Genomic DNA, 57,671 nt, shown 5'->3' on the forward strand with positions numbered 1-57,671 from the left:
TTTGGGTGAAGAGCTTTTTTACTTTCGTCCTACTTCTGCTTCTGCCCCACCAGCCCAAAGAAAAACATATCCACCCATTGCTCCATACTCAGCGTTACTCGCTCACGATCCGATGCTTCCCACTGGCGTCCCAGCTCATTTTTGTACATCGTAAAGTACATCATCATCATTTCTTCTTTCATATCACGCTGAATATAACCTTCCTGCTTCCCAAGCGCGACAAACCTCGTAAAAAAACGCCTGATTTTTTGCTCGTATTCGCTTTCGATTCGTTGCAGCAAACCACTGAGTTCAGAAAAGGGGGCGGTCTGAAGCTCGTCCGTGAGGGTATGCAAATTCTTGGATTCCAACAGCATGATGTCCTTTGTCTTTTCAGGAAAAGAACTCCCCGAATCGAGAATTCTCTCGTACTGCTCCAACTGCTTGTCCATCCAGTTCATTAGCATGTCCGCGTAGAGCTGTTCTTTTGTCCCAAAGTAGTTATAAATGGTCGCCGGAGAAACCTTCGCGTTCTGCGCAATTTCATTTACGCTGACTTTTTGGAAGCCATGCTTGGAGAACAATTGAAAAGCGGCGCTGTATATTTGATCGATTTTGTTCTGTTTTCGTCGTTCGAATCCATTCATCTTCTCCACCTCTTTCTGTAGTGTAGTTCAGGTTTTAGAGTATTTCAATAAATTAACTACAAAATGATTGAAATGGGGTGGTTTTGATAGTTATAATTATTTTGTAGTAAATAAGTATATTCACTACATATTTTTAAGGGATAGGAGTGAATTTATCATGAAACAAATACGGATCCCCGCTTTTTTGCATGACGTCTTCGGTGAAAAGCAGAGCATTGGCTCGATCGGAGCTATCCTGCTGTTCGGCGGAGTGCTGACCACTGCTCTCTATTTGCGATTCCCAGAACTCACGGAGAGCTTGCCCATTTGGCGCAGCACGCTGGCATTATTGCTTGTATTCGATATATTTTCTGGCTGCCTAGCTAATTTTACGATCTCAACCAGCAATTTTTATGCCGCACGTAAAAAAAATCGCATCGTCTTCATTGCCATTCACGTCCATATCATCCTGGTTGCCCTTCTCTTACAACAAAACCTCGCGTATTCCATAGGGGTATGGGCTTATACGATTGTAGGAGCTTTTGCTGTGAATGTTCTTTTTGGAAATCGTTCGCAGCTGTTTGTCGCAGGCATTCTCCTGTCCGTTGGCCTTGGCTGGATACCATTGCTCCCGGGGATGCATCCGTTTCTGTTGATCACCTGCTTATTCTTTATGGTAAAAGTGTTATTTAGCTTTGCTGTCAATCATTATGGGAAAGTAATCGACGACACAGGTAAAGAAAAATGAAGACATCCTACCGCCTTTCCAAACTCACAAAGTCAGATAAACCCGCATTCGTATCCCTTATGAGTAGGGCATTTTCGCGTGATCCTTTCTTTCTTCATGTATTTGGGGATTCAGAGCTCGATCATACAGCAAGAAAAAGCGTTACAGCCTTTCTATCTTTTCTCTTTGATAAGAGCTTTCTGTTTCACGAGGAAGTGTGGGGCATTTTTGACGAGGACAGCTTGCTAGGCACTTACGTCGTCGAGAAACCACAAACAAACAAGCATTCGAATATAAAAGGGGGGCTCCTGTTAATCGGTAGATTGATCCCGTTAGTATTTCAACTTTCTGGAAAAACGCTGATACTCCTTAATTCCTATATGCGCATCACACGTTCTGCCGCTCCTCCATGGAATCATCACTACCTCATTATGATTGGCGTAAAACCGGAGGCTCAAGGCAAGGGAGTCGGCAAAGCCCTGATGCAACACCTGTTTCAAACCATAAAGGAGGACCACGAATCGCAGGGAATCGCACTGGATACGGAAAAGGAAGAGAATGTGGGTTTGTATCAAAAGCTCGGATTTACGTTACAAGAACAAACCAAAATCGATGATATACCTGTGTATTGTATGGTCTATCAAAAAAATCGATAGAATGACGGATACATGCTGCCGCCACTTCGCATTATGTTACAATTATTGTAAGAAATATGTACATCGATGGAAGCGAGTTGATCTTATGAAAAAGAAAGTGATCCTGGCTGGCGGCACTGGCTTTATCGGCAAGTATCTGACAGACAAATTCAATCAACTTGGCTACGAAGTAAGGGTCATCGCAAGAACTTCCCCACATATAACGTGGGACAATCACGCAAAAATAGTGGAAGCTTTGGAAGATTCCGAGCTGCTCATCAACCTGGCGGGCAAATCCGTCAACTGTCGTTACCATGAGAAGAACAAGAAAGAAATCCTGAAATCTCGGACAGAGACCACTCACATACTCGGCAATGCTGTTTTGGCTTGCAAAAACCCGCCCTCGCTCTGGCTCAATTCCAGCACAGCCACCATCTATAGGCATGCGGAGGATCGTCCCATGACGGAAGAAGGCGGAGAGATTGGAACAGGCTTTTCGGTTGATGTCGCCAAGCAATGGGAAGCTGCTTTCTTTTCCTTTGACTTGCCGCATACGAGACAAGTTGCCTTACGCATGGCTATCGTGCTGGGCGAAAACGGTGGGGTTATCGATCCATACAAAAATCTCGTTCGCTTTGGACTCGGGGGTGTACAAGGGTCTGGCAATCAGCGTTTTAGCTGGATTCATGTCGAAGATATCTTCCAGATCATTCTCTTTTTGAAAGAGCGAACGGACTTAAGCGGCGTATTCAATTGTTCTTCTCCCCATCCCGTCACAAACCGTGAATTCATGCAGTATTTTCGCAGCGTGATGAATCGGAGCTTCGGACTGCCCTCTCCCAAATGGATGCTGGAAATGGGGGCCATGATGATCGGAACGGAAACAGAGCTGGTGTTAAAAAGCCGCTGGGTCATTCCTGAAAGACTTGAGCGTGAAGGATATCAGTTCCGTTTTGCCCATATCGATAAGACGTTGCAGGATATCGTGAAATGACCGACAAGCCTTCCAGGAATTATGTTCTTCACGCAAAAAGCAAGCAATTTTACTGGGAAGGGGACGGGCAGCTTTCCATTAAAACATTTCGTAATGGAAGGGCACATTACAAGACGAGTAAAGGCTTTTTTGCTGTAGATGAGGGTAGGTATCTCTTGCTGAACGAAGGGGAATATACCATTTCCATTGACGAAGATGAGGATGTGGAATCGCTTTGTATTTTCTTCCGGCATGGTTTTGGCGAGGAGATTTTAAGCACGTTCGTGGATTCAACCGACCTCCTTCTCAGTGATCCGTATAAGGAAACGGCTTCGATCGGTTTCTTTGAAAAAACCTATCATACGAGCCATACACTGGCATTTCAGTTAGCGGCTTTGAAAGAGCGTCTCACCATCCTTGATCCAGAATCCATTGGTTATGAAGAACAATTTCACCAGATTATGCAGACCCTATTGCTCGGGCATCTCGATGTAAGAAAAGAAATGGACGCTTTGCACGCGCTTCGGCAATCAACGCGCGAGGAGCTATATCGAAGAATCAGTACCGCCCACGATTATATACGGGCTTTTTATGATCAACCAATCAGGCTCGATGAGATCGCACAGATTGCTTGTTTATCCCCCAACCATTTATTGCGAGCGTACGCCCAAGTGTATGGAAAAACGCCCCACCAGCATATTTCGGAATACCGGATACAACGAGCCAAGCAGCTGTTAGCCAAACTGGACTTCAGTATGACCGACATCGCCTTTGAGGTTGGATTCAGTAACCCTGTTTCCTTTAGCAAAATGTTTAAGCAGCATGTCGGGATTTCTCCTCTGTCATTCAGAAAAAAAGTGATTTTGGATAAGAAATAATCATTGGATTCGTTTATGCTGATAAGGAAACGCGAACAAAAGGGGGACTTTATCATGCAAACGAACCTGATTCAAAAAGTAGGGCAAATCGGCATCCCTGTCAAAAACCTAGAAAAGGCCGTCCATTTTTACAAAGAGCAACTCGGGCTCCCTCTTTTGTTTCAGACAGGCAATATGGCGTTCTTTGAATGTAACGGACTTCGCCTCATGCTGAGCCTACCGGAAAAAGAACAATTTGCACACGCCAGCTCCGTCCTTTACTTTCAAGTGGATGACATTCAAACCGCTTTTGAAGATTTTAAAAAAAGGGACGTTACGTTTATCGACGAGCCACATCTCGTAGCCAAAATAGGGCAAACGGAAACCTGGATGACCTTTTTTAAAGACACAGAAGAGAATACACATGCCTTCGTGAGTGAAGTACAAGGAGAGACCGTTTCATTCTGAACGGTCTCTTTTTTATTTCTAACAAGAAGAAAAGCCTCCGAATGCTCGGAGGGGAGGTTCCTATCTAGCCTTTCACCGTAGCAATCGGCGCCACTTCGGCCACAATCTCAGCCATCCCATGATCCACATGCGACTGAATCACCGGAGTAATATCTTTATAGGCATACGGCGCCTCTTTTTTCAGCTCTTCTTCCCATTTCTTCAAAATATCGCTCCGTCCACGCAAGTCCGCCCGCTTCGGATCAATCGGATTGATCACGCGGAAGTTGGCAAGAAACTCGCGAAATCGGTCATCGTCCACTTTCACAGCATCGCCCCGAGAAAGCGCACGACCTGCGCCATGGCTTGCGCTATACAAGCTGTCCCGATTGCCTAGCCCCGCCAAAATAAAGCTGTGCGAGCCCATCGAACCGGGAATAAACACAGGTTCGCCCGTATACTGAAACGGCGTGCCCATCATTTGCTCGGCCGATTTCGCCGTACACGACCCTTTTCGATGCAAAAATCCACCTACCTGCTCCAGCTGTTCTTCCCACAAATAATTATGGGGCGCATCGTACAACAGCCTGTGTTCAAAATCGCCCAACACATCGGAAATCGATTTGTACATCATCAGACCCAGCATCAATCGATTGGCAAATGCAAAGTTTGCCGCATTGTGCAGGAGACTCCAAAACATTTTCCACTGTGGAAGGGAACGCTCCGAAAGAGGCAGTGGATACATGCCGTTATCAGGATGCTTCAAGGAAGTCGGGTACATCTTTTTCAGCATCTCTTTGATCCATGCACCGCTGTTATAACCAATGGAAACAGAGCCGGTATGAATCATGAGGACGACTTGCCCTTCCTTCAGCCCCCACTGACTGGCGATAGAGCCCTGATGCACTTTTTTGACCACCTGAATTTCAAAAAAATGATTCCCGCCGCCAAGCGAGCCGATTTGTGCATCCCGAGAAAGCTCGGCAGGACCGAGAAAGTCATCGAGTCCAATCGTCGATTCCGCGATAAAGGACCCCATTTTATTGACATGGTTCAAATCCAGCTCCTGCTGCTTCTCGTTGTAATAACGCCAAATTCCCTCGCCATTCGCTTCCTTGTGGCTGTCCAGTATGCCGATCAGGCCTTCCTTGAACATTTTCTCGCGCATATTCCGCGTCATGGGAATATTGCGACCCCCTTCAAAAAAAACATGGCGCACATTCCGTTCAATAGCATCCAGATTTGTACAAATCTGTTCCTCGTGCAAATCCGTGACATATAGACGCATCCCGCAGTTAATGTCGTTGCCAATCGCTTGCGGCAGTACAAACCCACGTGTAAACAGCGTCGTGCCTACAGGAATGCCGCTTCCCTTGTGAAAATCGGGCGTAATGGCCACTTCCAAAACCCCGGTATTCGGATCGTCAAAATAATCGGGTGAATGCTTTTGCAGCGTTTCAATTGTTTCATTCACCTCTAAAAGTCGATGAAGCTCCTCTACCGCATTGTTTTCCACTTTTACTTCCGGATTGATGAAATATTTGATCGGCGTGTTGCTCAAAAGAAGACCACCTTTATTCGTTTTATAGGAACGTATGTTCTTTGTTTTTCAATAGAAAAAGCCGCTTTCATGCTCATTTCTTCCGTCTGGATGAAAAAATGCAGCATGGTATCGCAGCCTTTACGCTTGGGGCTATTAAGTTATCGTAGGAGCGTTATCCGCAGTCTATAGGAAACGGAGTTGGCTCACCCTTAAACAGCGCAATTGCGTAAAAGGCACACCTATGGAGTTGGATTTTATCGCTACATTGTTTGTTTCAGGCTTGATTACGTATGCGAACATGTTTAATCCTCCTCCTTTCGTTTCTTGCTCACGATCTTACCATTGGATAAATTTTACTGTCAAGCCCCCGGATTATCGAGGGCCCGAGTGATCTTTTCCTTTTACATCGATTCTAATTCGCCTTCCATAAACTTGATCAGATACACCTCTGGCTGCGCAAGGAACTCCGTAAAACTGCACAAGTCTGCATACTCCTTATGCTCCTCATCATAGCAGCCGATGCTCCCTTTTTTCTTCGGATTCCACACAAGATGCAGATGGGAGTAGTTGTCGACTTCGGCAGACAAACGCAGCAGCTTTTGCCGTCCGATTTTCATTTCAATCGTATCGGTCAATGTGAAAAAGTCGATGTACTCAATGCTATAATCATTGTCCGCCAGCTCAAGACGCAGCTCTTCTCCGGTAAGAAAGCCCATCAGTTCGTCGGTCAGTTTATATTTTTGCAGCTCGTACTTTTTGTTCTCCACATCATGCAGCTCGGCAGGTTCCAGCGATTTCAAATACGCAGCCAACTCCGTATTTTTATTGCTGACCGCGATGGTATAAGGCCGCTCTCCACCCTTTTCCGCTACCATAACGTCCGCACCGCGTTCAACCAAATACTTGACCATGGCGGCATTCCCCATGCGCGTAGCAACTGTTAATGGGGTCGCTTGATACGGATACACCATATTCGGTTTGTTGTAATTGATGTCCACCCCATGATCGAGCAAGTAGGCCGTGGTCGTAAGGTCATGATCCGACACGGCTTCACGCAATACATCGCCGCCATGCAGTCTTATATCCAGTCCCAGCTCTTGAATGAGCGGGATGTTCTTTTTGTTGCCGTAGTAAGCCTCCGAATAAGCGCCTGAGCGCACCTGATTGACCATGTCCAGCTTGGCTCCTTGCGCTGCAACATAACGAACGAGCTCTTCCTTGCCATAACGTACGGCCTTCAAAAAAGCCGGTTTATTTTTGACATTCAGATTAACGCCATGCTCTACCAGCAGCTTAACAACTTCTAGTTTCTCCGATATAAGTGCCAGATCCAACGGACTTATCGTCGTATATTCGCTTAGCACGATGCCCTTTTCTATATCCCAGCCTGCCGCAATCGCATCTTGCAAAGCCGGGACATTTCCTTGATAAATATGCATCGCGATTTCTGGCAGCTCTTCGAACCTCCCGATATCTTTCAACTTGATCATCGATTATCCTCTCCTGACCTATGTCTTATGAAAAATATAGAAAATTAATTGGCAAAAAACAACAAATTTCTACCATATCCCTCTTAATTAGATTGAAAATACAGTCGATTTTGTCGATTTTTGACGAATTTACCCGATAAAAAGCTTTTTCTCAATAAAAGGAGTAGTCTTACGAGAAGAGAAATACTTATGCAAATCGTCTTATACATATTTTTTAAGGAGAGTGGACTGATGAAGAAGATGCGTACTCTCGCTTCTCTTACGCTTGCAGCAGCACTCATGCTGAGTGGCCTTCCTTACAATGCATTGGCAGCGGCGGAGTTTAGTGAACAGGATTGGGAAAAAGTAAACGAGTATACCAATGCGGAAGTAGAGATTGGCTCCGAAATCTCGAAAATCTCCCCCCTGCTGAACACCAGTTCTAGCAAAAACGTCAGTGTCATTATTGAGCTGCAAAGTGAACCTTCGATCACAGCAAAACATAGTGAAGGTTCAGAATCTTCCGTTAGATCATTGCGAGCGAAAGTAGAGGATGAACAAGCCTCCTTCCTCGATGAAGCAAAAGATAACAAGGTCAAATTGAAGGTAAAGCGCAAGTTTGAGCATGTATTCAACGGAATGGAAGTAACGGTGTCAGCCGACGAGCTGGAAGAGCTGGCTGCACTGCCACAGGTGAAACGCATTTATCAAAATACGTATTATGAGCTTCCCGAAATTGATGCCATCAGCGAGAAAGCATCGTCCACCAAATGGGATCAGGCCCCTCTCCAACAAATTGGCGTGCTCGATATGTGGAAGGAAGGTTTGACAGGGAAAGGATTGAAGGTCGGCGTCATCGATACGGGTGTCGATTACAAGCACCCTGATCTCAAGGATGCTTATAAAGGCGGATATGACTCCTTCGACAATGACAAAGATCCTTATGAACAAGCGCCAATCCCTGTGGAAGAGGACCGCGATGGAAAAGGATATGAAGGCTCCAGCCATGGAACTCACGTATCCGGCACGATCGTAGGACGCGCCAAAAACAAAACCTCAGATGTACAGGTAAAAGGGGTTGCCTACGGTGCAGACCTCTACGTCTACCGCGTATTGGGCCGAGGCGGCGGTAGCTCCGCTCAGGTCATCGACGGTATCGAAAAAGCGGTGAAAGACGGCATGGACGTCATTAACCTGTCGCTTGGCTCCGCTTTGGAAAAGGACTCTGACTCCCCAGATGCCATCGCTGTGAATAACGCGGTGCTGTCTGGTGTGATTACGGTTGTATCGGGTGGGAATTCGGCCGACGATGAGCGCGGCAGACATTACTACACGGCGGGATCACCTTCTGGAGCGAGGCTGCCGATCACAGTTGCAGCGGTAGACTCCCCTACCGTGCAATATGACGGCTCAGCAACCTCTTCCTTCGGAGCTAATTACGAATTCCCTGTGATGGCATGGCAGGTCAGAAAGGATAACTTCGCCTCCATCATTGGAACCAAACCGCTGCCAGTCGTCTATGCCAACCTTGGCTCTCGCAGCGATTTTGAAAAGGCAAATGTAAAAGGCAAAGTCGCTCTCGTTTCCCGCGGTTCTCTCGGCTTCACGGAAAAAATCGAAAACGCCCGAAAAGCTGGTGCTGTCGCTATCGTGGTCTTTAACGGTAACGACGTCGACGGGGATGGCGTAGCTGACCTGGATATCCGTGATCGCGAGGGCTACGTCAGCACGATTCTGGGTGACCAGATCGAAGCAATCCCTACCTTTGACATGAAGGGTCTGGAAGGCCGTACACTGGCAAAAGAGCTGCTGGCTAACCCTGAAAAAGCGAAAACACTGACGTTCACGTTCTCAGAAAAATACCCAAGCACAAATGACCCGGGCGACCGCATCGCCGGCTTTAGCTCACGCGGTCCAATCATGGGCGACGATTACAGCATCAAGCCGAATCTGGCTGCGCCAGGTGTAGCCGTTCTTTCCAGCTATCCATCTTGGAGCAAGCTGATCCCTGACGCCAAGTACGACAAGGCATACGCTCGTCTAAACGGTACAAGCATGGCGGCTCCGCACGTTTCCGGTCTTGCCCTGCTGATGAAACAGGCACATCCGGACTGGACACCTGCCGATATCAAGGCAGCGCTCGCGAATACCTCAAAACCACTTTACAGCCCAGATGGCACACTGTACGATGTGTACTCCCAAGGTGCAGGCCGCGTAAACGGCCATGCCGCGTCGAAAACACCTGCTGTTCTGACAACAGTAGAGCAGCTCACCATTTTGGGCGAAGATTTTGAACCGAAGACCATTCCGTATTATGCGGATAACGTTTCCTTTGGCTTGCTGAAGGCTGGTAGCAATACCGTTACGAAAACACTCCAGCTGAAAAACCTGTCCAAAAAGGAAGTTTCTTACGATGCAAAAGTGATCATGCATCCATCCGTCACGACAGATCCGTACAAGCCAGGCTCCAAAACGCCAGATGTGGATGACATCGATGTGGAAATCTCCGACAATTCCATCTCCGCTAAAAAAGGCGATGCGACCACATTTGAGCTCAACCTGTCCGTTGACTCCGATGCAAAAGACGGCGTGTATGAAGGGGAAGTCCTGCTGACAGCGAAAGGAAACCCTGACCTGCGCCTGCCGTTTGCTGTACACGTGGGAGACAAGCGTGAGGATACCAACTTTGGTTTCGACAACCTGAAGCTCTCCGATACGACAATCACGCCTGATGGCGATGGCAATGAGGATTCGTTCACACTCGAAGCCGAGCTGCAAGCCAAAGACGTGAACCAGATCTCTGTTGAGGCATGGAGCTTGGACGATAAATACGTCGGTACACTCGCATCCGTGTTCAACAATTACGCGTTGATCGCGCCAGGCCCTATCACCTTCTCTAATCTCGATGGTACCTACTACGATGGTGGCCAAGTAGCGAAGAAGCTCGATCCAGGCAAATACAAGCTGAAGCTCGTCGGTCGAGTCGTTGACCAAAGCAAGCCGAAGGGTGAACAGATTGTAAAAGAATACGAGGCTTGGAAATCCTTCATGATTAAGGCATCTAATAAAAACGCGGTCTTGTCCAAGGTTGTAGAAGAAGCCGAGGAGCAATTCGAGTTTGAGGTTGCGAACATTACAGAGCTGGATCAACCAGTGCTTGCCCTGCCGAAAGAGAGCGATGATGTGACTTATCAGGTGACGAAGAGCTCTGATGAGGCGCTTATCGACGATGAGGGGATTTTGAAGGAGCTGCCTGCCGAAGGTGAAGAGACCGTTACGCTGTATGTGACGATTACTTCTAAGGAAGATGAGTCGGTTACGCGGACTGTGAAGGTGGATGTGACGTTAGAGGCGGTAGTAGAGTAGTGTTGGTTTAACGTTTTTAGATAGATGAATGAAAGGCTCCGCCACACATCATGGCGGAGCCTTATCATTTTGCCAACTATACCGGCCATTACAGCTTGTTTAAAATTTCCTCTTTGATAAAGGCTCTGATCTCTTCGCCGCTCTCCAGGGTGAGGACGTGTTGTGCTGTTTCCTGAAGCGACTTGTAATCCAGCTTTCTCAGCAAATCGCGGGCCCGGAGAACAGAAGTGGCACTCATGCTGAATTCATCCAGTCCCAACCCCAGCAGAATCGGGATCGCCAATTCCTCCCCGGCCATTTCTCCACACATGCCGACCCATTTGCCTTCCTGATGGGCCGCCTTGATTACCTGATTCACCAGCCGTAAAATGGCGGGATGGTACGGATCGTACAAGTAGGCGACCTGCTCGTTCATTCTGTCCGCTGCCATCACATACTGAATCAAATCATTGGTCCCGATGCTGAAGAAATCGGCTTCCTTGGCGAGCTGGTCCGCGATCATCGCGGCAGCTGGCACCTCGATCATGATTCCTACTTCCAAATGATCGTTAAACAAAATGCTTTGGTTGCGCAGCTCTGCCTTCACTTCGTCCAGGATCTGGTTCGCTCGACGCAGCTCAGCTATAGTGGCGATCATTGGATACATGATTTTGATATTGCCGTATATACTTGCCCGGAGCAAAGCTCGTAACTGCGTCTTAAACAGTTCCACGCGGTCCAGGCAAAGCCGGATGGCTCGATAGCCTAGAAACGGATTCAATTCTTTCGGCAGATCGAGGTAGGAAAGCTCCTTGTCCCCGCCGATGTCCAATGTTCGAATGACAACTGGTCGATCCTTGCCCATGGTTTCTGCAACAGCTTTGTAAGCCGCAAACTGCTCTTCTTCCGTAGGGAACTGCTCCCGCCCCATATAGAGAAATTCGGTACGAAACAGTCCGATCCCCTCGGCGCCATTTTCAACGGCCTGCACGGCGTCCCGCGGATTCCCGATGTTGGCTGCCAATTCCACGCGGTGCCCATCGGCGGTAACACTTTCTTCATGAACCAGACGAGCCCAGTCCTCTTTTTGTTTCCAATATGCCTGCTGCTTGGCTTCATAGGCTGCGACGACAGCTTCGTCCGGTCGAATGTGTACCTCGCCCTCAAGGCCGTCGACGATGACCAGATCCCCGGTTTGCAGCTGCTCTGTAATGTCCGACATGCCTACCACCGCCGGGATTTCCATGGTGCGTGCCATGATGGCGGAGTGAGACGTGCGGCCGCCTATATTCGTTGCAAATCCTTTTACCTTTTCCCTGTCCAACTGTGCCGTATCGGATGGCGTCAGATCGTGTACAACCAGCACCACCGGCTCAGCGAAATCCGCTTGCAACTGATCGTGTATGCCGAGCAGATTCTTCAGCAGACGCTGGCTGACATCGCGCAAATCCGCCGCCCGCTCCCGCATGTACTCGTCATCCATGCTCTCAAAAATGGCGACAAAGCTGTCACGAACCTCCTCCAGAGCTGCTTCTGCATTCACTCTTTCGCATTCCAGCTTCTCCTCAATGGCACCAATAAACTCCGGGTCCTGCAAAAAAAGCTGGTGGGCTTCAAAGATTCTCGCTTCTTCTTCGCCCATCTCGTGGCGGACCTTCTTCTTGACTTGCTCGAGCTCCAGATCTGCCGCTCTCACACTTTCCCGAAATCGCGCAAGTTCTGCGGCCACCTCATCTTGGTCAAGGATACGTCGTTCATACTGAACCATCTCTTCCTTTTGTACAACAGCTCGTCCAATCACGATTCCGGGAGCTGCAGCGATCCCTTTTTGCAGCATTACAATCGCTCCTTATCGAAGCCGCACCCCCTGGTGTCCAGAGGGGGCTTCCTGTCATGTTACCCGTGAACTGACATGAGCAATTTGCCAAGCTCCTCCATTGCTTGCTCTGCCTGTTCTTGTTCTCCAGTGATTTCAAGGGTGATTTGCTCCCCCATCTTCGCACCCAGCGTCATCAAGCCCATGATGCTTTTACCATTGATCTTTTTCGTGCCCTTGATCACGTTTACCTCACAAGGAAACGAGGTAGCCTTTTGTACGAATAACGTTGCCGGACGGGCGTGCAGTCCAGTCGGATTTTGAATGGTGAAAGTTTTCGTCAACATCTGGTTCCAGCTCCTTTTACTCTACCGCATCTTTTTTCAGAACTTTTAGCATGAGTGCCGTAACCATTGTTCCGGCAAGAATGGAAACAAGGTAAAGCGGCCAGTTGCCGATTACCGGCAAAACGAATATTCCGCCATGAGGGGCTGGCAATGTGCACCCAAACAGCATCGATAACCCGCCAGCTACGGCAGAGCCAACTACGAGCGAAGGAATGACGCGTGTCGGATCAGCCGCCGCAAACGGGATCGCCCCCTCCGTAATGAAGGTTGCTCCCAGGACGTAAGCGGTTTTACCCGCCTGCCGTTCTTCCATGGTAAATTTCTTCTTGAACAAAGTAGTCGCCAAAGCGATTCCGAGCGGTGGAGTCATCCCTGCCGCCATAATGGCTGCGTGAGGGGTATAGTTTCCATCAGCAATCATCGCAATCCCGAACGTAAATGCTGCTTTGTTGACAGGGCCACCCATGTCAAAGGCCATCATTGCACCCAAAATCACACCAAGGATGACGGCGTTACCAGTGCCCATGTTTTTCAACCAGTCACCCAGCGCCGTATTGGCAGCAGCGATTGGGTCAGATACTACGTACACCATGACAAAGCCTGTAAGCAAAATCCCAAACAGCGGATACAACAGCATCGGCTTGATACCTTCTAACGATTCGGGTAGTCCAGCCAACACTTTTTTCAATCCGACCACAATATATCCGGCCAGGAACCCTGCGATGATTCCTCCGAGGAACCCCGAGCCGGAAGTAGCCGCCAACAAGCCTCCTACCATACCGGGAGCAAAACCAGGACGGTCAGCGATGCTCTTGGCGATAAACCCGGCCAATACCGGGATCATCAGCTTGAACGCAGTTCCTCCACCGATATCCATCAGGACTTTAGCCAGCGGATGGAAGGACGGATCGTTTGGATCAAACGCCTTGATCCCAAACATAAAGCTTAGCGCAATGATAATCCCGCCACCCACGACAAACGGGAGCATGTTGGATACACCGTTCATCAGGTGCTTGTAAAAAGCAGGCTGCTTCGCTTTTTTCTCCGCCTTTGCTTCTTGGATATCCTCCTGATAGCTGGTCCCGCCTCCGCGGTAAATGCTTCCCTTTTGCTCTACTGCGCGCTGAAGCAGTTCTTCGGTATTGCGTATCCCTTCCGCAACTGGCACTTCAATCACGATCTTGCCAGCAAAGCGTTCCATCTCCACTTGCTTGTCAGCAGCTACAATCACCGCTGTCGCTTCCTCAATATCCTGCAAAGAAAGCTTGTTTTTCACACCCCCGGAACCGTTCGTCTCTACCTTGATGGCAATCCCCAGCTCTGCTGCTTTTTTCTTCAGCGCATCGGCGGCCATGTACGTATGGGCGATCCCGGTCGGGCAAGCGGTTACCGCAACTACTTTTATCGGCTGTTTCTTTGAGGTCTCTTGTCTTCCCTGTTGCTCTTCTAGCTCCTTGCTCTCTACAACGCTTTCATTTTCGCCCTGGATTTCTTTTTCTTTGCGCGTGATAATCTCCAGCACCTGTTCCTTCGTTTCTGCACGCGTCAGCTCCTGACGAAATGCTTCATCCATGAGCATCTGAGAAAGCAACGCCAATGTTTCGAGATGGGCCTGGTTGGCGTTCTCAGTAGCCGCAATCATGAAGAAAAGATGTGCTTTTTGGTTATCCAACGAGTCAAAATCAACGCCCTCTTTGGAAAAACCGTACGCAATGCTAGGTGTTTTGACCGCTGCTGTCTTGGCATGCGGGATGGCGATTCCTTCTCCAATTCCGGTGGAGCCTTGTGCCTCGCGGGCGAGAATGGCCTGCTTCATCTCTTCCTTGCTGTTGAGCCGTCCAGCTTCGTCCAATTTTTCAATCAACTCATCTAAGACCGCTTCCTTGGAGGAAGCAGACAGAGGGAAAAGAATCGTTTCAGCTTTTAGCAAATCGACAATGCGAATCTCGTTATTCATCGTTGAACCCCCTTTATCAAATGGCGGTTATTGTGATTTCCGGAAGAAATGCTTTTATCTTTTCATGTGTACAGAAGTCTTCCGACAGGGCAGTCGTGCTCCCCGCGGCGACGGCAAAACGAAACGACGCTTCCGTATCCATTCCCTGCCTATAGCCATAAAGGAATCCGGCAACCATCGAGTCTCCGGCACCGATCGAATTGACTGGTTTGCGCTGCGGAATCTGGGCGACATAGGCCGCTTGCCGATTGACAAATACAGCACCCTGACCAGCCATCGATACGATGACGTTCTGTGCGCCCATTTGCAAAGACTTACGCGCCATGTCGATCGCCTCTGCTGGTGTGGCAATCGTCACCCCAAACAGTTCCCCCAACTCATGATGATTGGGCTTGATGAGAAAAGGCTCCTCCGACAAACCGGTTTCAAGCGCTTTTCCCTTTGCGTCGAGGAAGATACGTACGCCCTTGCCACGCAGCCGCTTCATGATCGTCTGGTACATATCAGACGGCAAGCTTTTCGGCACGCTTCCCGCGAGTACCAGATAATCGCCGCTCTGCAAGCTGTCGATCTGTTGCATCAGCCTTTGGAGCGCTTCCTCCGGGATGTCCGGTGAGACTCCGCTGATATCCGTTTCGGTCTGCGCCTTTATTTTTAAATTGATTCTGGAATCCTGTCCGATTTGAATCAAGTCATGAGAGATGTCGGCTTGCTCGATCTGCTGTTGAATAAACGCTCCCGTAAACCCACCGACAAACCCCAGCGCCGTGCTGTTTTCCCTGAGTATGCGGAGAACCTTTGATACATTTATGCCTTTTCCGCCAGCGACCTTCCACTCTTTTTGGGCCTGATGAATAGTTCCTTGCGACAGAGCAGTAATCCACAAGTGGTAGTCAATCGATGGGTTCAGGGTTACTGTGTAAATCATGCTTTCACCACTTTAAGAGTTGATAATCTGCCGTAAACTTGTTGTTCCTCTTCGCTCAAACCGTCATCCGTGATTACCGTGATGCCTTGCAGGTCTCCCACTTTGGCAAAGGTGACCCTGGAAAACTTGTCAGAGTCGGTCAAGACAAATCGCTCGTCAGAAAATTGCAAGGCCAGCTGCTTGACGTATGCCTCATCCGGGTCAGGTGTGGTCAGACCGTGATGCTGGTCAATGCCGTTGGTCCCGAGAAAGCATTTGTCGAATCGGTATTGACTGAGCGCAGTGATCGCATCACGCCCCACCATCGACAGTGTAGCCGCTTTCAATTCTCCGCCCAGCAGGATCGTCCTGATGTTTCGCTTGATAAGCTGAAGGGCAATGTCCACCCCGTTGGTAACGACCATGATATTTTCGTAAGGTAAATAGGGCAGCATCTGATACGTCGTAGTTCCCGCATCGATGAAAATAGAGTCGTGTGGTTTTATCAAACTGGCGGCATATTTGGCGATCGCCAGTTTCTCCCGCTCATGTTTGACCGATTTTTCCAGAATCGTCGGCTCTTCGATTTTGCTCTGTAGCACAGACGCCCCTCCGTGCACGCGTTTAAGCAAGCGCTGTTCTTCCAATTCGCTTAAATCTCGCCGGATCGTCGATTCCGATGCCCCAGTCGCTTCCACAAGCTCATGAATGCGCACAATATCTTTTTCTTTCACTAAAGCTACTATCAGTTGATGACGTTCAGGGGTTAGCATCGTTATCCTCCCTTCTCCTAGTTGCACCAGGATTGATTTTGATTATACATTCAAACTCAATCAAAAACAATCATTAATAGTCATAATCAGTCAGTGATCGTTCACTCCTTCGGATAACAGACAAAGCCACCCCAACTCATCGAAGTGGCTTCCATATGAATCTATCCTAAACTTAGCTTGCCGAATGAACGAGGCCGCGCCCTACTCTGCCTTCATTTTTTCAAGGACAAGCGCTATCGATTTCTCCTTGATGTGGGGGAAATCACTGATGATCCAGTGAGGAACGACATATACATGATTGTTTTTGACTGCTTTTAACTGTTGCCATACAGCGCTGTTAGTTAACTCTTGGAATCTCTTATCGGATTCTTCGTCTGGACCCTTGGCTGGATTTCCAACCTGAATGAAAATATGATCTGGATTCAGCTCCGGCAATTTTTCCATAGAAATAACTTCAAACTTTTTCATAGCTTCCACTTGAGGGAGCGGCTTCAATCCCAAATCGCGGGCAATCGTCGCGGCAAACAGCTGATTCGGACCATGAACCCGATATTCTTTTGCCATGGCATAGGGCTTGATGCCAAGAGCGTAAAGAGAGTCAGCCAGCCGATAATCAAGCACTGCGATTTTCTTCGCCTCCCCTTTTATGGTGGTTTTTCCGGAATAGTGTTCAATGACCCGCTGTGCGGATGATTGATTGTTACGTGCAGTAGACATTTGTTCCTGGCTAGCACCGCAGCCGATGAGGAACAAGCAGCTTACCAGAATGAAAGAAAACGTGCTATTCTTTTTCAAGCTTGTCATCCTTACTCTGCTTTCCTTTTGAATTTTGTCCTTTAGCCTCCTATGAAAAAAAGAACCTCCAATCCAAAAACGGATCGAAGGTTCACTGTAAGATTGCCATTAACTAATTAACTATAAGCCAGTTCCTTCTCGCTTAGACCCAGCGCCTCGTCAGTCGAACGTTGAATCTCGTGGAGAAGCTCTTGGTTTTGCATGAGTGACACGCCATAAGAAGGAATCATTTCTTTGATTTTCGGTTCCCACTCTGCCATACGTTGTGGGAAGCATTTTTCTAATACCTCAAGCATAACCTGAACAGCTGTAGAAGCACCTGGAGATGCGCCGAGCAATGCAGCTACGGAGCCATCAGCGGCACTAACTACTTCTGTACCAAATTGAAGGGTACCTTTTCCTGCTGGTGTATCCTTGATAACTTGCACGCGTTGGCCCGCTACCACGATACCCCAATCCTCGCTTTTCGCATTCGGAATGAACTCCCGTAGTTCTTCCATGCGTTTTTCATGCGACAACATAACTTGCTCGATCAGGTATTTGGTCAATGCCATTTCTTTTACGCCTGCCGCCAACATCGTGATGACGTTGTTCGGTTTTACGGAAGTGATCAAATCCATATTGGACCCTGTTTTTAAGAACTTTGGCGAGAATCCCGCAAAAGGTCCAAACAGCAAGGATTTTTTATTGTCGATGTATCTGGTATCCAGATGCGGTACCGACATTGGAGGAGCGCCAACCTTTGCTTTACCGTACACTTTTGCATGGTGCTGCTCAACGACTTCCTGATTTTTACAAACCATGAACAATCCACTTACCGGGAAACCACCGATATGTTTGGACTCTGGAATACCGGTTTTTTGGAGCAGATGCAAGCTTCCGCCGCCACCGCCGATAAAGACGAATTTGGCAATATGCTCTTCGATGTTACCAGTGCCCATATTGTACACTTTTAATTTCCACATGCCGTCGCTCGTACGTTTGATATCCTCAACAGCATGTTTGTAGTTAATCGCGACGTCTTTCGTCTTCAGATAATCAAACAACATGCGTGTCAAAGCACCAAAATTGACATCCGTACCAGTGTCTATTTTTGTTGCAGCTATTGGTTCATTCGATGCGCGGCCTTCCATGATGAGCGGAATCCATTCCTTCAGTTTTTCAGGGTCATCGGAGTACTCCATCCCTTGAAAGAGAGGATTGTTTGCCAGCGCTTCAAAACGCTTCTTCAAAAAGCTTACATTCTTTTCACCTTGCACCATACTCATATGAGGTATTGGCATGATAAAGTCTTGCGGATTTTGGATGAGATTGTTTTTTACAAGGTAAGCCCAGAATTGTCTGGACAGCTGAAAATGTTCATTGATTTTAATCGCTTTGCTAATATCTATAGACCCGTCAGCTTTCTCGGATGTATAGTTCAGCTCACAGAGTGCCGCGTGGCCAGTACCCGCATTATTCCATTCGTTCGAGCTTTCTTCGCCTGCTTTTGCGAGTTTCTCAAAAACTTTGATTTCCAACTCCGGTGCCAATTCTTTTAGTAATGCTCCCAGAGTTGCGCTCATGACACCTGCACCAATCAAAATAACGTCTGTTTTTTGCTGTATGGAGCTCATATTACCCTTCCTTATCTACTGTTTTTGTAAAAAAGAAGTAGTAGCTCCTTGCCCCGTTGCAAGACGCTACGAAAACATCTTACCTTTCACAACTATAACTATATCATAGAAATTATTTATTGATTCAATTATCTATTATAATTAGAGGATTAATAACTATTTAATGTTGGTAAAACAGGGAGGATTCCGCAAACGGTACCTGCCGAACCCATAAAAACCATTGTCTTATCTCAATTTCTTGCAGGGATGAAGGATTTGGTTTGTTATTACCAGTGAGGAGATTAGCATATAAATTCCGTTGTGACTATGGTATATACTGGAAATGTCTCATATCTAAGGAGAGATGGAGATGAACTCTTTGACCCACCTGACAAACAACATTCCGTGGCAGCGTTTGACGACAGCCTATGGCAGAGGGACGGACATTCCGCAGCTTATACAGACCGGGCAATATGAGGAATTGGCCAATCTAATCGAGCACCAAAGCACCTTGTGGCAGACGACGCCTTGGGTGCTGCTGATACTCCTGCAGAAGCTTTCCAAACAAAAACCAGAGCAAGTCTCTTTGCAGGAAATTCAGTTGTACTTGGCTGTAGCTTCTGCTATAAACGTGGACGAAACGGATTCACAACATGCGGTTGAGACCATGAACGAGCTTTTGGACGAAAAGTACTTATGGCCAGAGGACGAGGAAGACGATGAATTATGGTGGGAAGAAGAGGAGCCGCGGGGCTATGAGCAGGAAGCATTTTTCAGCTATTTTTCTTACAGTTATTTGCTGCTAAAGGACGCCATTCCCGTTTTCACTGCGATTATGGAAGAGAATGATAAGCTCGCTCCCGCTATTCAAGAGCTGCTGCTTATGCTCCTGTCAGAAGGGGAACGTGCTGTCGAATAGGTATCGGAGTCTCTTTGATAATACCCACCCCCGTCACCTTATGATGGGGTAGGTACTCCTAGCTGCTGTACGTAATATCGATGGGCAACTTCTGCAATGCGATCCTGGTCTTCCCAGAAGCTCTGATCAAGCTTATCCAGCCGTTCTGCCTCTTCCTCAGTAAGAAACTGTGGAATATCCCAAAGTTGGGTGAGGCGGTTGTCCTCTGACAAATGCTCGATGCAGGCATATCCCGACTGGACGATTTCGAGTGCATGGACTGCCCCGATGGCTTGTAAGGCCCGTACTGCGTAGATATATGCCTCTTCTCCCCAGTTGCAAAAAAACTGCAAAAACCCGCCGTTATATACATCAGCTTCCAACAACCATAGGGCGGCAATCTCTTGTTCCTGTGAGGTCAGTGTGTTCCAGCCCGAAGCATTCTGTTTCTGTACAAAGGCTGCGGCAAAATCGAACCATACATCATGGATATCCATCTTACTCAATCCCCTTCTAGATCAGCTATGCACAAACAACACGAAATAAATTAATCTTATATGAATACATAATTATTTGGTAGATGGCGGTAGCTTCGCGTGGCTGGCATCTAAGAAAAAGAATCATTTAGGAGGTTGCAATGGATCAGGTACTTATCGAACAATTGAATCGCTGGCATGAAGAAGACGAACAGCAGCGAATTGTGGACTTGCTGTTAACCGTTCCCGAGGAGGAACGAGAGTATGAGGCAATCAGCCGACTGGGCAGAGCTTATAACAACTTGGGGCTATATGAAGAAGCGCTCAACCAATTGAAGAAAATTGCTGAAGCAGGTCAACAAGACCCAGTCTGGCACTTTCGGATAGGTTATGCCCTCTATTATTTGAAAAGATATGAAGAGGCGGCACAAGCATTCCGTACCTCAGACAAATTAGAAACCGGCAATCAGAATACCGAATCATGGCTAAAGTGGAGCTTGCAAAAAGCGGAAAAGCAGCAAAGACAAGAGCTTCGGATGGCAGCCAAAAGGGCAGCGGCTATTGAGGGTTCAGCATCGGAGGAAGTTCCTTTTTCGAACATGTCGTTTGAAGACTTTTGGGACGACAGCGAGTACGCAAAAAAGGCATATCAATCCGCGCCACCCACGGATGAACTGATCGCATCGATCGAGGAAGAGCTAGGATACAAGCTCCCTGCCTCCTATCTTGCACTCATGAAACAGCAGAATGGCGGCATTCCGAAGAACACGTGCTTCCCAACAGAGGACCCTACCTCCTGGGCTGAGGATCACATTGCTATTACGGGCATTCTAGGCATTGGCCGCGAGAAAAGCTATTCGCTCTGCGGGGATCTCGGCAGTCAATTTATGATTGAAGACTGGGGATATCCCGACATTGGAGTCGTCATCTGCGATTGTCCTTCAGCAGGTCATGACGTAGTGATGCTAGATTATCGGGCATGCGGGAGAGATGGTGAACCCGAAGTCATTCACGTCGATCAGGAAAGCGATTATGAAATTACTTTCCTGGCTGAAAACTTCGAGGAATTTATCAGAGGCTTGGTGAGCGAAGAAGAATACGATACCTCCGAGGAGGACAAGGAAGCGGCTCTTTACAAAGTAGCCCACGGGAAGTTTTCTTCCTTACTGGAGGAGCTGTGCACACCCGTATCGGAAGTGGAACAAATCGAACAGAAAATACGCAGCATTTGTACACGGATTGTAGAGGAAAAAGGCTTTTTCTCTTTTCATGCGGATGAACTCTCGTATCTGATGTACGATGTGCAGTTTTGGCTTTACACGAAGTCATATCCCGATACCACTCGCGAACAGTACCTGGCTGTCTATGAGAAAATGATCGCCTTTGGTGGAGAATTCGGGCAAGGCGGCTACGCTCCGGGATGGATTAGCGAGTGGTTGGATCGTCGCAAGGAGGAAGGTCGGATCGTACAGGAAAATGGACACATCCGGTTTACAGATCAGTTCGCAGCACAAGTGATTCAACAGCTTCGAGAAGCCTAAAAAGCATGCAAGCAACAAAGAGCCCACGTCGTCGCGGGCTCTTCTTTTATTCAATTGACTGCTAGGCCGTACTACTCATGAAAATCGAGTCCCGATCTGACTTCTTTCACATACCCTGCCCGAATGACGAAATCTCCGAAGTGTTCGCCTTCTTCGCGTTCTTTCGCATACCGATTTAAAATTGGCCGCAGTTCATTCAGTATTTCTGCTTCTCCGATGTTTTCACGATACAGCTTGTTCAATCGATTGCCAGAGAAACCGCCGCCCAAATACATGTTGTATTTACCGACAGCCTTCCCAATAAAAGAGATTTCTGCGAGTGCAGGTCTTGCGCATCCATTTGGGCACCCTGTCATGCGAATGACGATCTCCTCATCGCGCAAACCCGCCTCATCCAAGATCAGCTCGATCTCATCCAGCAGTGTAGGCAAATAACGTTCTGCCTCAGCCATCGCGAGTCCGCAAGTCGGCAACGAAACACAAGCCATGGAGTTTCTCCGGAGTGCAGAATAGGTAGCTCCATCGGTGAGCCCGTATGCTTGAATGATTTGTTCAATTTCTGGCTTCCTTTCACTGGTGACATTCCCAATGAGGAGATTTTGATTCGGCGTCAGGCGGAAGTCACCTGTATGCACCTTGGCAATCTCCCGCAGGCCGGACTTCAGGAGGTAGTTGTCCTCGTCTTTTACACGGCCATTCTGAATGAAAAGGGTAAAATGCCAGTTATCGTCGCTCCCTTTTACCCAACCGTAGCGATCGCCATTATGCTCAAAGTGATAAGGTCGTACCTGCTCCAATTCCCAGCCCAGTCGCTGCTCCAGTTCATGGATAAACCATTCGATTCCGCGGTCGTCGATCGTATATTTGAAGCGAGCATGCTTCCGCACCGCACGATCTCCATAATCTCTCTGGATCATGACCGTTTTCTCGGCAACTTCCAGTACTTGTTCCGGTGTAACGAAGCCGATCACCCGCGCCACCTGCGGATACGTCTTCGGATCACCGTGGGTCATTCCCATTCCGCCCCCGACCGCTACGTTGAAGCCCAGCAGTCGACCTTCCTCATGAATGGCGATAAAGCCCAAATCCTGCGAGAAAACGTCAACATCGTTAGCAGGCGGCACGGCGATGCCAATTTTAAACTTGCGCGGCAAATAGACAGGCCCATAGATCGGTTCTTGCTCTACCCCATCCCGACTGTCGACGACCTTTTCCTCATCCAGCCAGATTTCATGATAGGCGCGGGTCCGGGGGTCCAGATGATTGCTTATTTTCTTGGCCCATTCGTACACCTCTTGATGAACTTCCGACTCGTACGGGTTCGGGTTGCACATAACGTTGCGGTTGACATCCCCACAAGCAGCTAGTGTACTTAGCAAGGCTTCGTTTACTTCTTGAATCACCTGCTTCATATTCCACTTAATCACGCCATGCAGTTGAAAAGACTGACGAGTCGTCAGGCGAATCGTTCCATTCGCAAACTGCTGGGCGATATCGTCCATCATCAGCCATTGCTCTGGTGTGACAACGCCGCCAGCGGCACGCACGCGGACCATGAATTGATAGGCCGGCTCCAGCTTCTGTTTGCTCCGTTCGTTGCGAAGATCCCGATCGTCCTGCATGTAGCTGCCATGAAATTTCATCAGGCGGTTATCATCCTCAGGAATGGACCCAGAGATCCTGTCTTCCAGCGTTTCCGCCAGGCTTCCCCGCAAATAATCGCTTTTGCGTTTAATATCCTCTACGTCGCTGTGAGGAGCACTGTTTGGCGAAAGCAAATGATTTTCTGACATGGTTCCTATCTCCCCTCTCATTCTTTCTCGAAAATCAGTAGACATCTCGCTGATAGCGTTTTTCCTGCTGCAACCGTTTCAAGTACGCAACGGCCTCCTCTGAATCAAGTCCACCCTCTTGTTGGAGAATGGTGACCAGAGCTGCGTGAACGTCATGCGCCATCCTTTTCTCATCTCCGCATACGTATACGTGCGCCCCATCCTGTAGCCATTGATAAAGCTCCTTACTCTTCTCAAGCATCCGGTGCTGAACATACACTTTTTCGCTCGTATCTCGGGAGAACGCGACATCCATATGCGTCAGTACGCCCTGTTTGAGCCAACGCTGCCATTCGAGCTGATAGAGAAAATCTGTAGAGAAATGCTGGTCGCCAAAGAAAAGCCATGTCTTGCCCGTCGCCCCAAGCTCCTCCCGTTCTCCCAAAAACGCACGGAATGGAGCGACACCTGTTCCGGGACCAATCATGATCAACGGGGTGTCCGGGTTGGCTGGAAGCTTAAAGTTGGGGTTGTGCTGCACAAATACTGGCAGCGTATCCCCCGCCTCCAAACGATCCGCGATATAGCTCGAACAAACGCCGTACCGATCTCGACCATGAGCCTGATAGTGAACATTGCGAATTGTCAGATGAACTTCGTCTGGGTAGGACTTCAAACTGCTTGAGATCGAATAGAGACGAGGCGGCAGCTTTCTAAGGATGGAGACAAATTCTTTGGAAGATACGCCCTTCAAATCGTAGTCCTCCACCAGGTCTAGCAAATCCCGATTTCGAACATACTCGCGAAGCTTTTGCTCCTGTCCTTCCGCAAGCAGTTCCCGCAACCCGTTTCCTGATGATAGCTTTACGGCTTGTTCCAAGAGAGGCTTGGTGAGAACCGTGATTTCAAAATGACTGGACAAGGCCTCTTCCAACGTGCGCTCTTCCCCGCTTTTATGAATGGGAACGAGTTCTTCCGACTTCCAGCCCATCGCGTCTATCAGCTCACGGACAAGGTCAGGATGATTTTTAGGATAGATCCCCAAACAGTCACCCGGTTCATACTCGAGACTGGAACCCTCAAGGGAGATTTCCAGGTGGCGAGTTTCCTTATCTGATCCCCGACCGTTCAGATTCAAGTTCTCCAAGACCACAGCCTGAAAGGGATTCGACCGTGAATATTCGGTCTGTGACCCTGACCCGATCACTGCACTGCCCACGATTGCGCTTGCCGCAGCAGCCTGGGTTGCCGAAGTTTCACTGAGAGAAGCCAGGACCTGATTCATCCATTCGGAGGCGTGCTCGTCGTAATCCACATCGCAATCAACCCGGGGAGTAAGACGCTTGCCGCCTAGCTCTTCCAACCGCTTGTCGAACTCCTTGCCAGTTTGGCAGAATAATTCATAAGAGGTATCGCCCAATGCCAGCACGGAAAAACGCAGGCCCACCAATTGCGGTGCTCTTTTGCTGTGTAAGAATTCATGGAAGGAAATGGCGTTATCCGGTGGTTCACCATCCCCGTGTGTGCTTACCACAACAAGCAGGTTTTCAACCTTTTTCAACGCATTCGTCTTGAAGTCGCTCATAGAGGAAAGTGTTACGTGGAAGCCGTGCTCCTGAAGCTTTCCGGTCAGCACCTTGGCAAGCTTTTGGCTGTTCCCGGACTGAGACCCGAAAAGCACTGTCACCTCTTTGGAAATGACTGGCCCATTCACAGCTAAAGTGGCTGGAAACCCAGCGGCTATCGGTGCTTCCACTTTGTGAAGAGCTGCAAGATATCCGCTCAGCCAAACCTTTTGCACCTCTGAAAGAGTGGGCAGCAACTGATTTAGGAGCTCTACTTGTTCCTGACTAAAAGGACTGTCTGTCACCTTAAGTACCAACGATATGCACCTCACACGAGAAAAAGTTAATTCCGAGTAATCTTATATGATTATTTACTTTAAGCTACCACAGTGAGTAGAACCCGAGCAATTGGAATTCGTTATTGTCATCATAAGTTTTACTAATCGTTGGAAAACAACAAAGAACCCCGATCCTACGATAAGGAATCGGGGTGTTTTTCACTCAAATTCTTGCTATTCAACTTGTTGCGTACATGAAAAGTTACTTTTGTCCCTGTACCTTGCCTACTTTCGATATGAAGCCCTGTTCCAAAGTGCCGTTTTAACCGCTGATCGGTATTGATCAATCCGACTCCTGACCTGCTATCTGCTTTTCTTTCCAACAGTCGTTGTATTTGATCTTCGTCCATTCCGATCCCATCGTCTTCAACGGTTATTTCCACATGCGTTTCCTGAACAGAAATCCGAATCGTAATTTCCCCCCCACGAATGCGGTTCATCACACCATGTTTGATCGCATTTTCAACGAGAGGCTGGATCGTAAGAAAGGGGATTTTTACATCCTCACAGTCATCTATCTCCCAAACAACTTGCAGCCTTTCTTCAAACCGAACCTTTTCAATATACAAGTAAGAGCGCACCAAACTTAGCTCCGTTTCGATCGGAACAAGCCCGTCCATATCTTCAAATTTGAATTTATTCCTCAAAAAATTGCTAAACTCGTAAAGCAAATCGCGCATCTTATCCAAATTAATGTCACTTAAAGCTGTTACCGCGCTCAACGCATTAAATAAAAAATGAGGCTGGATTTGCGCTTGCAGCCATGCAGCTTCTAATCGCAGTTGTTCCCGGACGGATTGTTTAATCGTAGTAAGCGCCTCGATCCGCGATTTTATTTCCATTCCCTCTATTGGTTTGGTCACGTAATCGTTTGCTCCCGCTAAAAAACCACTTTGAATATCTTTTGGTTGGCTTCTCGCGGTAAGGAGCAAAACAGGGAGCTCTGTGAGTGTAAACCGCTCGCGGATCATTCTTGTCAGCTCATAACCGGACATCTGCGGCATCATAATATCGGAGATGACCAGATCCCATTCCCTTGTATCCAATATGGCTAATGCTTCCTTCCCACTGGTCACCATTGTTACCTCATATTCGTCTGGAGGTAGTATGGCTTCCAGCACCTGAAGGTTAACAGGGTCATCATCCACAATTAACAGGCGCGGACGATCGCGATTTACTTCCAATAAAGTTGTTGGTTTCGTAGCCCAAGAGCTCTCCGCTTTTTCCTGAATCGGCATAGGTTGTACGACTGACGGTTCGAATGACCGAGAAACAGCTACCTCTTCCTCCGCTTCCATATGTGCCAGCTGTAACGAAAAGGTAAATGTCGAGCCTTTCCCTAAAACGGAGGACACATCCAACGTACCTCCATGGAGCTCAACCAGCTGCTTGCTTATACTCAGACCTAACCCAAAGCCACCTTCAATCATGGTCTCGCTTGTGCTGGCTTGTTCATACGGGTGGAACAGGCGCTTTTTCATGTCCTCGTCCATTCCGATCCCTGTATCATGAATCTCAACAAAAGCCCTGCCGTCCTTGGCAAACGCTTGAATGGAAACGATCCCTTCATTCGTATATTTCATAGCATTATGAAGTAAATTGAAAACGATTTGAATCACCCGGTTCTCATCCGCGTGTACGGGAGGAAAATCTTCAGGGATTTCATTTACGATTTTTACAGACTTCACATCTGCGTTAAATTGCAGCATATCAAGTACCCCGGTCACGATGGGCTGAATCCATATGGCTTTTTTCTGTAAGCGGGGGTTGCCTTCCTGTAAACTCATCACATCAATCAAATCATTTAATATCAAGGTCAGCCGTCTTCCTACAGATAAAACCGTTTCAAGCTCCTTGATACTCCTTTCCTGCAACAAATGTCGCTCCCGATTTAAAACGGACTGTGACATGTTCAGAATGCTATGTAGTGGATTTTTAAATTCATGTGAAGTGTTGGCCAGAAATTGATCCTTATGGTCATTCATTCTTTGCAAGGTTGCAGCAATTTCTTTTGTGTTGGCATGCATGATGAAATAACCCTTAAACCATACCGTTGCTAAGCACCCCATTGAAATAATCAGATCAAATGGATAGTAGACAAGACTCATGCCGCTTTCCCGCCAGATTAACGACCAAATAAAATGGTGAAGCAACGCAAGAAATGAAAAAAGCAGTAAAAGATTGCCCTTGATATCTTTGATCAATTTCCTAAGGATGGTTATCAACGTGATCACTGCTGCAATACCGGCCACCAGAAAATAAACTGGAAATAACATCGTCACCTGATCAGGGTCTAAAAACAACGTAATGCCAGCAATCCCAAAATTCATCACCCTGTATACAGGATACACCCTGCTCCAATAAGGAAGTTCGCGATGATTCATACACTCCAACAAAGCATAGGCCCCAATGACGAGGGCGAAATTCGTTAATCGAAAATCCCACTCAATGCCGATGTAAAATAATTGGTGGAACAGCTTCTCATCATTGCTTAACACGCTAGTAAGCGCTATACAAAATGTCAGCAAAGAAAAATACAGCAGATTCTTTTTCTTATCTCCTAGTAAAAATAAAATAAACGCATAAGCAGAATGTATGAGAAATATCATGGCTGCCAGAAGCTGCGTAGAAACGGAGACTTTTATTTCCTTTGCAATGGCTTCTTCTGAACCAAATTTAATGGATCGAACAATGCCGCTGCTTCGACCATCCACATAATTTGCCGCCTGAATGACGATGTCGATTACGCCGTTTTCGTCTGCCGTAAAGGTTGAAGAATAAGGAAGATTCTTCGCAATATATTCATCCTCCGACTCGCCCACCTGCCCGGATTTCGCAAGCAAACGACCGTTTACGTATAATTCCGATGCCGTGCGCACGCTGGGTACACGAATGCTATAATTCAGGTCCTTTTCTGGATTTACATACAGCCGCAAGCGATAAGAACCAAATCCATAGGGAGTTGACTTGTCTGTGTGCAAAGCTTCATTCCATCTTCCCGGAACCTGAATAAGCGTTTGCCCCTTCTCGTTTACACCTTGTTGCCGTCTGCCATCCATCAGCCATTGAGAGGGATAAAACTCCCACTCTCCATCTAGCAAGAGAGTGTCGCCACCTTCTGCATTCCAATCACGCAAATCGAATAGCCCATTCTTAATGTCCGCTTGTTGATCACGAAACGATTCCATCCATAAAATCCGCGCACCAGATAGGATGATGAGTAAAAACCCGAGTAATAGTAGGATATGGCTCTTTTTTATTGGGTATTTGGGTGAATGATTTGCCAAGAAGTATTCCTCTCCTAGTCAGTTTCTTCTCTGACATTCAAATAGAACCTTTCCATAATTTAGCATATAGATTTTGACAGAGAAATACAGTTGCCATAGAAAAAGCTACGTTTATCTGAAAGACAACGTAGCTTATCAATAGAAGTTATCACTCTATGTAGTGGCTATCAGGAATTCTTCTCCGCTTGGCAGCGAAAGACCATCGGTGCGGCCGGTAAAGTAGCGCTGGTTAAGTTCTGCCGAGGATACATGCTGGACTTTTCGGAAACCAGCTTCGCGGGCCAATGACAGCATCTCCGGCGGTGTGAAAAAGCTGATGAAAGGCGTCCCGCTTGACCGCGCTCCCTTTTCTGCCTCTTCAACTTCGGGACGTTTCTTCGTTTCTGTAAAGGTAAAGGGCAGCAAAAACGTCATAGCCAGCGTGGAGCCTGGAGCAAGCGTCGCTACTTGGCGCAGCGTAGCCATAATCGCATCCTTCGTAAGGTACTGGGTGACGCCAGTGGATGCTACCACCGCTGGTCGGCTAGCTTCAAAGCCGGAGTCCTTTAGTTGCTCCCACCAGGACCAGCCTGCCTCGAAGTCAACGGGTACGAGTCGTAACCACTCGGGCATGCCAAAGCCCAGCTCGTTCAAGCGTTGCTTCTTCCAACCCTGCGTGTCTGGCTGATCGACCTCGAAAATCCGCATCTGAGAGGCGATTTCCGGTCGTCGCTGAGCAAAGGTGTCGAGGCCAGCGCCGAGGATAACGTATTGGGTGACGCCTTGTCCGAGCTGTTCGGTGACCAAATCCTCAATAAAGCGAGCACGAGCCACGATAGATGCTCGAAACCCGCTGGTGCTCTTTGGGTCCATGTCGGGACGTTGGCGCCAGTCGTCTTCCGGAGCCACCAGTCGCAGACCGATCTCGTCTTCTAGTACATGCGGTTGAGAATCGATCTGTGCGTGCAACGCCCGCCACAACGCGACCCGCACCGCCGTGTGGTCTGGCACCGTAGTTTGCTTATCATGCATGGCTATTCTCTCTCCTATCGATTCGTTTCCTTCTCGTTTTCGATACAAAATGACTTCATTTTAATATGCTCCACTTCCAGACCACTCTCCTCCCAAGACTTAGCTTCATGAACGTATCGACAAAAATGTAAAAAGGAGTACGCCACAGCATGCTCCTTTTGTTGATTTCCTTATCATTTTGCTCTCTTCTTCCCAACCGGAATACTCTGGGCAAAACGAAACACATTATACGGATCGTACTTTCGTTTCACCTGCTTCAATCTGGCAAAGTTCACACCATAATACGCCTCAGGCCAGTTCTTGATCTGCAAATCAGGGAAGTTCACATAATCTCCTACGACAAAAGGACGTAGCGCTCTACGGAACCTTTTCACCCACTGGATACTCCGCTGCTGCTCGCTGTTGTTCCTCCATCGCGCCGACAGCTCATAGATCGTCTCTGCCTTTCGATGAGGATAGGCCGTTGCTATCGGGGATATCCGGCTCACCGCGCTTCCTGCACCACCCAAGCTCTGACTCCACACGGTAGAATGCCTATTGGGCGCCTTCGACAGGAAATTGCGGATGATCCGTACTCCTTGGCGAGGCAAAGGTTTAAAACCAAAAGCCCCGGTTATTTTAAACTTCGGCTCCAGATTCAGATCCGCTGCGGCAAAAAATCTGGTTGCTTCGATGAAAGGCACTGTCCGCACCATCACCTTCACTGGAGTTCCCGCTTGCAGCAAAGGTCTGATCAATCGCCGCAGCTCCTCTGCACCGCCCAGGAATTGCCCGGTAGACACGATGGTTCCCACTTGCTTAGCAGCCACCTCTATGGTTGAGGTTAGGCGGTTTGTGACAGACGGTGCCCAGCGCTGCCAAGTCGGGAATACCTTCTCCAGATCGCGCCATTTCCAGGTAATGCTGTAGATGGAGACATCCTGGATAGGGTGAACCCGAAACGTAAAGTCTGTAGCAATGCCAAAGTTCCCTCCCCCACCACCTTGTGATGCCCAGAGCAGATCGGAATGCTTCTTCTTATTTGCGATGATCGTCTTCGCCCCACGCCGTCCCGATGCTACCACCATCTTCACCTGTTTCAGGTTATCGCAGGTAAGGCCATATTTGCGCGACAAAAGTCCAATCCCACCGCCCGTGGTAAGGCCCGCAACGCCCACGTCGGGCGCAGTCCCAGCCGGGAGTGCCACGCGCTCATTCCACAGCTTCCTGTACACCCGGGCAAGCGGATTTCCTGACTGTACGTGGGCCACCATTTTCTTGCGATCCACCTTTACCTGATTCATCTCGCTCACATCAATGATAATCCCGCCATTTACAGCTGAAAAAGCCTCATAGCTATGCCGTCCGCTCCGCGCTCGCAGCCGTACGCCCCGCTCACGAGCCCATTTGACTGCGCTGATCACATCCTGCGTTCGTCTGCAAAAAACGATGACCCGTGGAAACTTGGAAAAGCGCCTGTTGAACTCCATTCTGGCCGCATTGTAAGACCGGTCACCCGGCAACACGATCCTTCCGGTCAATCGGGTACCTGCTTTTTTCCGTTTTTGTGCCATCGAATGTTCACCAACCTCGTCCATGGAGTAAGCTTTTCTCATCTGCTTATTCCTATGTAGGGACACTAGACCTGGTAACGGCACATGCCTTGTAGGGGGGCGGGTACAAAATAACGGCTGAACACTCTCAGGCATAGTTCGCATCATAAACTATAAGCTTCTTAAATAGTCTTTCGTCCCAGTTAATTCTGACCATCTGGCTGAGAGAAACTTCGCATAGTTTAAAGAAGCGATTCCATATGTCCCTAGAGAATGACCATCATTAATCTCTACCAGCTTCATATTCCCATCTCGATCAATTCCAAAATCTAAACCATAGGCAGCTGGCGCATCAATATAATCCTTAACCGCACTTTTTATAATACGTAGATCTAATTTTGAATCCCAGGCACCTTTATACTGCCTAATATCAAGTATTTCTCCATATCGTATAAAGCAACGCCATTCCGTCACAAAATCAACGATTTCCGAACACCAAATCTTCGTATCCTCATCCTGTTCAATCAATCCTATAAAATCTTTATATTCTTTTACCACTTTTCCAGCAAATTTTTTTGTTATGTCTTTCGGTTTTACAAAAACATTCCAATCCTGTTTATTTTCAAAAAGCTGTTGAATAGTTGAAGTCCATATTTTCCTGCCAAAATAACTAGATAAAGAATCTGGATAATCTATTTCTCCTTGGCTTCTTTCTATCCCCAATATTTCAAGACGTTTTCTCACGTTGCCAATACCGCCAACTACTACGTCTTCTGGATTCTTTTCTTTTATTTCATGAACATCATGGAACTTAATGATCTCCCATCCTAATGAAGTGAAACCTTCAAAAGCAATAAATGCATTTACATTGTAGAATTCTCCACTTTTGTTTGCCTGTATATACGCTCTCATCCATATCACTCCATCATTTCAAACGGGTTTTTCTTTCTCCATCGCCTGCTTGAGCCATCTATCCATTCGATCCTTAGGCAGCAGGATGTTTCCTCCATAAGCATTATTCGTATGAAAGTCCCAATATCCATATACGAGCATATGGTACTGACTATCTATTCGTTTTACGAGTCCCCATACGCCGATATTCCCCTGCGAACCAGCACTAATAAATAGCCAGTTCTCGTAGTTGAATATGTAGCGATCTCCAAACATATCAAAACTCTCTAAATAACCTTCTCTTCCATCTCTCTCTGGAAATCTCTCGTTGTAATCCTTAATCATCCATACATCTAAAATCTTTACGCACAGCCAAGCTGTAAACTCATTCCGCTCAATGACACGTTCAATGGAACACTGTACAAAAGAAGATTGTTCAATCTCTTCCGGATAAGAATCCCAGCCATTAAAACTGGAGAGTACCGGCGTGTACATGATCCAAAAGGGTTCTCCCATCCTCATATGAAAAGGATGGGAGACCTTCACCGTTCTAACCTGACCTCGCTCAGGCGGGCGATTGGAACGCAGCCAATGTCGCTCATCCAACAGGGGAACTTCGTTTTCAAAATCTGACCATTCCATAATGTCATTTTCGAAGCCAGCAATATCAAACAGCTCACTTTCCATCCTAATGCGCTCTGATACGCCTTTGCATACTCCGCACGTTAAAGCAATGAGCTCTTGTTCCATTTGCTTCACCCCTTCATCTTGCCAATCCAGTCTCTATTAAATAGCGTTGCTTCATGCTAAACGAGACTCGCCTATTAGATCTTTTAACTGTTCATCAGTCCCCGTATTTTCGATTGGTGTATATACCCTCATCACGAGGTCACCACTTTCAGGTACGGCAAAAGAATGGTAACGAAAACTCAACAGGCCAGCTTTAGGATGATGTATCACTTTTTCCCCTTTCGAAGTCCCGGATACATCATGTCTTCGCCACCACACTCTAAACTCCTCACTCTGTTCACACAATTTGTCAACGAATTCCCGATACCACGAATCATTCATGTACAAGGCATATCGGCTTCTAAAATGAGCCAACAGCATCGTGGCGACGTTTTCCCAATTCACAATGCGAGCCTCTGTATCCTTCATCATGAAGACTCTCCAAAGTATATTTCTCTCGATCTCTGCTATCTGATGAAAGTCTCCGCAAAGCGTACTTGTCATTTTGTTCCACGCTGTTACGTTCCAGTGTCTATCGATGACATAGGCAGGGTAGCTCCCCATCCTGTCGAGAATTTGTTGCAGGGCTGGAGAATTTGATTCGCCTACTGTGACGTATGGAACTACAGAACAATTAGCCAATACAAACAAATGATTGCGCTCGTCATGGCTGAGTTGGAGCGTCCGCACCAAGCTCTCCAGCACTTGTTCCGACACCTGAATATCCCTCCCCTGCTCCAGTGCCGTGTACCATGGCAAAGAAATCCCTGACAGAGTCGCCACTTCTTCCCGCCTTAGACCAGGCGTACGACGACGTGCAGTTTCAACAGGTAATCCCGCCTCTTGCGGGGAAAGGCGGGAACGACGGGTCCGGAGAAAATCAGCTAGCTCCCTTCGCCTTCTTTCATCATTCATACGATCATACACCTCTATATCCTACTAGGATTTATACTACTTTTCCGAATCGTACTGTAAATACAGAGCTGTTTGTCAATTTATGAAGCTGATTATAATCGACTCATCACCTACAGAGATGGAGGACGATCTTATGGGAAATCTGGAATTTTGCAGTAGTTTGAAAGGCAAGCGTGTTATCCTGCTCGGAGGAACTTCTGGAATGGGATTTGCGACAGCGGAAGCCGCTGCGCGGGAAGGGGCATATGTTGTTGTAGTATCCAGTCGAAAAGAGAGAGTGGACGATGCTGTTTCGCGTCTCCCCAAAGGTACGGAAGGATATGTGGTTGATCTATCCAATGAGGAGCAGATTCGCGTATTTTTCAGCCGTATTGGTGAATTCGATCACTTGGTCTTCACCGCTGGAGAGCCATTTCAGCCCGAAAATCTCAACACGGTTGACATGGACAAGGCACGCCAATTCTTTACCATCAGGTACTGGGGGGCAGTTATGGCAGCGAAATATGGCTCAGAGAAAATCAGGCAGAATGGTTCCATGATTTTCGTTTCCGGCACCGCTTCAGTTCGGCCTCCAAAAGGATTGACGATCGCAGCTAGCATTTGTGGTGCTATCGAGTCCCTGACAAGGGCGCTAGCCGTCGAACTGAGTCCACTTCGCGTCAACGCCATACGTTTCGGATTCATGCGTACTGAGTTATGGGACAATATTCCTGAGAAAGAACGAAATACCATGTGCGAGACTGTCGGGAAATCCCTCCCTGTTGGGCGAGTGGGCGAACCCGAGGACGCGGCCGAAGCGTTTCTCTATTTAATGCGTGAGAAATACTCCACCGGTCAGGTCATCGTCGTAGATGGCGGTTCTACGCTGGTATGACAACGAATCCAATCAGCTTTCATCGGCGAAATGCCCTCTTATCGAGGGCATTTTCCATGTCGGTCATCCTCCCTTATGATATGGCCTACTGGGTTGTCTGTAACAACAGCACTTGAAAAAAAGAGTCTCCGGTTTGGAGACCTCTTTCCGTTTCCCATACTTTTCTCGGGTCCAATTATTCGCTTCTCAAAATGTGCTCGATTCGCTTTTCCGGCACGACCCAAATCGCTGCAACGAGTACGTAAAAGAAGCCGGATATCCATGGACCCACATACGCGGTCAATATCGCGAGCAAATAGAGAACAGGAGATATTTTCACCTTCCAGTCTCTGCCCATTGACTTTACGAATGCAGAATCTCCAGAATGCTGGCTAATGATTGCGAGCTGAAGCATTCTGTAAGAAATCGCTGCAAGCAGAAGAATAATCCCGTACAATGCCATCGGAGTGGGCGCAAACTGGCTTTCCCCCATCCATGCGGTCGTGAACGGAATAAGGGATAGCCAGAAGAGCAATTTCAAATTCAGCCACATGAGCCGCCCGTTCATTGTGCGAACCATATGCAGCAGATGATGATGGTTGTTCCAGTAAATGCCGACATAAACGAAACTGAAGATATAACTAAGAACTTTTGGACCTAGTTCGATTAACGAATGCCAGTCGTGGCCTTCTGGTACTTTGAATTCTAGTACCATAATCGTAATGATAATTGCCAGCACGCCATCGCTAAACGCTTCCATCCGGTTTGCTCTCATTTGGTGATCACCTATTTCCCGCTTCACGCGCTGAATTGATCGAATAGATATCCATAGTTTATTCTAACTTTTCTTCATACTGTCAAGCACAACCTTCCCCTCATTCGGGATCGTTTTAACGGACCTAATGGATTCATTTATTATGGGAACCAGAACATTTACATATTATGTATCTCTTTTGCCAAAATATATCTATTGATGTAAGATTGTAGAATAAACGTATAAGTGAGAAATTTGTCGATGGAGGTAATAGAATGTCATTTTCTGGCACATTTACGAATTGGCTTAAAAACACACAAGCATCCTTGCGAGACCAGGTAAAGAAGTTTCAGAATCGTGACTTCATGGATGCAGTCGTTGCCGGATGCGCATTGGTTGCCGCCGCTGATGGACACATTGAATCCTCTGAAAAGCAAAAGATGGCCTCTTATATCAATCGAAGTGAAGAATTGAAAGTTTTTGATATGAACGATGTAATTAGCCGCTTCAACCATTTTGTCAGTGGATTTGAATTTGACCACGGCGTCGGGAAGATGGAAGCACTCAAGGCAATCGGCAAATTAAAAAATAACCCAGAAGCAGCGCGAATTCTTATCGGCGTCTGTTGCGCAATCGGTGCCGCTGACGGTGATTTTGACGAAAAAGAGAAAATAATCGTTCGGGAAATCTGCCAAACCGTTAATTTGAATCCAGCTGATTTCCAGTTGTAACAAGCGAGATTGCCTCGGGCCAAGGGGGCAGTCTTGTTTTTTATCAATGGCGAGTTGGGATGAAGAGGGGAGCCGTTTCTTTTATGAGGCATTTTGATTACTTGCTCGAGAACGAAAAAGAAGAATTATTCAGTGTACACCCCCTTCCGATCAATCGAAACACCGAGAAGGAAGTGCTAGCCCACGCGTTGGGAGCTACACTCTACATGCCCGCCATACGAACCACCATCTCTCATGATGTAATGACGCAAAAACACGAGGGCTTGGTCTCCATGGTCATCTGCCTGGAAGACGCTATCGGCGATCATGAGGTTACCGAGGCAGAGCAATCGCTGATTCGGCAGGTCCGTGATATTTCCAGCCGTCTACGAAACGGCTTGATCCAGCAGGACGATATACCGATCATGTTCGTGCGTGTCCGGGATGTCCACCAAATGAACCGACTTGTGGAAGAACTGCAAGAGGATTTGATCAGCCTGACTGGGTTTGTGTTCCCGAAGTTTACAAGCCGCAACGCTGAGGAGTATCTGGAAGCGCTGCAATCGTGCAACCGATACGTTCCTTTCCCTGTGTACGGCATGCCGATTCTGGAGTCCGCCGACATTATTTACAGAGAATCCCGAACAGCCGAGCTGCTGTCGATCAAAAAAATTTTGGACAAATACCGGCACCTCGTCCTGAACGTGCGCATGGGAGCAACCGATTTTTCCAGCCTGTTCGGATTGCGCCGTGGACCAGATGTGTCTATTTATGAGATTTCCACGATTCGCGATTGCATCGGCGACATTGTGAACATGTTTACACGACAGGGCAGTGAATACGTCGTATCTGGTCCAGTCTGGGAGTATTTCAGCAACGGCGAAAGGTTGCTCAAACCACAGCTCCGCCAGTCTCCGTTTGAACAAAAGCTGGGCGGCGCATCAGGGCGCAGACTTCGCCAGCAATTGTTGAATCAATGGCAAGATGGGCTGATCAAAGAAGTATTGCTGGACAAGGAAAACGGTCTGACTGGCAAAACGATCATCCACCCAAGCCATATCAAAATTGTCCACTCACTTGCCGTGATTACACGCGAAGAGTACGAGGACGCCAGGGCAATCCTGCAAAGCCAAACAAACGGAGTAACGAAAAGTCACTACGCTAACAAGATGAACGAAATCAAGCCACATACGAGCTGGGCGAAAAAAATAATGATCAAATCAAAAGTGTACGGGGTGTTCCATGAGCATAACAACTTTATCAACCTGCTCGCTCGAACAGCAAATATCCAGTTTCAATATTCTCGGTGATTTAAATATCACCATCCACGTTCGACAAAATCCGTACCATCTTCCATTGGAAGCGCTATTCCAAATGGCTGCCCGAATCAATAAGAAACGAAGCTTCCTGTTTGTCAGCAAGGTTCTGGGAAAGCATTTGCCCGTGCGGCCGTCAGCGTCTGTGCTAAGCGGTATGGCATTGGCGGCACGTCTCCTTGAAGAGTTTTATTCTCAAGAAGTCAGTGATCTTCCGGCGATCGTGCAAGGTATCATTCAGCAGGAGAAGAGCGAAGAGATTCTTCACAAACTGCTGCAACATCCCCTCGAATTACCCGAGCCCTTGTTATTCATCGGATTTGCCGAGACTGCCACTGCGCTTGGACACAGCATGTTCAGCTCTTTTGGCAGCAAGGCAGAATACATCCATACAACAAGAGAGCTGATCAAAGAGGTTCCGTCCACGATTGCTTTTGAAGAAGAGCATTCTCACGCAGTAGCCCATCACTTTTATCCATTGGATAAAAACTTGCTACATTCTGCGTGTCCTATCGTATTAGTAGATGATGAGATTACGACAGGCAAAACAGCGCTTAACATCATTCGCGAGATTCAGCAACATTTTCCGAGAAAGCAATACATTGTTGCTTCCTTATTGGATTGGCGCTCGCCTGACGATCACCGCAAGTTTCTGGAGCTTGAAGCCGAGCTGGGTATCGAGATCACAGCCATCTCGCTGATTAAGGGAGAGATTGAGGTGAACGGCGTTCTTGGCGAACAGCAGGCTGAGCAGACGAAGCCTGCCTTTGTCGAACCAGAAGCTGAGCCGACTGTCATCACGCTGGAGACCGCTGCGCTAACCAAACTGTCCTTTTCTTCCATCGATCAGACAGGCTTTGTGAATACCTTGCCGTATTTGCAGCAAACTGGACGCTTTGGCATGACTTCCGAGCAGCAGCGTCAATTGCATGACACGCTTCGCGAGCTGGGCCAGTTTTTGCAGCAATATCGTAAGGGTACGACCTTGTGTATGGGAACAGGCGAGTTTATGTACGTGCCGATGATGATTGCCGCTTCTATGGGCGATGGGGTTTGGTATCAGTCAACGACAAGAAGCCCGATTCATCCGGCAACAAAGGAAACATATGCCGTTCAAAATGCATTTGCGTACGAAAGTCCGGATGATCCTACTGTTCGCAACTTTATGTACAATATCCCGGAGCAGCGGTATGACGAGCTGTTCCTGTTCCTTGAACGCGGGACAAGCGTGGAGCGGCTGAATAGTCTTTATGCGGCCTTGGCCCAACTGCCGATTCCGAACAAGTATCTCGTAATGTTTCGCTAACTGCAGAGAGGGGTAAACCGAATGGAGCAAGGCTCATTATACACAGCAGAACTCATGCAGCCGATTAAAATGGGGAGCTACCCTGCAGAGGATGTTACATTCCTGTTGAAAGAAATCAGCGGATTGATGGAAGAAACCAACACGGAGGACCGGGAAGAATTGATTCAGGCGGGGACACATTACTCCGAGATGCTGCCTGTTGAGTATCAGCCGTCCGCCGAGTACATCTCATTGTTTCATCAGGCCTTGCAGACGACAGCACGAAAAGTGGCGCTGGCGTCAGGAGTAGTGGCTGAATCCATCCTTGCACGCAAAGGCAAGGAGATTGTGCTTGCCTCGCTTGCAAGAGCAGGAACGCCGATCGGTGTTTTGATCCGCCGCTATTTGAGACAAATTCACCAGCTGGATACGCCGCATTACAGCATCTCCATCATTCGCGGCAAAGGTATTGACGAGAATGCACTGCGCTATATTCTCGAGCATCATCCGGGCAAAGGAATTCAGTTCGTAGATGGTTGGACAGGCAAGGGCGCTATTACATCGGTCTTGCACGAGTCGATCTCCCGCTTTAACCAGAAATTCCATACGCGGCTTGATGCCGATTTGGCTGTTCTCGCTGACCCAGGGCATTGCGTGCAGACGTTTGGCACTCGCGAAGACTTTTTGATTCCGAGCGCTTGCCTGAACTCGACCGTGTCCGGTTTGATCAGTCGTACCGTGCACCGTGACGACCTCATTGCAGCTGGTGAATTTCACGGAGCCAAATTTTATCGGGAATGGGCTGACGAAGATGTTTCCAACCTTTTCGTGAATACGATTTCTGCGCATTTTGCGGATATTGCCGACGAAGCAAAGGCAAAAGCAGCTGAATTGATCAGCCACGAGGACGACTACGTGCCGAGCTGGAAGGGAATGCGCGATATTGGGCGGATTCAGCAAGAGCTGCAAATTGATGATGTGAATCTAATTAAACCGGGAGTTGGCGAAACGACACGCGTGCTTTTGCGCAGAGTCCCATGGAAAATTCTTGTCGATTCAGTCGAAAACCCTAACCTTTCTCATATCATCATGCTCGCCAAGGATCGTGGTGTATTAGTGGAGGAACGTTCCGATATGAGCTATTCCTGCTGTGGTATTATCCGAACGATGGGAGGGGAAAAACAATGATTTTTGCAAGTGACCTGGACCAAACCCTCCTATACGGGAAACGATTTCTCACGGACGAAATGCAGTCGTTTCAGGTAGTCGAAGTGCTTGAAGGCGAACCAACCTCGCACATGTCTGACAGGGCAATCCAACTTCTTCATGAAGTTCATCAAAAGTCTCTGTTTATACCCGTGACAACAAGAACGATTGAGCAGTATCAGCGAATTTTGATTTTCCAGAATGAGCTTTTACCTCGCTATGCAATTACCAGCAACGGCGGCAATGTAATCCGTGACGGACGAATAGACGATCAGTGGAGTCGTCAGGTACATAGCCGAATGGTCAACGAATGCGCGCCGTTTCCCGACATGCTGGCCGGCTTCGCCCAGATTAGCAATGACAGTTGGGTGATTCGGGAGAGAATGGCAGAGGATCTGTTCTTCTACAGCATCATTGATCGAGAAAAAATGCCTGTCGATGAACTGCGCGACTTCGAGCGCTGGGTGGCGCAACAAAACTGGAGCATGTCCATTCAGGGCCGAAAGCTCTACCTCGTGCCCCAGGCGGTCAACAAGCGCGATGCGACCTTGTACGTGTGCGAGCTGGAGCAGGATAAGCAGCTGATTGCAGCTGGTGATTCGCTACTGGACCTTCCTCTGCTGGAAGCAGCGCAACTGGCGATCGTTCCTCCGCATGGGGAGATTTATCAGATTCGTAACCACGGTGGCGCTGTGGGCAACTTCCACTTTACGCAGGCGGCGGGAATCAGCGCTGCAGAAGAGATTTTGCAAACCGTTCTGTCATGGTATCGCCAACTGGTCAAAGCAACATAAAACGAGTCGAGAACTTGCGGCACTTTGATCCTGAGAAATGAAAAAACACTCCCGCTCATAAAAAGACACAAAACTGATGTAATTTGTTGTTTTTTGCAAAAAAATGTAGATTTTATTGGATAGCAATGGAATAATCGAATTGTAATCTGCAAAATACTGGGGTATAGCCCGGACAGAGTAGGAGGGTGACATGTCAGTTATCAGTTTGCAAAAAGGGCAAAAAATTGACCTGACCAAAGGAAATGCCGGCTTGAGCAAAGTGCTGGTTGGACTTGGCTGGGACCCGGTAAAAAAATCCGGCGGACTACTTGGTGGACTGTTTGGTGGTGGACAAGCCAACATCGATTGCGATGCGTCCGTGATCATGCTGAACGAAAATGAAAAATTTACAAAAGAAACAAATCTCGTCTATTTCGGAAATAAGCGAAGCGGTTGCGGAAGCGTCAATCACTCGGGGGACAATCTTACCGGTGAAGGGGAAGGCGACGATGAGCAGATATCTGTCGAGCTTTCACGTGTCCCGTCCGATGTTCACAAGCTGATTTTCGTGGTCAATATCTACGATTGTGTCAGTCGTCGTCAGGATTTCGGAATGATTGGCAACGCATATATCCGCATCATGAATCCATCTTCTCGTCAGGAACTTTGCAAATTCAATCTGACCGAGAATTACTCAGGGAAAACCTCACTAATCGTGGGTGAACTGTATCGCCACTCAGGTGAATGGAAGTTTGCTGCTATTGGTGAAGGAACAACCGATACGTCGATTTCCCAGCTGGTCAGACGCTACACGTAGCACCTATCAGATTATACTTATTCCATAAAAAAATCGAAATTTCAGGAGGAATAACACATGGCAGTATCTTTGCAAAAAGGACAAAAGGTTGATTTGACAAAAACGAACCCTGGCTTGACCCAAATCAAGGTAGGTCTTGGCTGGGATACCAACAAGTATGATGGCGGCGGCGAATTCGACCTGGATGTGTCCGTATTCCTGCTGAACGACCAAGGCAAAGTGGAAGACGACAAACATTTCGTATTTTTCAACAATCCATCCAGCCCTGACGGCTCCGTTGTTCACTCCGGTGATAACCGCACTGGTGATGGCGACGGTGATGACGAAGTAATCGAAATCGACTTGTCCAAAGTTTCCGCGAATATCCAAAAGGTTGCTTTCACCATCACGATTTACGATGCGGCTACCCGCAACCAAAACTTTGGTCAAGTATCCAATGCGTATGCGCGTGTACTGAGCGCAAGCAGTGGCGAAGAACTCATTCGCTACGACCTTGGAGAAGATTTCTCCATTGAAACCGCTGTTGTAGTTGGCGAACTGTATCGTCATGGCAGTGAGTGGAAATTCAGCGCAATCGGCTCAGGCTACAAAGACGGTCTTGCTGGTCTGGCTCGTGATTTTGGCGTTAACATCGGCTAATTAACCAGTACGAAACGTGGAAAGGATGAACTTGCCATGTCAGTAATCAGCTTATCCAAAGGTCAAAAAATTGATCTGACGAAAGGCAATCCGAATCTGACCAAACTGGTCGTTGGACTCGGTTGGGATACAAACAAATATAATGGTGGATTTGATTTTGACCTCGACGCAGCGGCGTTTTTGCTCCACGCAGACGGCAAAGCAACCAACATTCAGCACTTTGTTTTCTATAACAACCTACAAGGCGGCAACGGTTCCGTTATTCATACTGGTGACAATCTGACGGGTGAAGGCGATGGCGATGATGAGCAAATCAAGATCGACCTGACCAAAGTACCGTCCGAGATTGAAAAAATCGCCATTACGATTACGATTCACGATGCAGAAGCGAGACGCCAAAATTTTGGACAAGTCTCCAACGCATTTGTTCGTGTCGTTGATGAAAATACGAACCAAGAAGTTCTTCGTTACGACTTGGGCGAGGATTTCTCCGTTGAAACCGCTATCGTCGTATGCGAATTGTATCGCTATCAGGGCGAGTGGAAGTTTGCTGCGGTGGGCAGTGGTTTTTCCGGCGGCCTCCAAGCGCTTTGCAATAACTTCGGATTACAAGCAGGTTAATTCGTACCAGCCAAAGGATGCTAGTTTGATAGTAGGGACTAGCATCCTTCCTTCATTTTTTGGACAAGACGCAACCAAGGCAACGCCACGGACTTGGCGGAACCGAGTTTTCTAAAATAGGTGATAGTGATGACGATGATGGTTGTTAAGGGACAAAAGGTTGATGTAACGAAGCAGTTTCCAGGGCTGACCAAGGTGATTGTCGGTCTTGGCTGGCATACCGGCAGCGAACTTGATCTGGATGCATCGGCATTTCAGTTGGGCGCAACTGGGAAAGTGAATCGTGAGGAGGATTTCATATTCTACGGAAATCCTAAATCAACGAACGGAGCTGTCTCCCTGCGGGACGGCGCTGGAGATAAACAGCAATTCGAACTGGAACTTTCCGCAATTCCGCTTGACGTAGAAAAGATCGCCTTTACGATTACCATTTACGACGCCATTTCACGTGGCCAAACGTTTCGACAGGTTTCCGATCTTTATTTGCGAATCTTGCATCCTGTCACATTCACTGAAATGATCCGATTTCCATTAGTTGATTTTTCTACAGAAAATTCGATCGTGACAGGTGAATTATACCGCTACAATGGCGAATGGAAGTTTAATGCGATTGGAAGCGGCTTTAACGGTGGACTTACTGCCTTATGCGGTAATTTCGGCGTAGAGGTGGCACACGAGCAATCCTCCTCTCCACAACCGAGTCCAACCACTCCTGCGCCACCTCCAAAGGTTGAGCAACCACCGGCACCGCCGATCAATCTATCCAAGGTTGAGCTGACGAAAAAAGGTGAAACGATCAGCTTGCGAAAATCAAGCGGGGCGTTGGGGCAAATCAGTGTGAACCTAAACTGGAATAGAAAAGTCAAGAAATCAAGCGGTTTTTTGGGCTTTAATAAATCCGATGGCATCGACCTTGATCTTGGATGTTTGTATGAGATGTCAGACGGGAATAAAGGTTGTATCCAAGCGCTGGGCCGACTTTTTGGTGAATATCTCCATTTCCCGTTTATCGAGCTGGACGGAGATGACCGTACAGGATCCAGAACTGATGGGGAAAATCTCCGCATTAACGGCAACCATGTGAGGGAGTTTAATCGCGTCCTGATCTATGCCTATATCTATGAAGGTGTAGCGAAATGGGCCGAAACGGATGGCGTTGTCACGATCAAACAGGCCGACAACCCGGAAATTGTGGTCCGCATGGACGTGCACGACCCTCGGAAGATTATGTGTGCCGTTGCCATGATAGAGAGAAAAGGAGATACCTTTGAGATCAGGCGTCTGGTTGAATATTTCAACGGACATATACAGATGGATCGCCACTACGGTTGGAACATACGTTGGGGCGCAGCAGGCAGCAAATAACTTAGGAGGAAAAAAGAATGGAGTTTTTGAATGGGCTGATTGAAACCTATTCAAGTTTTTTTTCATGGGAGGTTTTGCAGGGGGTACTGACCAATCCTGCTAACTGGACAATTATTCTCTCATTGGTCATCCTGGAAGGATTACTTTCAGCTGACAATGCACTGGTATTAGCAGTAATGGTAAATCATTTGCCAGAAAAGCAAAAGAAACGCGCATTGTTTTACGGCTTGCTCGGTGCCTATTTATTCCGTTTCCTGGCAATCGGTTTAGGTGTTTTCCTGGTCAAGATGACAGCGATCAAAGTAATGGGTGCACTCTACCTGCTCAAGATTGCAGCAGACCACTTCTTTGGCCATAATGAAAAAGCGCAAAAAGCAATCGATTTGCTGCTCTATCTGGGAATGGCAGCGTGCTTGTACTTTATCCCAATCCCGGTTGTACAAATTCTCGGTGGATTGCTTATCGTCTGGCTGCTCTACCGCTTATTCAAGTCTGGTGGGGAAGAAGAAAACGAGGCCGAGAACAAAGGAAAAGGCTTCTGGCAAACTGTACTTGCCGTTGAGATGATGGATATTGCCTTCTCCATCGACTCCGTTTTAGCTGCATTTGGTGTCAGCAACCAAGTCTGGGTTCTGTTCCTGGGCGGAATTCTCGGTGTCCTGATGATGCGAGGGGTTGCTCAAATCTTCCTGAAACTGATCGAGCGAATTCCGGAATTCGAAACAACCGCATTCGTACTTATTGCGCTCATCTCCGTGAAAATGTTCTTGGGCGCAGCAGGCATCCACATCGAGTCATACCTCTTCTTCGGCGTTCTGGTTCTCACCTTCCTTGGTACCTTCATCGTGCATAAGATGAAAAAAGGAAAACATGGGGAACAAGAAGACTCGAAGGAAAACGTTGCGTAAATAGCATGAGGTAAAGGAAAGCGAGGTCGAACAGACACTCGCTTTTCTTTTCGAATAAAGGAGGGCAACCAATGAGAAAACGGATTTGGTTCAATCGAACGTTCGCTACGGCTTATCCAATCGTCGAAATGATTCGCAATAACCCGGATAACTTCACTTTCGAGATTTATGTAACTCACCCGAAACGTCATAGTGTGATGCTACAAATCGCCGACTATGCTGAACTGGAGCCCACGCTGGATGTGCCAGAATACATCGACTATTGCCTGTCGTTTTGTAAAAAACACCGGATCGACGTATTTCTCCCCAACTATCGACTGGTAGAAATCTCCAGGCATATCAAAGAGTTTGAGCGGCAGGGCACGCAGGTTATGATTGCTCAGGAACATCAGTTGCTGGAGGATATTTCGGATAAGGGGAAGCTGTTTCAACTGTTTCAGGACGTACCGGAAGTACCGTTACCCGCTTATGCGATTGTGAATACAGCTGAACAATTCCAAATGGCATATGAACAACTGAAACAAGACGGGAACAAGGTTTGCTTCAAGCCTGCCCGAGGCGAAGGCGGAGCTGGCTTTTATATTGTGGAGGAGCAGCTTGATCCGATTGAGCGACTGTTTCGATCAACCCACCAGCAAATCACGATAGAAGAAGTAGTTCGCACGCTGTCCACACGGGAAACGTTTGAGGATATCATGGTCATGGAGTATTTGGACTCGTATGAGTACAGCATCGATTGCCTCGCCTATGAAGGGCAGTTGCTGGCTGCTGTGCCCCGCAAGAAAGTAGAAGGGCGTATTCGCGAGCTTGAGGACAACGATGAACTTCTACGAATTGCCGAAGCCGTGCAGCAGCGGTTGCAGCTTTCCTATTTGTTTAATGTGCAAATCAAATACAAGGAAGGTATCCCCAAGCTGCTGGAAATCAATCCGCGAGCTTCCGGCGGCATGTATATCTCTTGCCGGTCCGGAGTGAATTTTCCTTACTTGGCACTGAAACTGCTATTGACTGGAAAGGCGGACGTTCCTGTTCCAAAGCTTGATATTTTAATGACCCACGTTGAACGAGAGAGAGACTTGACGAGGGTATTGTAAAATATAGGAAAAATCAAAATTTATCAAGGGAGAAACCCTCCCTGCCCATGTGTGGGGAAAGTACAAAAAACGTTGCCTAGTATATTATGAAGGGGTAGGGTTTCGTTGAAAACAGCGAGTGAGATACTTTCGATAATCAGTAATGACAGTTTTTTAGAGAATGTCTTTAATAAAGATGTTGATTGGGACGCTAAATTAGACGCTAGGGATGCTGTTGGATTTGATGTAGCCTGGATTTCTAGTTACAAAAAAGTTGATCAAGTTGCCCCCTCTGAAAATACGGTGATCAGAGAAATTAGGGAATTTGTGTTCAAAGAAACTTTTCGGATAACCCAGAATTCGGAAGTGGCAGGGTATGCATCGGACGACTTTGGCCTAATTTCCAAGGCGTTTGAAAACAAGATCAATATTGAGTTTATCAATCACCTTTGGGATTCCTACCTGCAAGGGAAATTCCCGGATTCCAGTATATGTGAATGAATTTTCATTCGTTGTGATTATGAGAGTAGTCGAAAAAGACCGGAGAAGCATATAAAATATGCACTCCGGTCTTTTTGTTCCCTTTACTTTTTGGTTGCTGCTTCAATATCTTTGTACGCCCAATGGGTTGGAGGTACATCCGGCCAGCTTTGTCCAGTTACCAGACTTAACTGTTCATGGTTCAGCAAACGATTGATAATAGTGACTGTTTCTGCTCGAGTCAATGTCTTTTGGGGATGGAATGTACCATCTGGATAGCCGGCCAAGTAGCCATCTTTACTTACTGCCGCAATGATTTGCGTTGCCCAGTGATCTGCTGGTACATCGTAGAAGTTGTTCGGCATACCGTCTCCATTTAATCCCAAATACTTGTATACAATGGTCGCCATTTCCGCGCGCGTGATTCCGCCTCCCGGATTGAACGTGCCGTTTGCATAACCGTTCATCAGACCTGCTTCATTCGCTCTTCTAATCGCATCTGCTGCCCAATGCTGGTCGGCTACGTCCATAAACATTCCGCTTGCGGATGTAGTCTTGACCATCCCAGTGTTTACCAGGATCATGGCCATTTCTGCACGGGTTACTTGGCGATTTGGATCGAAGTTTCCGGTTGGATAGCCGTTCATGTAGCCTGTTTGGTCGTTTTTCTCTTTTGCTGGCTCACTTGGCTTCGATTCTACATTACTGGAGCTGCCTCCAGTAAAGAACGGATTTTGAACTTGATTCGTGTTTTTCCGGTCTTTTTTCCGTTCTTTATCCCGGTCTCTGTCTCGTTTATCGACGGATTCTAAATCTCTTCTTGCTTTTTTAAGCTCAGCCAGTGCTTCGTCTACCTCTTCTTGGGTTGCGTCAGGATCTTCCAGTACCTCTTTTGCTCGCTTCAATGCTTTTTCGAGCTTTCTCCAACTTGAAGATGTATAGTCATCTTCATCCAAATCTTCATCGTCGATTTCATCTACTTTTGCTTGCAGCTTTGATTTGTCGACTGTAGGTGTAGGCTCATCTGGTTTTTTCAAACCTTCTCTGGCCTTTGTCAATGCCGAGAGTGCTTTGTCTACTTCTTCTTGGGTTGCATTTCGATCAGCCAGAACCGTATTCGCTTTTTCTAATGCTTTTTGCAGTTCTTCCCAGCTCTCGCTTGTGTAGTCTTCACCCACAAGATCTTCGGATTGGATTTTATCCGCTTTGGCTTGCAGCTTCGTTTTGTCCACTGAAGGTGTAGGTGTTGGCGTAGGCACGCTTGGTTTTTTCAAACCGTCTCTGGCCTTTTTCAATGCCGAGAGCGCTTCGTCTACTTCTTGTTGGGTTGCGTTTGGATCAGCCAGAACCTCGTTCGCTTTTTGCAATGCCTGTTTCAGTTCTGCCCAACTTGCGCTTGTGTACTCTTCTTCCTTCAAGTCCTCAGCCTTGATTTCATCTGCTTTGGCTTGCAGCTTCGTTTTGTCGACGGTAGGCGTAGGCTCGTCTTGTTTTTTCAAACCGTCTCTCGCCTTTGTCAGTGCCGCTAGTGCTTCGTCTACTTCTTGTTGGGTTGCGTTTGGATCAGCCAGCACTATATTCGCTTTTTCCAACGCCTGTTTCAGTTCTGCCCAACTCGCGCTTGTGTACTCTTCTTCCTTCAAGTTCTCGGTTTTGATTTCATCCGCTTTGGCTTGCAGCTTCGATTTATCAACGACAGGTTGGGTTGGTGTTGTATCTACAGTAATAGACTTTGTCGCCTTGGCTGTCTTGCCGTCCACTGTCGTCGCTGTTACCTCAACGGTGTATTCACCATCTTTTAAATCTTGGGTTGGTGTAAACGTCCAGTTGCCTTCTGCATCAGCTGTTACCGTTGGAGTATCTACTACATTGCCATCTTTGTCTTTAATCTCAACGGTCACCTTAGATCCCGGTGTTGACGTTCCTTTGAACTCCGGCTTCGTTACAGTGACTCGATCGGTACTTGGTTCAGTAATCGTAATTGTCGCCCCAGGATTCTCAACATTTTTGTTAAATGGATCTACTGGAGCACCGTTTGTTCCTTTTAAGTTCCCCAAGCCATCATAGGAAATGTTTACTGCTTTATTGGAAACATTCGTACCTGCTGGCAAGGTGATCACTAGCTTTGTAGCATCGTTTTCGTCAACTTTGAAAGTGAGACCACCGTTTTCTAGAGGTGTACCATCCACTGTAATTGTAAATCCAGTTAAATCGGTTAACTCTACTCCGCGATCAAACGTCAACGTTATTTTATTGCCATCCGCTACTGTTTCCTCAATTGTAGCAGCTGTTGGTACAGGGACAATTGTGGCAATCGTAAAATAATTGCCATTAGCAAATTCAGCACTATTCAGCGTTACTTTGCCATCCGCTAGTGGATGGAATGCATCGTTCTGATCGAATTGCTCATCGCCACTAACAACCAGATACAAAGGCCACTCAGAAGCGCCTTTTACTTTGTCTACTTGCAGCGTAATGTCTGTATCTTGCCAATTCGTTTTCTCTACTTTATAGGTGCGTCCAATACGTTTTAGACTTTCTGTATCTTTTGTTATTGGCGTCACGAATGTAACGTCTCCACCATTATCGCTAAAAACAAAGAATGATTTGTCTTCTGCAATCGTCGAGGTATTCTGGGCATTCGTCTCTTGGATCGCATTGCCTATTGCAAGCGTGACATTGGCACCGTCAACCTGAGATTTCGATTGCTTTTGATACAAAGCACCTAACTCATCACGACCGATCCCTGTGATGCGGTTGCCGTAGCCAGTGTTGTTGCTAGCTTTCCACATCGTTGAGCCATTGCTAGCGACATAATCAATCGGAGCATTATTTTCATCTTTCAATGTCAATCCGTATTTTAAAGCAAGGTAACTGTTGACTTTGTTTCGGTCTTCATCAGTCAATTTACGGTTATAAAGGATCGTTTCAGACATCTTCCCGTAAAAGCGACTGTTATGACCTGCACCAAAATAATAAGGTTTACTTCCGCTTGTTATAGGAGATGCAAAGTTGGGAGTATTGCTATTTGTCGTCTGTAATACTTTCCCATTTAGCGAAAGCGCTCATTTGGTGCACTCCAGATGTTTAACATCGCTCCATTTTTTAATTGGTAATCACCGACGTCTACGCTCAGGATACCTTCGTCTCTACCGAAATATGAACTTATGGATTTTCCATTATTAGCTCCATAAACAACTGCAGCTGTATGTTTCCCTCCAAACTCCCATGGGAATCCGATATATCTGTCACTTGCCTGGACGGAGAATATTTCCCGATCCGTAGTAGCATTATTATTAAAATCAATAGAAGAGCGAGTGTAATACCCTTTACTTGAGTCAATTTGGATTCCGCTATTGAAATTCAGAGCGTTAGGCACATTGTCATTAGTACTAGCACCGTTAGGCATCCATGCTCCGCGATCTGCCAAGTCTGTTAATTGATTGATTTGTTTCCCCGAAAGCACAGCACTGTGTTCTACATCAACCCATGAAATCAACCCAGTTCCTACCCCACCAGGAGCTGAATTGACCGCCTTCGCTACTTTTGGCACGAACGCAGCAGGTAAGCCGCTTGCTATGACAACAAGCGCTAGCAACATAATAAGCTGCTTCTTCCAGTAAAAATTGCTACTTCGAACAAACATGCTTCCTCATCCTCCTGTTCATTTTGTACCTCCACTACATCCGTCTTAACGGCAACAACAATAACCTCTGAAAAGGGCCTATTTTTTGAACGCCTCCTTCATGTCATATATTCCCTGCTGCAACAATTATTGCAGCCACATTGAATCAGATTTTAACAAATCGCCCTCTACAAAAACTCTACAAATTCCATTATCCAATCTTGAATCACTAAACACCCGATCGATTGTTTTTAAGAGGTGTCCTGAATATCTTGTCGAAAACTATTCTTTATGAAAATAATGAAATGGTCCAAACATAGACAAGTATTGTTTATTGCCAGTCTGTTCTTCAACTTGCTAATAACCACCTATAGGGGGGGCATGACTTACATCCATAATTGGGGGCTTAAGAGGTTGCTACTATTACTAATTGAGGTTATGAAATGAAAACAGTCGCCTGGAAATGGACGAAAATGATCGTTGTTGCTCTACTAGTGGTAACAGCCGTTCGCTTACTCTGGATGAGTTTCCTTACCACCTTTGACTACGCTGAAAAACCAGTGGCTGTACAAGGTGTGCTTGATTTACGCGGATGGGAATTCTCGGAATACCAAACATTACGGTTGGATGGGGAGTGGGAGTTCTTCCCTTCTCAGTTCATAGAGGGAAACGGCCTAAAGAAACCTGAGGGACAGACATACCTTCAAGTACCCAATAAGTGGGATGCGGCATTTGTTCATGAGCAGGGTGTATCGGACTCTTTCCACTTCGGCACGTATCGACTACGCATCTTGCTTGATCCGGAACAGGAACAGACACTTGGGCTCAGGATCAATGAGCTTCGAACTGCCTCGACTGTCTATGCCAATGGGAAATTAGTGGCCCAGGTCGGACAACCGGCAACCAGCAACATAGAGCATCAAGCACGCAATATTCCCTATACTGTCAAACTGACACCAGAACAAGGTCAAGTAGAGTTGCTTATCCATGTTTCCAATGATGTCGGAGCAGGAGGAATCACGAAACCAATACGCTTCGGTACGATAGAAGCTGTACAGATGCGGACGATCCTCTCCATCAGTTTGCAACTATTATTACTCGTCGTATTTCTGATCCATAGTTTATATGCCTTGCTCCTGTACTTCCTGGGTGCCAGAAATAAAGGCTTGGTATATTTCTCATTGGTCATGGTTTGTGGAATATTTACCGTGGTGACAGCCGATGACAAGTTATTATTTGTCTGGTTGCAGTTCGATTATGATTGGACAGTTAAGTTGACGTATCTCGTCTATGTTGGTGCAGTCGCCTTCATCCCTCCCTTGTTTCATCATCTGCTTCCTGCTTATCTAAACAGAAGGATTTTACAAGGTTTCAGTGGCTTGTGCTGCTTATACGCCATCTTCATCCTCCTTGTACCTGCTGGAACTCTCTTAGCGATGATCAGAATGCTCTCTATTGTGCTGCTCCTATCCGTCATTATTTCTGCTTACATACTCTGGAAGGCCATTCGGGACAAGGAAGACATTATATTTCTCCTGCTAGCTTGCTTGTTTGTAGGAGTGAATGTGATCTGGACGATCGCTTATGGCATATTAGGATTGGAATTTATTCACTACCCCTTCAACCTGATCTTTGCCGTACTTGCTTTTGCAGCATATTGGTTTAGACGATTTTTCCGGGCAACGACTGAGACGAAACATCTTGCTGAGAAATTACAGCAAGAGGATAAGCGCAAGGATGAATTTTTGGTGAATACTTCCCATGAACTGAGAAATCCATTACATGGCATCATCAATATCACACAATCGATTATCGAGGATACAAACAATCCCCTTCATGAAGAACACAAAAAGCGTCTGGATATTCTCCTGCATGTCAGCAGACGTCTGACGCTCATGCTAGATGATTTACTGGATGTAACCCGATTAAAGGAGAATACCATTCGCCTGCATGAGAAAAAATTAAACCTGCAGTCTATCTTCGCTGGTGTTTTCGATATGGCGAAACTGATGCTGGACGGAAAACCGATTGCTTTACAAGTGGAAATAGACGATTCGTTTCCTGCTGTTCGGGGAGATGAAAACCGGCTGATTCAAATTCTTTTTAATTTGGTGCATAATGCCATTAAATTTACAGATGAGGGAACTATCACGATTCGCGCGACAACGTCTAACGGATTTGCGCACATCCAAGTAGAGGATACTGGGGTCGGTATCGAGGAAAAGGCTCTGCAAACGATTTTTCAACCTTATGAACAAGCGGAACTGAATTCAATCAGAGCAAGTGGCGGATTCGGGCTTGGCTTACATATTTCCAAACAGTTGGTTGAGCTGCACGGCGGTACTCTATCGGTTCAGTCCACCCTGGGAAAAGGCTCTGCCTTTACTTTTACACTTCCACTAGCTATAGATTCCGTTCCAATAGTAGAAAGCAGCGCTCAGACATTCATGCAGACCTCACTAGAAATAGCCGCTGCAACAACTGATCGAATCACTACATCGACAGAAACCGTTTCTTCTATGAATAGAAGAGCAAGAATTATCGTTGTAGATGACGACAGTATTAACCTGAACATCCTTAGCAAGATGCTTGAATCAGATCAATACGAAGTAAGCACGGCAACCAGTGCTCAGCAAGCCCTGTCCATACTGGAACGTAACCCGGTCGATCTGGTCATCTCAGACGTCATGATGCCTCACGTATCCGGCTATGAATTAACACGCATCATCCGGGAACGATTCTCTGTTTTAGAACTGCCTGTCCTGCTCTTGACCGCGCGCAATCGTTCCGAGGATATTATAGCCGGCTTTCAAGCAGGGGCGAACGACTATGTTAAGAAACCTGTCGACGCTTGGGAATTAAAGGCAAGGGTAAAAGCCTTAACAGAGTTTAAAATATCCTTCGATGAACGTTTGCGTATGGAAGGAGCATGGTTACAATCACAAATTGAACCTCATTTTTTGTTTAACGCATTAAATTCAATTGCCGCCTTGGGACTCCAGGACTTCACGAAAATGCAGACACTGCTTGAGGAGTTTAGCAACTATTTGCGTTTGAGCTTCGACTTTCATAATTCTGAACCAGTTATTTCGCTTCACGATGAACTTGATCTTGTTCGATCTTATTTGTATATCGAGAAACAACGATTTGGCGATCGCTTGCAAGTGGAATGGGATCTGGACCCTGATCTCGATTTTTGCTTACCACCCTTATCCATACAACCGCTAGTCGAAAATGCCATCAAACACGGCTTAATGCAACGTACAAGTGGGGGAACAGTCTGGATTCACATCAAAGACAAAGAGGGGTATTTCGAAGTCTCAATCCAAGACGATGGGGAAGGGATGACAGAGGAAGATCTGAATCAATTATTCAGCCAAACAAAGCATGGCAAGAAAAGAGCAAGCGTAGGTCTGCGAAATATTGAACGGCGACTAAGACAACTATATAACCAGGGATTAACGATTAATAGCTCACCTGAACAAGGTACGATCGTCACTTTTAGAATCCCCAAATAAGGAATAAGCCACTTGGTTTATTCCTTATTTTTCTGCTTCCAAAGTCGATACCATTCTGTAATTGCCGGATTAGGCTGTTCTTGCAATTCATTCCATAACACACTCGTTAAATGATCGTATTGCTTATGAACCGAAGAGTGCCTACCCATGTCAGCAAAAATTTTCATAAGGAAAAAATAGGCTTCTTCCTCGAGCGGATAACGCTGACAAATGTCCAAACATAGCGTGATGGCTTTGTCCCATTCATCATTGGCGTAATACCAATCCACCATTTTCAAAGCGGTTTGCACCCATTGCAGTTGTAATCTTTGACGCTCGCTTTCTGCCCATATGTAATTATGCTCTTGCAAATAATCTCCTTTACACAGAGCCATGGCTTGTTCATACTCGTCAATTGTCTCCGCAGATAAAGATAAGTCAGAGCGGAGAAAACGCTCAAACTGATCCACATCTAAGATAGTTTGCTCTAGTTTTACCTTATACCCTTCTGATGTATTGCTAATTTGAAAATATTTGCTAAATGGCGCCAAGGTTTTGCGAATATGATAGATAGCCGTATACAATTGATGATGGGCTTTTTCCGGTTCAAGTTCTGGCCAAAGCAACTCAATGATTGCCGTTTTATTAACCGTAGTTCCCCTGTGTTGAACCAAATATAAGAACAACTGCTGCACCTTGGCAGTTCGCCAACGAAGTGGGATTTCCTGGCCTCCATCTACAAACGTTACTTGTTGAAACAGACTCATTTGTAAATTCTCCAATTTCTGAGGGGAGAAGGTCTTATGTTCCTCCATCATCGATTGAATTCGTTTCATGGTATTTTGCAGACGTTTCTTGCCAACCGGCTTTAATACATAGTCAAGGGCGTTCAGCTCAAATGCTTTAATCGCATATCTCTCATATGCGGTGACGAAGACAATTTGCAATTGAGGTTTCACTTCCAAAAGCTGTTCGGCCAACTCGATACCGTTTAGCTTTGGTGTTTGAATATCCAAAAAGACAATATCAATCTCATTTTTTTCAATCTCTCGTTTGCCGATCATCGGATCCGTAAACTTGCCAACAATTTCAAAATCGCCGATATTTAATAACTGATGCTCCAAATAATTTAATGCCAACTCTTCATCGTCGATTAAGATCGCTTTCATACTGTTCCCCACTTTAATATTCTATCTATTCTTTAAACTATTCCCTCCCTGAACATTTACTCAAACATTCCCGCTCTACTACTTAGGTTACTACTCAACTTACCTTTAACTCTGCTCCCCTTGTATCGTTAGATTTTCATTTAGCCGCTCTTTATAAGACTCGCCCCATACTTTCATTGACATAATGACCGGTTCAAGAGTCCTTCCGAAATCAGTCAGGGAGTATTCCACTCTTGGAGGAACCTCTTTATATATTTCGCGATGAATGATGCCATCTCGCTCAAGCTCTCTTAACTGCAAGGTGAGCATAAACTGCGTGATTCCCGGATTGAGGCGCCTGAATTCATTAAATCTTTTCGTTCCGTTCAGGAGCTGATAGAGAATGATCCCCTTCCACTTCCCACCAATAACATCCAGCGTTGTTTCAACCGGACATGCTTGCATATCTGGACTTGCTCCATATTTCTTTCTTCGGTCTCCCATCAGCTTATCCCCCAATGGTTTGATTTTTAATACTATACCATAAAAATATGCGTACTTACTTAAAGTAATTGGATCGTTTTACAATGCAACTGTACAACATTTCCTATTTGAGAGGATGGATACCCATGAATGCTCACCAAAAGATGAAAGCTGTCGGTGCTTACCGATACCTCCCTATATCTAATCCAGAAAGCCTTATTGATCTGCACTTGGATAAACCGGAACCTACAGGCCGTGATTTGCTTGTACGTGTAAAAGCAATCTCCGTCAACCCTGCAGATGTAGGCGTCCGCGAAAGTCATAACTACGAAGCCGATTCACCGAAAATTCTTGGTTGGGATGCTGCTGGAATCGTAGAACAAGTTGGTCCTGACTGCCAATTGTTTAAACCTGGGGACAAGATCTATTATGCGGGCAGTGTGTCTCGACCAGGCAGTAACAGTGAATTTCACTTAGTTGATGAACGAATTGTGGGAAATATGCCGCGAAGTTTGGATTTCGCTGCCGCCGCCGCATTACCGCTTACCTCGATAACTGCATGGGAGGGCCTTTTTGATCGCTTAGGAATTAGCGTAAATAATACAGGTGAAAACAAAAGCATACTGATTATCGGTGCAGCCGGAGGAGTTGGCTCGATTGCTATTCAACTTGCAAAATTAGCAGGTTTGACCGTTATCGGTACTGCTTCACGTCCAGAGTCAATTCAATGGGCTAAAGGTCTCGGTGCGGATTTTATCATAAACCACAACAACCCTTTTCTCCCTCAACTCAAGGAAGTTGGTATTGACGCCGTCGATTATATCCTTTGCTTGAATGATACGGTTCAACATCTTGAAAATATGGCGGAAGTCATTGTCCCCCAAGGTAAAATTTGCGCTATCGTTCCTGCAAATAAAACTACCTGGGCAGGGAGCTTGAAAATGGACTTGCTGTTTTCTAAAAGTGTAACGTTTGTATGGGAGTTCATGTTTACACGGTCCTTGCTTCAAACCAATGACATGATCAAACAACACGAATTGTTGAATGAACTGGCGGATTTAATCGATGATGGAAAAATAAAGACTACGCTGACTGAACGACTGGAGCCCATCAATGCAGCAAACCTGCGTCTCGCGCATGAGAAGTTGGAATCTGGGCGGACCATTGGAAAAATTGTTTTAGAAAACTTCTGATACTATGAAGGCGAAGTAGGTATGTTTGGTTCCAAAAAGTGTTAATGTGAATAAATAGCTCTAAGGCCCCTGCTAATATGGGGCCTTTACATCCACGCCGTTCCTATTGTCCTATCAACCTGTTGCCTCTCCATAAATGTTCTGCTGCAAGTAAACTCATGCTTCTCCACTTTCTAGATCGCAGTCCACTTGATATTCTGACTTCTCTATATCCATAAGAGCAACTCTGCACTGGTAAGAGGATCCATATGCACGCGGCCTAGTCAACAATATTAACACCAGGAATTATTTGCAAGAGCGCACGTATTTCGCTTAAAGATAACCCGCTTTCCTTAGCCAACACACTCGCATCACCAATTATAGCGACACATTCCCGATCCGAATCCGTATAAATGTCCAAAGTCAGACCGATTTTTTTCGGCCATTGTTGTGAGATCACAAAATCCCGAGCTTCAGCCGGATTCAACAAGCAAAAGCATGGCCATTTGGGAATAAGAATTCCCTTCATGTCACAATTCAACAAACGGCAATCTTGCAAACGTGCAGATGAAAAATCGCACTCTGACACGGATGATCTGTCCATGTCTTCCCAGTCGCCAAAATCACAGCCAATATACTTGCCCATAAACCTGACGCGTAAGAAATGTACACCCTGAAAATGAAAGTCCCTTAAGGCTTGCTTTTGATCGAAAATACCTCCATGCATCCTCAATCCAGCATAAACCATTCCTCGCCCATCGGTTTCCGAAATGACGGTGCAATTATGCAGTTCCAGTTTCGGACCCAAAATACTTACCTGATCCCTTTCAAGCTCAATCGTTTGACTAGAAAGCATTTGAGAATTCATTTTCACCTTGTTATCTTCCTTTCAATAATCTTGCTCCTCTATTATTGGGATTCTAAGAAGAAAAGTCAGCCACACAGATTTCGTTAAATATCAAATCGAGTGGCATATGCTCCACAGCATCAGCAATTTCGTCATAAGGCTGAGGAATTACAAAAGAAAATTCAAAGTCATCATCAATGATCAGCTATCCATTAAAAATACGCTGCCTGGATGTCAGCCCGATTATATCCCTCATGGATTGCCCGGCAAACAAGCACTCTATAGCGCCCCGTATAACTTTGATTGCAACCAATCGAGACAATCAGGCCACTAGAATCCACTACAATTGTCAA

Annotated in this window: 48 protein-coding genes; 23 read left to right on the forward strand and 25 right to left on the reverse strand. The window is 46.8% G+C overall.

The genetic code is table 11. The features are described from left to right. Positions 1–29: 29 nt before the first annotated feature. Entirely contained in the window at positions 30–626 is a 597-nt protein-coding gene (locus tag HP401_RS22455) for a TetR/AcrR family transcriptional regulator (RefSeq protein WP_173606579.1), read from the reverse strand. Between the two features lie 157 nt (positions 627–783). Here HP401_RS22455 and HP401_RS22460 point away from each other — a divergent pair, with 157 nt between their 5' ends. The 5 genes from HP401_RS22460 (at position 784) to HP401_RS22480 (ending at position 4,265) form a co-directional block, all read left to right on the forward strand. Then, the gene (locus HP401_RS22460) at positions 784–1,353 is read left to right on the forward strand and encodes a hypothetical protein (protein ID WP_173606580.1); all 570 of its coding nucleotides are present in this window, start codon (positions 784–786) and stop codon (positions 1,351–1,353) included. Next, positions 1,350–1,988: a GNAT family N-acetyltransferase gene (locus HP401_RS22465; protein WP_173606581.1), complete on the forward strand. Its 639-nt coding sequence runs from the start codon at positions 1,350–1,352 to the stop codon at positions 1,986–1,988. Before HP401_RS22460 ends, HP401_RS22465 begins: the two co-directional genes overlap by 4 nt. 85 nt (positions 1,989–2,073) lie before the next feature. Beyond that, complete coding sequence (locus tag HP401_RS22470) at positions 2,074–2,961, forward strand: TIGR01777 family oxidoreductase (protein WP_173606582.1); 888 nt, start codon at positions 2,074–2,076, stop codon at positions 2,959–2,961. Next, a complete protein-coding gene (locus HP401_RS22475) occupies positions 2,958–3,818 on the forward strand; it encodes an AraC family transcriptional regulator (protein WP_173606583.1) in 861 nt (286 codons plus the stop codon). The genes HP401_RS22470 and HP401_RS22475 overlap by 4 nt, the downstream gene beginning before the upstream one ends. A gap of 54 nt (positions 3,819–3,872) precedes the next feature. Beyond that, positions 3,873–4,265, forward strand: a complete 393-nt coding sequence (locus HP401_RS22480; protein WP_087348604.1) for a VOC family protein — start codon at positions 3,873–3,875, stop codon at positions 4,263–4,265. Positions 4,266–4,329: 64 nt separating this feature from the next. Here the strand turns inward: HP401_RS22480 and HP401_RS22485 are convergent, their stop codons facing one another. Together HP401_RS22485 and HP401_RS22490 are read right to left on the reverse strand one after the other, a co-directional pair. Next, positions 4,330–5,805 carry an RtcB family protein gene (locus HP401_RS22485; protein ID WP_173606584.1) on the reverse strand — a complete coding sequence of 492 codons (1,476 nt, stop codon included), beginning with the start codon at positions 5,803–5,805 and terminating at the stop codon, positions 4,330–4,332. Between the two features lie 383 nt (positions 5,806–6,188). Then, positions 6,189–7,277: an ankyrin repeat domain-containing protein gene (locus HP401_RS22490; protein ID WP_173606585.1), complete on the reverse strand. Its 1,089-nt coding sequence runs from the start codon at positions 7,275–7,277 to the stop codon at positions 6,189–6,191. Positions 7,278–7,508: 231 nt separating this feature from the next. Between HP401_RS22490 and HP401_RS22495 the strand changes: the two genes are divergently transcribed. Then, complete coding sequence (locus HP401_RS22495; RefSeq protein WP_173606586.1) at positions 7,509–10,622, forward strand: S8 family serine peptidase; 3,114 nt, start codon at positions 7,509–7,511, stop codon at positions 10,620–10,622. Positions 10,623–10,710: 88 nt separating this feature from the next. Here the strand turns inward: HP401_RS22495 and ptsP are convergent, their stop codons facing one another. From ptsP to HP401_RS22530, 7 genes are all read right to left on the reverse strand, one after another. Further along, positions 10,711–12,438, reverse strand: a complete 1,728-nt coding sequence (gene ptsP, locus HP401_RS22500) for a phosphoenolpyruvate--protein phosphotransferase (RefSeq protein ID WP_173606587.1) — start codon at positions 12,436–12,438, stop codon at positions 10,711–10,713. Positions 12,439–12,497: 59 nt separating this feature from the next. Further along, positions 12,498–12,764 carry an HPr family phosphocarrier protein gene (locus HP401_RS22505; protein ID WP_064200244.1) on the reverse strand — a complete coding sequence of 89 codons (267 nt, stop codon included), beginning with the start codon at positions 12,762–12,764 and terminating at the stop codon, positions 12,498–12,500. 16 nt (positions 12,765–12,780) lie between these two features. Further along, the gene (locus HP401_RS22510) at positions 12,781–14,721 is read right to left on the reverse strand and encodes a PTS fructose transporter subunit IIABC (RefSeq protein ID WP_173606588.1); all 1,941 of its coding nucleotides are present in this window, start codon (positions 14,719–14,721) and stop codon (positions 12,781–12,783) included. 16 nt (positions 14,722–14,737) lie between these two features. After that, the gene (gene pfkB, locus HP401_RS22515; protein WP_173606589.1) at positions 14,738–15,649 is read right to left on the reverse strand and encodes a 1-phosphofructokinase; all 912 of its coding nucleotides are present in this window, start codon (positions 15,647–15,649) and stop codon (positions 14,738–14,740) included. Then, positions 15,646–16,401, reverse strand: a complete 756-nt coding sequence (locus tag HP401_RS22520) for a DeoR/GlpR family DNA-binding transcription regulator (protein ID WP_142497324.1) — start codon at positions 16,399–16,401, stop codon at positions 15,646–15,648. Before HP401_RS22520 ends, pfkB begins: the two co-directional genes overlap by 4 nt. A 201-nt stretch (positions 16,402–16,602) precedes the next feature. Continuing rightward, positions 16,603–17,196: an ABC transporter substrate-binding protein gene (locus HP401_RS22525; RefSeq protein ID WP_173606590.1), complete on the reverse strand. Its 594-nt coding sequence runs from the start codon at positions 17,194–17,196 to the stop codon at positions 16,603–16,605. A gap of 116 nt (positions 17,197–17,312) precedes the next feature. Further along, on the reverse strand, positions 17,313–18,812 hold the full coding sequence (locus tag HP401_RS22530) for a malate:quinone oxidoreductase (protein WP_173606591.1): 1,500 nt from the start codon (positions 18,810–18,812) through the stop codon (positions 17,313–17,315). A 349-nt stretch (positions 18,813–19,161) separates the two neighbouring features. On the opposite strand from HP401_RS22530, the gene HP401_RS22535 reads away from it, so the two are divergent. Continuing rightward, positions 19,162–19,710 (forward strand): hypothetical protein, encoded by a 549-nt coding sequence (locus HP401_RS22535; RefSeq protein WP_173606592.1) that lies wholly within the window; start codon positions 19,162–19,164, stop codon positions 19,708–19,710. 38 nt (positions 19,711–19,748) lie between these two features. On the opposite strand, the gene HP401_RS22540 is transcribed toward HP401_RS22535, so the two are convergent. After that, positions 19,749–20,195, reverse strand: a complete 447-nt coding sequence (locus HP401_RS22540; protein WP_173606593.1) for a DMP19 family protein — start codon at positions 20,193–20,195, stop codon at positions 19,749–19,751. Positions 20,196–20,326: 131 nt separating this feature from the next. Here HP401_RS22540 and HP401_RS22545 point away from each other — a divergent pair, with 131 nt between their 5' ends. Continuing rightward, positions 20,327–21,706: an SMI1/KNR4 family protein gene (locus HP401_RS22545; RefSeq protein ID WP_173606594.1), complete on the forward strand. Its 1,380-nt coding sequence runs from the start codon at positions 20,327–20,329 to the stop codon at positions 21,704–21,706. A gap of 71 nt (positions 21,707–21,777) precedes the next feature. Here HP401_RS22545 and cysI read toward each other — a convergent pair whose 3' ends face one another. The 8 genes from cysI to HP401_RS22585 all read right to left on the reverse strand — a co-directional run bounded on the left by cysI (position 21,778) and on the right by HP401_RS22585 (position 33,746). After that, entirely contained in the window at positions 21,778–23,499 is a 1,722-nt protein-coding gene (gene cysI / locus HP401_RS22550; protein ID WP_173606595.1) for an assimilatory sulfite reductase (NADPH) hemoprotein subunit, read from the reverse strand. A gap of 34 nt (positions 23,500–23,533) precedes the next feature. Then, complete coding sequence (locus HP401_RS22555; RefSeq protein WP_173606596.1) at positions 23,534–25,360, reverse strand: assimilatory sulfite reductase (NADPH) flavoprotein subunit; 1,827 nt, start codon at positions 25,358–25,360, stop codon at positions 23,534–23,536. A 155-nt stretch (positions 25,361–25,515) separates the two neighbouring features. Continuing rightward, entirely contained in the window at positions 25,516–28,668 is a 3,153-nt protein-coding gene (locus HP401_RS22560; protein ID WP_173606597.1) for a hybrid sensor histidine kinase/response regulator, read from the reverse strand. Positions 28,669–28,821: 153 nt separating this feature from the next. After that, positions 28,822–29,727 (reverse strand): class I SAM-dependent methyltransferase, encoded by a 906-nt coding sequence (locus HP401_RS22565; RefSeq protein ID WP_254457149.1) that lies wholly within the window; start codon positions 29,725–29,727, stop codon positions 28,822–28,824. A gap of 125 nt (positions 29,728–29,852) precedes the next feature. Further along, positions 29,853–31,232 (reverse strand): FAD-binding oxidoreductase, encoded by a 1,380-nt coding sequence (locus HP401_RS22570; protein ID WP_173606620.1) that lies wholly within the window; start codon positions 31,230–31,232, stop codon positions 29,853–29,855. Positions 31,233–31,382: 150 nt separating this feature from the next. Further along, the gene (locus tag HP401_RS22575) at positions 31,383–32,123 is read right to left on the reverse strand and encodes an ATP-grasp domain-containing protein (protein ID WP_173606598.1); all 741 of its coding nucleotides are present in this window, start codon (positions 32,121–32,123) and stop codon (positions 31,383–31,385) included. A gap of 18 nt (positions 32,124–32,141) precedes the next feature. Next, complete coding sequence (locus tag HP401_RS22580) at positions 32,142–32,852, reverse strand: hypothetical protein (RefSeq protein WP_173606599.1); 711 nt, start codon at positions 32,850–32,852, stop codon at positions 32,142–32,144. A 51-nt stretch (positions 32,853–32,903) separates the two neighbouring features. After that, positions 32,904–33,746 carry a helix-turn-helix transcriptional regulator gene (locus HP401_RS22585; protein ID WP_173606600.1) on the reverse strand — a complete coding sequence of 281 codons (843 nt, stop codon included), beginning with the start codon at positions 33,744–33,746 and terminating at the stop codon, positions 32,904–32,906. A 133-nt stretch (positions 33,747–33,879) separates the two neighbouring features. Between HP401_RS22585 and HP401_RS22590 the strand changes: the two genes are divergently transcribed. Continuing rightward, positions 33,880–34,620: an SDR family oxidoreductase gene (locus tag HP401_RS22590; protein ID WP_173606601.1), complete on the forward strand. Its 741-nt coding sequence runs from the start codon at positions 33,880–33,882 to the stop codon at positions 34,618–34,620. Between the two features lie 175 nt (positions 34,621–34,795). Here HP401_RS22590 and HP401_RS22595 read toward each other — a convergent pair whose 3' ends face one another. Then, entirely contained in the window at positions 34,796–35,374 is a 579-nt protein-coding gene (locus HP401_RS22595; RefSeq protein ID WP_173606602.1) for a TMEM175 family protein, read from the reverse strand. Positions 35,375–35,628: 254 nt separating this feature from the next. Here HP401_RS22595 and HP401_RS22600 point away from each other — a divergent pair, with 254 nt between their 5' ends. The 12 genes from HP401_RS22600 to HP401_RS22655 all read left to right on the forward strand — a co-directional run bounded on the left by HP401_RS22600 (position 35,629) and on the right by HP401_RS22655 (position 46,567). Then, complete coding sequence (locus HP401_RS22600) at positions 35,629–36,084, forward strand: tellurite resistance TerB family protein (RefSeq protein ID WP_015894022.1); 456 nt, start codon at positions 35,629–35,631, stop codon at positions 36,082–36,084. An 83-nt stretch (positions 36,085–36,167) separates the two neighbouring features. After that, positions 36,168–37,373: an HpcH/HpaI aldolase/citrate lyase family protein gene (locus tag HP401_RS22605; protein ID WP_015894023.1), complete on the forward strand. Its 1,206-nt coding sequence runs from the start codon at positions 36,168–36,170 to the stop codon at positions 37,371–37,373. Then, positions 37,306–38,685: a phosphoribosyltransferase family protein gene (locus HP401_RS22610; RefSeq protein WP_254457150.1), complete on the forward strand. Its 1,380-nt coding sequence runs from the start codon at positions 37,306–37,308 to the stop codon at positions 38,683–38,685. Before HP401_RS22605 ends, HP401_RS22610 begins: the two co-directional genes overlap by 68 nt. Positions 38,686–38,706: 21 nt before the next feature. Beyond that, positions 38,707–39,852, forward strand: coding sequence for a cysteine protease StiP family protein (locus HP401_RS22615; protein WP_173606603.1), 1,146 nt, complete (start codon positions 38,707–38,709; stop codon positions 39,850–39,852). Then, the gene (locus tag HP401_RS22620) at positions 39,849–40,664 is read left to right on the forward strand and encodes an HAD family hydrolase (protein ID WP_173606604.1); all 816 of its coding nucleotides are present in this window, start codon (positions 39,849–39,851) and stop codon (positions 40,662–40,664) included. The genes HP401_RS22615 and HP401_RS22620 overlap by 4 nt, the downstream gene beginning before the upstream one ends. A gap of 190 nt (positions 40,665–40,854) precedes the next feature. After that, the gene (locus HP401_RS22625; protein ID WP_173606605.1) at positions 40,855–41,460 is read left to right on the forward strand and encodes a TerD family protein; all 606 of its coding nucleotides are present in this window, start codon (positions 40,855–40,857) and stop codon (positions 41,458–41,460) included. A gap of 57 nt (positions 41,461–41,517) precedes the next feature. Continuing rightward, complete coding sequence (locus HP401_RS22630) at positions 41,518–42,099, forward strand: TerD family protein (RefSeq protein ID WP_016739422.1); 582 nt, start codon at positions 41,518–41,520, stop codon at positions 42,097–42,099. Positions 42,100–42,135: 36 nt separating this feature from the next. Continuing rightward, positions 42,136–42,720 (forward strand): TerD family protein, encoded by a 585-nt coding sequence (locus HP401_RS22635; protein WP_016739421.1) that lies wholly within the window; start codon positions 42,136–42,138, stop codon positions 42,718–42,720. Between the two features lie 129 nt (positions 42,721–42,849). Beyond that, positions 42,850–44,085 carry a TerD family protein gene (locus tag HP401_RS22640; RefSeq protein ID WP_173606606.1) on the forward strand — a complete coding sequence of 412 codons (1,236 nt, stop codon included), beginning with the start codon at positions 42,850–42,852 and terminating at the stop codon, positions 44,083–44,085. Positions 44,086–44,102: 17 nt separating this feature from the next. Continuing rightward, positions 44,103–44,993, forward strand: coding sequence for a TerC family protein (locus tag HP401_RS22645; protein WP_173606607.1), 891 nt, complete (start codon positions 44,103–44,105; stop codon positions 44,991–44,993). 71 nt (positions 44,994–45,064) lie between these two features. After that, positions 45,065–46,087: an ATP-grasp domain-containing protein gene (locus HP401_RS22650; RefSeq protein ID WP_173606608.1), complete on the forward strand. Its 1,023-nt coding sequence runs from the start codon at positions 45,065–45,067 to the stop codon at positions 46,085–46,087. A gap of 105 nt (positions 46,088–46,192) precedes the next feature. Further along, complete coding sequence (locus HP401_RS22655) at positions 46,193–46,567, forward strand: hypothetical protein (RefSeq protein ID WP_173606609.1); 375 nt, start codon at positions 46,193–46,195, stop codon at positions 46,565–46,567. Between the two features lie 83 nt (positions 46,568–46,650). Here the strand turns inward: HP401_RS22655 and HP401_RS22660 are convergent, their stop codons facing one another. Both HP401_RS22660 and HP401_RS22665 read right to left on the reverse strand, forming a co-directional pair. Next, a complete protein-coding gene (locus tag HP401_RS22660; RefSeq protein WP_173606610.1) occupies positions 46,651–49,482 on the reverse strand; it encodes a DUF8202 domain-containing protein in 2,832 nt (943 codons plus the stop codon). A 116-nt stretch (positions 49,483–49,598) separates the two neighbouring features. Beyond that, the gene (locus HP401_RS22665) at positions 49,599–50,192 is read right to left on the reverse strand and encodes a hypothetical protein (RefSeq protein WP_173606611.1); all 594 of its coding nucleotides are present in this window, start codon (positions 50,190–50,192) and stop codon (positions 49,599–49,601) included. Positions 50,193–50,614: 422 nt separating this feature from the next. Between HP401_RS22665 and HP401_RS22670 the strand changes: the two genes are divergently transcribed. Further along, the gene (locus HP401_RS22670) at positions 50,615–53,689 is read left to right on the forward strand and encodes a hybrid sensor histidine kinase/response regulator (RefSeq protein ID WP_173606612.1); all 3,075 of its coding nucleotides are present in this window, start codon (positions 50,615–50,617) and stop codon (positions 53,687–53,689) included. Between the two features lie 17 nt (positions 53,690–53,706). Here the strand turns inward: HP401_RS22670 and HP401_RS22675 are convergent, their stop codons facing one another. Beyond that, on the reverse strand, positions 53,707–54,837 hold the full coding sequence (locus tag HP401_RS22675) for a response regulator (protein WP_173606613.1): 1,131 nt from the start codon (positions 54,835–54,837) through the stop codon (positions 53,707–53,709). Between the two features lie 105 nt (positions 54,838–54,942). Then, positions 54,943–55,320: a winged helix-turn-helix transcriptional regulator gene (locus HP401_RS22680; protein WP_173606614.1), complete on the reverse strand. Its 378-nt coding sequence runs from the start codon at positions 55,318–55,320 to the stop codon at positions 54,943–54,945. A gap of 125 nt (positions 55,321–55,445) precedes the next feature. On the opposite strand from HP401_RS22680, the gene HP401_RS22685 reads away from it, so the two are divergent. Next, positions 55,446–56,492: a zinc-binding alcohol dehydrogenase family protein gene (locus tag HP401_RS22685; protein ID WP_173606615.1), complete on the forward strand. Its 1,047-nt coding sequence runs from the start codon at positions 55,446–55,448 to the stop codon at positions 56,490–56,492. 259 nt (positions 56,493–56,751) lie between these two features. Here the strand turns inward: HP401_RS22685 and HP401_RS22690 are convergent, their stop codons facing one another. Next, positions 56,752–57,339 (reverse strand): hypothetical protein, encoded by a 588-nt coding sequence (locus HP401_RS22690; protein WP_173606622.1) that lies wholly within the window; start codon positions 57,337–57,339, stop codon positions 56,752–56,754. Between the last annotated feature and the right edge of the window lie 332 nt (positions 57,340–57,671).

It is taken from the genome of Brevibacillus sp. HB2.2 (assembly GCF_013284275.1).
In the GTDB taxonomy this organism is placed as follows: domain Bacteria; phylum Bacillota; class Bacilli; order Brevibacillales; family Brevibacillaceae; genus Brevibacillus; species Brevibacillus brevis_D.

Bases quoted from the DNA above. Each gene is read 5' to 3' on its own strand.
- HP401_RS22455 (WP_173606579.1), bottom strand. From the start codon at position 626: ATGAATGGATTCGAACGACGAAAACAGAACAAAATCGATCAAATATAC.
- HP401_RS22460 (WP_173606580.1), top strand. From the start codon at position 784: ATGAAACAAATACGGATCCCCGCTTTTTTGCATGACGTCTTCGGTGAA.
- HP401_RS22465 (WP_173606581.1), top strand. From the start codon at position 1,350: ATGAAGACATCCTACCGCCTTTCCAAACTCACAAAGTCAGATAAACCC.
- HP401_RS22470 (WP_173606582.1), top strand. From the start codon at position 2,074: ATGAAAAAGAAAGTGATCCTGGCTGGCGGCACTGGCTTTATCGGCAAG.
- HP401_RS22475 (WP_173606583.1), top strand. From the start codon at position 2,958: ATGACCGACAAGCCTTCCAGGAATTATGTTCTTCACGCAAAAAGCAAG.
- HP401_RS22480 (WP_087348604.1), top strand. From the start codon at position 3,873: ATGCAAACGAACCTGATTCAAAAAGTAGGGCAAATCGGCATCCCTGTC.
- HP401_RS22490 (WP_173606585.1), bottom strand. From the start codon at position 7,277: ATGATCAAGTTGAAAGATATCGGGAGGTTCGAAGAGCTGCCAGAAATC.
- HP401_RS22495 (WP_173606586.1), top strand. From the start codon at position 7,509: ATGAAGAAGATGCGTACTCTCGCTTCTCTTACGCTTGCAGCAGCACTC.
- ptsP (WP_173606587.1), bottom strand. From the start codon at position 12,438: ATGCTGCAAAAAGGGATCGCTGCAGCTCCCGGAATCGTGATTGGACGA.
- HP401_RS22505 (WP_064200244.1), bottom strand. From the start codon at position 12,764: ATGTTGACGAAAACTTTCACCATTCAAAATCCGACTGGACTGCACGCC.
- HP401_RS22510 (WP_173606588.1), bottom strand. From the start codon at position 14,721: ATGAATAACGAGATTCGCATTGTCGATTTGCTAAAAGCTGAAACGATT.
- pfkB (WP_173606589.1), bottom strand. From the start codon at position 15,649: ATGATTTACACAGTAACCCTGAACCCATCGATTGACTACCACTTGTGG.
- HP401_RS22520 (WP_142497324.1), bottom strand. From the start codon at position 16,401: ATGCTAACCCCTGAACGTCATCAACTGATAGTAGCTTTAGTGAAAGAA.
- HP401_RS22530 (WP_173606591.1), bottom strand. From the start codon at position 18,812: ATGAGCTCCATACAGCAAAAAACAGACGTTATTTTGATTGGTGCAGGT.
- HP401_RS22535 (WP_173606592.1), top strand. From the start codon at position 19,162: ATGAACTCTTTGACCCACCTGACAAACAACATTCCGTGGCAGCGTTTG.
- HP401_RS22545 (WP_173606594.1), top strand. From the start codon at position 20,327: ATGGATCAGGTACTTATCGAACAATTGAATCGCTGGCATGAAGAAGAC.
- cysI (WP_173606595.1), bottom strand. From the start codon at position 23,499: ATGTCAGAAAATCATTTGCTTTCGCCAAACAGTGCTCCTCACAGCGAC.
- HP401_RS22570 (WP_173606620.1), bottom strand. From the start codon at position 31,232: ATGGCACAAAAACGGAAAAAAGCAGGTACCCGATTGACCGGAAGGATC.
- HP401_RS22575 (WP_173606598.1), bottom strand. From the start codon at position 32,123: ATGAGAGCGTATATACAGGCAAACAAAAGTGGAGAATTCTACAATGTA.
- HP401_RS22580 (WP_173606599.1), bottom strand. From the start codon at position 32,852: ATGGAACAAGAGCTCATTGCTTTAACGTGCGGAGTATGCAAAGGCGTA.
- HP401_RS22585 (WP_173606600.1), bottom strand. From the start codon at position 33,746: ATGAATGATGAAAGAAGGCGAAGGGAGCTAGCTGATTTTCTCCGGACC.
- HP401_RS22590 (WP_173606601.1), top strand. From the start codon at position 33,880: ATGGGAAATCTGGAATTTTGCAGTAGTTTGAAAGGCAAGCGTGTTATC.
- HP401_RS22595 (WP_173606602.1), bottom strand. From the start codon at position 35,374: ATGAGAGCAAACCGGATGGAAGCGTTTAGCGATGGCGTGCTGGCAATT.
- HP401_RS22600 (WP_015894022.1), top strand. From the start codon at position 35,629: ATGTCATTTTCTGGCACATTTACGAATTGGCTTAAAAACACACAAGCA.
- HP401_RS22605 (WP_015894023.1), top strand. From the start codon at position 36,168: ATGAGGCATTTTGATTACTTGCTCGAGAACGAAAAAGAAGAATTATTC.
- HP401_RS22610 (WP_254457150.1), top strand. From the start codon at position 37,306: ATGAGCATAACAACTTTATCAACCTGCTCGCTCGAACAGCAAATATCC.
- HP401_RS22615 (WP_173606603.1), top strand. From the start codon at position 38,707: ATGGAGCAAGGCTCATTATACACAGCAGAACTCATGCAGCCGATTAAA.
- HP401_RS22620 (WP_173606604.1), top strand. From the start codon at position 39,849: ATGATTTTTGCAAGTGACCTGGACCAAACCCTCCTATACGGGAAACGA.
- HP401_RS22625 (WP_173606605.1), top strand. From the start codon at position 40,855: ATGTCAGTTATCAGTTTGCAAAAAGGGCAAAAAATTGACCTGACCAAA.
- HP401_RS22630 (WP_016739422.1), top strand. From the start codon at position 41,518: ATGGCAGTATCTTTGCAAAAAGGACAAAAGGTTGATTTGACAAAAACG.
- HP401_RS22635 (WP_016739421.1), top strand. From the start codon at position 42,136: ATGTCAGTAATCAGCTTATCCAAAGGTCAAAAAATTGATCTGACGAAA.
- HP401_RS22640 (WP_173606606.1), top strand. From the start codon at position 42,850: ATGACGATGATGGTTGTTAAGGGACAAAAGGTTGATGTAACGAAGCAG.
- HP401_RS22645 (WP_173606607.1), top strand. From the start codon at position 44,103: ATGGAGTTTTTGAATGGGCTGATTGAAACCTATTCAAGTTTTTTTTCA.
- HP401_RS22650 (WP_173606608.1), top strand. From the start codon at position 45,065: ATGAGAAAACGGATTTGGTTCAATCGAACGTTCGCTACGGCTTATCCA.
- HP401_RS22660 (WP_173606610.1), bottom strand. From the start codon at position 49,482: ATGTCTGAAACGATCCTTTATAACCGTAAATTGACTGATGAAGACCGA.
- HP401_RS22665 (WP_173606611.1), bottom strand. From the start codon at position 50,192: ATGTTTGTTCGAAGTAGCAATTTTTACTGGAAGAAGCAGCTTATTATG.
- HP401_RS22670 (WP_173606612.1), top strand. From the start codon at position 50,615: ATGAAAACAGTCGCCTGGAAATGGACGAAAATGATCGTTGTTGCTCTA.
- HP401_RS22675 (WP_173606613.1), bottom strand. From the start codon at position 54,837: ATGAAAGCGATCTTAATCGACGATGAAGAGTTGGCATTAAATTATTTG.
- HP401_RS22680 (WP_173606614.1), bottom strand. From the start codon at position 55,320: ATGGGAGACCGAAGAAAGAAATATGGAGCAAGTCCAGATATGCAAGCA.
- HP401_RS22685 (WP_173606615.1), top strand. From the start codon at position 55,446: ATGAATGCTCACCAAAAGATGAAAGCTGTCGGTGCTTACCGATACCTC.
- HP401_RS22690 (WP_173606622.1), bottom strand. From the start codon at position 57,339: ATGAATTCTCAAATGCTTTCTAGTCAAACGATTGAGCTTGAAAGGGAT.